This is a genomic window from Comamonas aquatica, from assembly GCF_018064205.1.
In the GTDB taxonomy this organism is placed as follows: Bacteria; Pseudomonadota; Gammaproteobacteria; order Burkholderiales; family Burkholderiaceae_C; genus Comamonas; species Comamonas aquatica.
In genome coordinates this window covers 2,542,983-2,599,127 of record NZ_CP072916.1, presented here as the reverse complement: position 1 = coordinate 2,599,127, position 56,145 = coordinate 2,542,983, and the positions used below count along the sequence as shown (strand labels likewise).

The following is a 56,145-nucleotide window of genomic DNA, read 5'->3' as shown; positions in this document are numbered from 1 at the left end:
CGATCACCAGCCAGGCTGTGCCCACGGCCAGGCGCACGCCGGTCAGCAGGTAGGGCAGCACGGCCGGGAACAGGATGGTGGTGGCGATCTTCCACTCCGACAGGTTCAGCACCCGTGCCACGTTCATGTAGTCCTGGGGTACGCGTTGCACGCCGACGGCGGTGTTGATCACCATGGGCCAGATGGAGCAGATGAAGATGGTCCAGATGGCGGCCGGGTTGGCCCCCTTGAACACCAGCAGGCCGATGGGCAGCCAGGCCAGGGGCGAGACCGGACGCAGCAGGCTGATCAGCGGGTTGACCATGCGCGACAGGAAGCTGAAGCGCCCGATCACAAAGCCCAGCGGGATGCCGACCAGCGCCGCCAGGCCAAAGCCCAGGGCCACGCGCTGCAGCGAGGCCAGCACGTTCCAGCCCACGCCCTGGTCGTTGGGGCCGTTGCGGTAGAAGGGATCGCTGAAGACCTCGACGGCCTGGGCCCAGGTGGCCTGCGGGCCGGGGATGGACTGGCCGGTGCTGCTGGCCACCACGGACCACAGGCCGATCAGCAGCGCCAGGCCCAGGGCCGGTGGCAAGGCCCAGGCCAGCAGGGCCTCCAGCCGCCTGCGCGCGCCGGGCCGGGCGGGTGCGGCGGCGGTGGGTGTCAAGGGTTTTTCGGCTTTGGACAAGGTACTGCCTGCGCTGGTAGCTATGGATTTGGGGGGGGTGTGCGGGGCGTCGCCGGGGGCGGAACGCTCATGCGGGGAGTGGAAGACGGCGCTGACCATGGGGGTTCTCCGTTAGCGTGGTGGCCTCAGGCCTTGATCTTGAAACTGTCGGCGTACTGGGCGGGGTTCTTGCCATCCCACACCACACCGTCCATGAGCTTGCTGCTGCGCATCGCGTCCTTGGGCACGGCCACCTTGAGCTGGCTGGCCGCCTGGGTGTACAGGTCGATGCGGTTGATCTGCTTGGCCACGGCCAGGTAGTCGGGGTGGCTCTTGAGCAGGCCCCAGCGCTTGTGCTGCGTCAGGAACCACATGCCATCGCTCAGGTAGGGGAAGTTCACCGCCCCGTCGTTGAAGAACTTCATGTGGTGGGGGTCGTCCCAGGTCTTGCCCAGGCCGTTCTGGTAACGGCCCAGGATGCGCTGGTTGATGGCGTCCACACTGGTGTTGATGTAGGACTTCTGGGCCACGGTCTCGGCCATCTTCAGCTTGTTTTGCAGGCTGGCATCGATCCAGCGGCTGGCTTCCAGAATCGCCATGATCACGGCACGGCAGGTGTTGGGGTACTTCTGCGCGAACTCGCCGGTGGCGCCCAGCACCTTCTCGGGGTGGTCTTTCCAGATGTCCTGGGTGGTGTTGGCCGTGATGCCGATGCCATCCATGATGGCGCGGTGGTTCCAGGGTTCGCCCACACAGAAGCCGTCCATGTTGCCCACGCGCATGTTGGCCACCATCTGTGGCGGCGGCACGGTGATCAGCTTGGCGCCCGACAGCGGGTTGATGCCGGCGGCCGCCAGCCAGTAGTGCATCCACATGGCATGGGTGCCTGTGGGGAAGGTGCCGGCAAAGGTGTAGTCGCGCGGGTTCTGGGCCATGGCCTTGGCCAGGCTGGGGCCGTCCACGGCGCCCTTGTCGGCCAGGGCCTTGGACAGGGTGATGGCCTGGCCATTCTGGTTCAGGCCCATGAGCACGGCCATGTCCTTCTTGGGGCCTCCCACGCCCAGGTGCAGGCCGTAGACCAGACCGTAGAGCACATGGGCAAAGTCCAGCTCGCCATTGACCAGCTTGTCACGCACGCCGGCCCAGCTGGCTTCCTTGCTGGGGGTGATCTTCACGCCGTACTTCTGATCCAGGCCCAGTACCGAGGCCATGACCACGCTGGCGCAGTCGGTCAGCGGGATGAAGCCGATCCGGACCTCTTTCTTTTCCGGAGTGTCGGAGCCGGCGGCCCAGACGCCGCCATGGCCCAGCTGGGTGAACAGGGCGGTGCCTGCCGCGGCCCCTGCGGTCTGGCGCAGGAACTGGCGGCGCGAGGCCTGGGGATCGGCGGGGCGGTGTGGGGCGTGCTGTGCCATGGAGGGCTCCTTCAATGCGTGGGCAAAATCGAAAGATGGTCCCGCTAAGCACAACGGCGTCCCGATCCTTCCTGCAGGCAGGGGGATGGGGACGCCGTTGTCCATAGGGGGGAATGGGTGGATCCCTGACCGCCTTTGGCCGAGATTCGCCAAGCAAGAAGCAGAAACTGTGCCAGCTGCCACCGACCCTGGATGTCCCAGGCAGGGCGGCCCGGTGCAGCCCATGCGGTTGCTGCAATGCAGCAAAGTGGTGCCGAAGCAGCCTGCTTTTGGTGCGTGGCCGCCCGCATGCCCCGCGTGTGCGGGGGGCAGGCGCTGCCGGGCTCAGCCGGCGTGGCCGGGCAGGGGCAGCAGGTCGGCCATGGCCAGCATGGCCTCGGCCACGTCGATGAGGCGGCGGTTCTGGTTCATCGCCGTCTGGCGCAGCAGCTTGTGGGCCTCGGCCTCGCTCATGCCGCGGTGGGTCATCAGCAGGCCCTTGGCGCGCTCCACGGTCTTGCGTTCGGTCAGCGCCGTGCGCACGGTCTCCAGCTCATGGTGCATGGCCTGCAGGCGCAGCGACTGCTCCTGCACCAGGGCCATCACGGACTGGCCCAGTTGGGGGGCGTAGTCGGTGCCGGGGCGCAGCACCAGGTTGGTGTTGGAGGTGTTGAAGAAGTCCGGCAGGGCCCCGGCCGCGTCGCTGGCGCTGTGCAGCATGCTTTGTGGGTGGGCCAGGGCCGCCTGGGCAGCCTGCAGCTGGGTGTGACAATGCTGCAGCAGCTCGTCGGCCAGCGTGGTCTCGATCTCGTACATGGTGTCCATGCGCAAGGTGCAGGCGTCAAACCAGATCTCGCCCAGCTCCATGTCCAGCGGGGCGTCGGCGGGCGAGGTGCAGCCGATGCGGCGCAGCCGCTCGATGGTGGTCAGGTGGGGGCTGTGCATGCAGGCGGCCTGCCACAGGGCCAGCGGGGTGGCGGGGGCGCATTCGGCAAAGACCTGCAGGCAGCGCTCCTGTGAGTCGATCAGGTGCAGCCAGTGCTGCTGGCGGGTGGCGGTGCTGGTGCCGCTGCTGAAGACCGTGGCACCGGTGGCGCGTTCCTGGCCGGCCAGCTCCTTGCCCTGCATGAAGTGCAGCATGGCAATCAGCAGGCGCGAGATGTCGGGGTGGGTGGCGCTGTCGGCGGCCTCGAAGACCACGGCCAGCAGGCCGGCGATCAGGCGGATGTAGGCCTGGGTGGCGGCATCGGGGCTGAGGTCCAGCGCGGCGATGCGGGCACGCAGCGCCGGCAGCGCATCCAGCCCCTGCAGCACATAGGCGATGTGGTTGCACAGGCGCGCGCCATGGCTGCCGCGCAGCGCCTGGAGGTCCAGCGAATCCAGCACGCCGCGCAGCGCGCGTGCGCTGTGCGTGCTGGCCTGGACCTGGGTGTGCAGGGCCTGGCGGGCGCGCTGGCCGTGGCTGGCCAGCAGGATGTTGGACAGGCCGCGCTCTTTCTGCAGCGCATGGATCAACTCGCCCAACTGGCGCACCAGGGTGCTGGTGCGCTGCAGCCGGTGCAGTTCGTCAATTTCGCATTGCCGGGCGGCAATCAGGTAGTGCAGGGCAGTGGACATGGTGGTCACGGCAGGGCGTCAGTGCCTGCTGCCATGCAAATCGCATGCCGTCCTGCTGCGGCGGCCCGGGCAGGGCTTAGAGCTTGCCCTTGAAGTAGCTGGGCTTGTCCATGTCCACGATGTCCACGCTCAGCTGCACTTCCAGGCCGGCTTGCGCAGGAATCACGGACTTCAGCACCGCTGCGATGCGGTCGGACAGCTCTTTCTTGACTTCGGCCGTGCGACCGGCCATCAGGCGCAGTTCCACGTGGGCGAAGGCGCGGCCGGCGCTGTTCAGGCCGATGCGGTAGTGGCTCACTTGGGCGATGCGTGTTTTGACATCGGCCTCGTCGCTGACGGTGGGGTGGCCGCAGACGGTGGCATTCAGCGCTTCCATCAGGGCGGCTTCGTTCAGGCCTTGCAGGTTGTTGGTGTATTCCACATACATATGGGGCATGGTGTGTCTCCTGGAATTGAGGGGCAAAAGTTGGCGCTCATTGTGCCTCGGCGACAAGCCCCCGATCGGCCAAGGACTGCAAGGCATCCACGAGGGCGGCCACATCCGCGGCCGTGTGCGCGGCCGACAGGGCGATGCGCAGGCGCGCCGTGCCCGCCGGCACGGTGGGCGGGCGGATGGCGGGCACCCACAGGCCGCGCTGGCGCAGGCCTTCCATCAGCGCCAGGGCGGCGCCGTTGTCGCCGATGACCAGGGCCTGGATGGGCGTGTCCGAGGGCAGCAGGCGCCAGCCGGTGCGCGCCAGCAGCGGCTGCAGGCCGGTGCGCAGCTGCTGGATGCGGGCCTGCAGCTGCGCACGCAGGGCATCACCGTCTGCGATGACCCGCAGGCTGGCCTGCAGCGCGCGCGCCAGCAAGGCCGGTGCGGCCGTGGCGAAGGTGTAGCTGCGCGTGGTCTGCAGCAGCCATTCGATCAGGTCTTCGCTGCCGGCCACCAGCCCGCCGGCCGCGCCGGCGGCCTTGCTCAGCGTGGCCATGTACAGCACGCGTGGGCTGGCGTGGGCGCCCGTCAGTCCCGCGGCGGCCAGGCTGCCCCGGCCTTGCGGGCCGCGGATGCCCAGGCCGTGCGCGTCGTCCAGCATCAGCAGGGCGTCATGGCGTTCGCACAGGGCCAGCAGGCCGGGGATGTCGGCCACATCGCCATCCATGCTGAACACGGCATCGCTGACCACCAGCTTGCGGGCGCAGGGGCTGGCCGCCAGCAGGGCTTCCAGGGCGGCCAGGTCGCCATGCGGGTAACGCTGGATGCTGGCGCGCGACAGGCGGCAGCCGTCGATCAGGCTGGCGTGGTTCAGCGCGTCCGAAAAAATGCCATCGCCCGCACCGACCAGGGCCGGGATGACGCTGGCATTGGTGGCAAAGCCGGCATAGAAGTACAGCGCGCGTGGCAGCTGCAGAAACTGCGCCAGCTCCTGTTCCAGCGCTGCATTCGCCGTGCTGTGGCCGCTGACCATGGGCGAGCCGCCCGAGCCCACGCCAAAGTGCAGCGCCGCATCGCGTGCGGCCTCGATCAGTGCCGGGTGCAGGGCCAGGCCCAGGTAGTCGTTGCTGCAGAACTGCAGCATGGGCTGGCCGTTGATGGTGATGTGCGCGCCCTGCTGGGGCGCCACGGTGCGGCGGGTGCGGCGCAGTTGCTGGGCATCCAGCGCTGCCAGCTGCCGGGGCAGGGCCTGCAGCCAGGAGGTGGGGGACAAGGTGTTCATGGCAGGGAGAACTTTTGAGGAGCCGCGGAATCTGGGTGGTGCAGCGACCACCCGCCGTGGAGGGAGTGGGTGGTAGGGGTCATTGCCACGCAGTGGGCAGTTGGACGGGGACGGCGCGCGCATCGGGCTGCGCTTGCCAGGGGAGGTCGGCCAGCAGTGGCGCACCCAGGTGCTGGCGCAGGTAGGCCAGGTTGGCCTCGGGTTCGCGCATCTGCGGATCGACGCGGCTGGCAATCCAGCCCGCCAGCGGCAGCCCGCTGGCGCGGATGGCATCGGCCGTCAGTAGGGCGTGGTTGATGCAACCCAGCCGCAGTCCGACCACCAGCACCACCGGCAACTGCAGCGCCACGGCCAGATCAGCGATGCGCAGGTGGGGGGACAGCGGCACCTGCCAGCCGCCTGCGCCTTCCACCACCACGGCATCGGCCTGGGCCGCCAGCAGCTGGTAGGCCTGCAGGATGGGCGCGAGCTGCACGGTGACGCCCGCGCGTTCGGCGGCGATGTGGGGTGAGACCGGGTCGGGCAGCAGCACCGGGTTGTCGAGCTGCGGCGGCACCACCAGCGTGGAGGCCGCGCGCAGCGCCAGGCTGTCCTCATTGGCCCAGCCGCCCTGGCCATCCGGCTCGGCGCCGGACGCCACCGGTTTCATGCCCACCACCCGGCGGTGGTGCCGCGCCAGGGCATGCAGCAGGGCGCAGCTGGACAGGGTCTTGCCGACGCCGGTGTCGGTGCCGGTGACAAAACAGGCAATCATGGTTGGGGGCTCCTGATCAGTGTTTTTTTGGGTGGGATGTGGTTGATTTGACGGCAGGTGCCGGGCGTTCGCCCCGGCGGGTGACCTCCTTTCATTTGTCTCGCCCAATGAAAGGAGGCAAAGCAAAGGCGACTCTGCCGAGTGCTTGGCCGTGGAACTCGCTACGCGCTGTTGGCGCTGCGCTCAGACAGCCACGGCAATTCAGGTGGCGGGTGGCAGTCCTGTCTCGCAGCGCTGCTGCGGCAGGCCTGCGGGAAGAGCCAGCGCTGTGACGAAGCATGCAAACGTAAAGAGGCACAGCGCCACCCGTGTGCGCGCAAGCGTCGCGCACCACAAGGATGTCCTTCTGACTTCCGGCGGCTGTCTGAGCGCAGCGCCTGCGGCGCGCAGCGAGTTCTGCCGGACAGCCGTCGGCAGACGCGCTTCTTTGGTCACTTTCTTGTCGTGGACAAGAAAGTGACTCGGCCGCCGGGACGAATTCCCGGCTTCTGTCATTCAACATGGCACGTCCTCGGAAAGTAAAAATAAAGCTTTTAGGCCTCTAGCGCTTGCTGGCACTACGCTGACAGCTCTGCTTCTTGCAGCAAGCAGTCCTCCAGCGCTGCCAGCGTCTGGGTCGCCAGGTGCTGCACCTCGTCGGCATCCAGCACATACGGCGGCATGCAGTACAGCGTGTGGCCGATGGGCCGCAGCAGCAGACCACGCGAACGGGCGGCGGCGTGGTAGCGCTGGGCAAAGTCGGGCAGGGTGGTGGCAATGTCCCAGGCCCAGACCATGCCCATCTGACGGGCATGGCGCACGCGCGGGTGGGTGTTGAGCGGGGCGAAGGCGGTGGTCAGCTGTGCCGCCAGCGCGCGGTTGGCCTGCAGGGTGTCGAGCTGCTCAAACAGCTCCAGCGTGGCCAGCGCGGCGCGGCAGGCCAGCGGGTTGCCGGTGTAGGAGTGCGAGTGCAGAAAGGCCCGCGCCGCCTCGGTGCCGTAGAAGGCCTGGTACACGGTGTCCGTGGTCAGCACCGCCGACAGCGGCAGGGTGCCGCCGGTCAGGCCCTTGGACAGGCAGATGAAATCCGGCGTGATGTCGGCCTGCTGGTGGGCAAACAGGCTGCCCGTGCGGCCAAAACCGGTGGCGATCTCGTCGACCACCAGGTGCACCTGGTAGCGGTCGCACAGCGCGCGGGCCTGGCGCAGGTAGGCGGGGTCGTACATGGCCATGCCGGCGGCGCACTGGATCAGCGGCTCCACGATCAGCGCGGCGGTCTGGGCGTGGTGCTGCTGCAGCCAGGCCTCCAGCGCCGCAGCGGCGCGCCGGGCCACGTCGGCGGCGGTTTCGCCGGGCAGGGCGGTGCGGGCATCGGGGCTCGGCACGGTGGCGGACAGGCGCACCAGGGGCGCGTAGGCGCTGCGGAAGATGGGTACGTCGGTGACGGACAGCGCCCCCACGGTCTCGCCGTGGTAGCCGCCGGCCATGCCGACAAAACCGTTCTTTTCGGGCCGGCCGACGTTGCGCCAGTAGTGGGTGCTCATCTTCAGCGCCATTTCGGTGGCCGACGCGCCATCGCTGCCATAGCTGGCGTGGCCCAGGCCGGTCAGCGCGGCCAGCTTTTCCGACAGCTCGACCACGGCCGCGTGGGTGCAACCGGCCAGCATGACGTGGTCCAACTGCTGCAGCTGATCGGTCAGCGCGGCACGGATGTGTGGGGGGCTGTGGCCGAACAGGTTGACCCACCAGGAGCTGATGGCGTCCAGGTAGCGGCGGCCTGCGGTGTCATACAGCCACGGCCCCTGCGCACACGCGACGGCCAGCAGGGGCTCGGTCTCGTGCCGCTTCATGGGGGTGCAGGGGTGCCAGACGGCCGCGAGGCTGCGGGTGGCGAGGTCGGATGAGTTCATGTGAATGACACCTTGGCTGGCAGCGGTATGGCTTGTTTCAAAGGGGTGCTCTAAAAAACTAGAGCTTTTGGCGCTTGCTGGTATTTGGGTTGCTGGATAAAAGTCTTTAATTTTTTTAGAGGCTGTTTTTGCTTTGAAGACAGAGGCCGAGAGTTCGTCCCGGCGGCCGAGTGACTTTCTTGTCCGCGACAAGAAAGTCACCAAAGAAGCGCGTCTGCCGACGGCTGTCCGGCGGAACTCGCTGCGCGCTGGCAGCGCTTCGCTCACACAGCCGCCGGAAATCAGAAGGACCTCCTTGAGGTGCGCGACGCTTGCGCGCGCACTTTGGCGCGTTGCCTTTTCACTCGTGCATGCTGGAGCACAGCGCTGGTGCTTCGCAGACCTGCCGCAGCTTTGCTGCGAGACAGGGCTGCCACCCAAGGCCTGAATTGCCGTGGCTGTCTGAGCGCAGCACCATAAGCGCGCAGCGAGTTCCACGGCAAAGCACTCGGCAGAGTCGCCTTGGCTTTGCCTCTTTTCATTGGGCGAGACAAATGAAAGGAGGTCGCCCGCCGGGGCGAACTCCCGGTCTCTGCCCCTGAATGGGGCATGGACGGATGCAAGCCCAATCAGCGTCAAAGCCAGTACCGACGAGCGCAATCAGCGCTTCTTTTTCAAGCCATCCTCATTCCGCCGTGGTCGTGGTCTTCAGCCCCTGCAGCCCCAGATTGCGCAGCAACGTGGTGTCGGCCTCGACATCGGGGTTGCCCGTCACCAGCAGCTTGTCGCCATAGAAGATGGAGTTGGCGCCCGCCATGAAGCACAGCGTCTGCACGGCCTCGCCCAGTTGCTGGCGGCCGGCCGACAGGCGCACGCGCGCGGTGGGCATGGTGATGCGGGCCACGGCAATCACGCGCACGAAGTCCAACGGGTCCACCGGATCGCTGTCGGCCAGCGGGGTGCCGGGCACGCGCACCAGGCTGTTGATGGGCACGGACTCAGGGTAGGGATTCAGATTGGCCAGCTGCGCGATCAGCCCGGCGCGGTGCACCGGCGCTTCGCCCATACCGATGATGCCGCCGCAGCACACGCTGATGCCGGCGCCGCGCACGGCGGCCAGGGTGTCCAGGCGGTCCTGGTACTGGCGGGTGCTGACCACGTCCTGGTAGTACTCGGGCGCCGTGTCCAGGTTGTGGTTGTAGTAGTCCAGTCCGGCCTCGCGCAGCGACTGGGCCTGGTGGGGTTGCAGCATGCCCAGCGTGGCGCAGGTCTGCAGGCCCAGGCCTTTCACGGCAGCGATCAGTTCGTTCATCTTCTCGATGTCGCGGTCCTTGGGCGCACGCCAGGCGGCGCCCATGCAAAAGCGGGTGGCACCGGCATCCTGCGCGGCCTTGGCGGCGCGGGTGACTTCCTCCACGCTCATCAGCTTTTCGGCCTTCACGCCCGTGTCGAACTCGGCCGCCTGCGGGCAGTAGCCGCAGTTCTCGGGGCAACCGCCGGTCTTCACCGACAGCAGCGTGGCCAGCTCGATCTCGCCATCGGGCCAGTGCTGGCGGTGCACGGTCTGGGCGCGGTACAGCAGCTCCATGAAGGGCAGGTCCAGCAGTTGCTGGACGGCCTCGACCGACCAGCGCTGGTGACCGCTGTCGGCGACGGGGGCGGCAGGCTGGTGCCAGTGCATGGGCTGGGCCACGGGGGGGGCGCAAGTCTCGCTGGGGTGGGACATGGAATGGTTCCTCGAAAAGCCTGCAAGCAGGGATGCCATTCATTGTCAGCACAAAAAAATCGATTGTCCGCAGCGAAAAGTTGGTGGCTGGGTTTGGCAGGAGATGCTGTGGGTTGGGTTAATTTTGGCGGTTGAATAAAGGAAGTTGGCTGGTTTTGCAGGGGTGTTGTCAGCGGGCTTTGGCTTTTGTGTACAACGTGCAGCGATTGGCGCTCAATTGCAGGGAGTGGACGGGCCGCAGTTGCATCAATTGCTGCAAAAAGACGGCATTTATCGGTATGAATTCGCGGTAGTTACGGTTTTTTGGCAAAAAAATCCAAAATATTTTGTATGGTGAAATGAAAAAAACTGCAGCCCCTGAAAAACAGTGGTTAAAAGTTGAGTGAATTAAAGGGGAATGGCGGTGTGGTGCTGGGGTTTCAAAAACCATAGCGGAATGCGTAGTCTTTGCAGGGTATGCCGCCTGTTTTGATGGTGACTGCGTGGAACAGATAGATGCCTGGTGTGCGTCATCAGGTCGACAAGGCCTTGCGGTCTTGTGGGGTGGTGGCGGGAATGGCGCCGTCAGCGCCGCCGCAGCAGGGTGCGGTGGAGGGGGGCAGGCCGTCGCCAGTCTTGCCGGCAACCCGGTGGTGGGGTGATGCCTTGTGCTGGAGTCGGAGTGCACGGTGAACTGTGGGGCTGGTCGGGCTTCCTGGTGGCCGCGCGCAGCACGGCGCAGCGTGCAACGGTGTCCGGGGGGGCAAGACTGGCAGTGGGCCGTCTTGCGGAGGCGGCGGCAGGCGCGATGCCCGACGGAGCGCTGCGCGGGCAAGTGCCTTGCCTTTCGCCCTTGGGCGCCTCAGTCGCGCTCGTACAGCTCTTCTTCGAGTCCCAGCGGGGCGCTGGCGGTCGTTGCGGCTGGGCGGTAGGCCAGGCGCACGTAGATGGGGGCGTAGGCCTCGGCCTGGGTGATTTCGATCAGGGTTTCCTTGCCCAGCTCCAGCAGGGCAATGAAGGTGACGACCAGCACGGTGCTGCCCTTGCTGGGGTCGAAGATGCGCTCGAACTCCACAAAGCGCTGGCCTTGCAGCTGTTTGAGGATCTGGCTCATGTACTCGCGCACCGACAGCTCTTCGCGCGTGATGCGGTGGTGCTGGACCAGCTTGGCGCGCTTGAGGATGTCGCGCCAGGCGGCTTGCAGCTCACCCACCGCCACATCGGGAAAGCGGGGCTGCAGGCTTTGCTCGATGTGCACCTGGGCCTTGAGGAAATCGCGCCCGTACTGCGGCAGGGCGCTGATCTGCTGCGCGGCCAGCTTCATCTTCTCGTACTCGAGCAGACGGCGCACCAGCTCGGCACGCGGGTCTTCGGCTTCTTCCTCGCCCTCTTTCTTCTTGGGCGGCAGGAGCATGCGCGACTTGATCTCGATGAGCATGGCCGCCATCAGCAGGTACTCGGCCGCCAGCTCCAGGTTGCGGCTGCGGATCTCGTCCACATAGCGCAGGTACTGCTGCGTCACTGCCAGCATGGGGATGTCGAGGATGTTGAAGTTCTGCTTGCGAATCAGGTACAGCAGCAAGTCCAGCGGGCCTTCGAACGCTTCCAGGAACACCTCCAGCGCATCCGGCGGGATGTAGAGGTCGTTCGGCAGCTTGAACAGCGGCTCCCCGTACAGGCGCGCCAAAGCCACCTGATCGACCACGTCGGGCATCAGGTCGGCGTTGGCCGATGCCGCCGTGGCAGGCAGCTCGGCAGGTGCGGTGTCGGGGGCGCTATCGCTCATGTGGATTCAACAACAAGAGCGCCCGGCGCTTGCTGGGCAAGGGCCGGGCCATGAAAACACGGACAAAGTGTTTTCAGTTGTGGGTCTGGTAGACGTAGGGCTGCTGGGCCACACGGGCTTGCTCGGAGTCGGCTTGCACTTCGTAGTTCACCTGCTTGTCCCACAGCAGGGCGCGGCCGGCCAGTTGCTGGGCTTCCAGCTGGGGCTTGTCCTTTTTCATCTGGTTGATGAAATCGGTGACTTCGGATGTGTAGTGGGGACGGGCAAAAATGGACATGGACTGGTAACCTCTCTGGATCAAGGATTCTACCGGGACCACTGTCCATGAACTTTTTCAACCGTCTGACGGCCGCCGTGGCAGCGGTGGCCACCTGTGTGCTGACCCTGGTGGGCTGTGACCAGCAGAAGATTGACACGCTGGAGGAGGGCCTGTCCACGGAGGTCGATGTGCGCAAGGCCTTTGGCGAACCCGAGACCATCTGGCCCGAAACCGATGGTTCGCGCACCTTCGAGTACCCCCGCCAGCCCATGGGGCACCGCAACTACATGATCACCATCGGGCCGGATGGCGTGATGACGGCCCTGCGCCAGGTGCTGACCCCGCATGTGTTCGAGCAGGTGCAGCCCGGGATGACGCAGGAGCAGGTGCGGCGTTTGCTGGGCAAGCCCGCCCAGCGCATGACCTACGAGCGCAAGCAGGAGACTGACTGGGACTGGAACTGGATCGATCCGCCCAACCAGGAGATGGAGTTCACGGTCACTTTTGGTGCGAATGGCACCGTGAAGAAGAGCGGTAGCCGCATCAAGCAGCAACAAGGCGACCGCTGAGCCCAGGCCTGCGATGGCGCGCAGGACCGGAAAATGCTCTAATTGCTGCACTGCAGCAAAATACCTGTCAGCGCCGGGACCTAGTGCTGCGTTGTGAGTCCTGCACCCCTGGGTCGAATCCCGGTGGCGCATTTCTTGCTTGATTGCAGCATTGATGTATGCGGGGCGGCCACAAGCCGGCTCCGCAGAAAAACGGTACCCGCCATGAGCACCACCACCACTTCGCCCGTTTCCGAGCCTGCGCTAAGTGCGCCAGCCTCTGCCCCTGTCCAGGTCGCCCGGCACGGCCGCTATGAAGATGCCCAGGCCCTGTTCTCGGGCTCGCTGTTCGTTGGCATCGCCATGATGATGTATGCCCAGGCTGGGCTGCTGACGGGCAGCACCGCCGGTCTGGCCTTTGTGCTGCATTACGCCACGGGCCTGTCCTTTGGTAGCATCTACTTCCTGATCAATATTCCGTTCTACTGGTTCGCGTGGAAGTACGTGGGCAAGGAATTCACGGTCAAGACCTTTTTGTCGGTGGCCCTGCTGTCGGTGATCACCGAGTTCGGTCCGCAGTTCATCCACATCGATTACCTGCACCCCGCCTTTGCGGCGATTGCGGGCGGGTTGCTGATGGGCACTGGTGTGCTGTTCCTGGCGCGGCACCGCTCCAGCCTGGGGGGCGCCACCATCGTCTCGCTGTACGCCCAGGACCGCTGGGGCATTCCGGCGGGCAAGGTGCAGATGGCCATCGACTGTGTGGTGGTGGCACTGGCGCTGTGGGTGGTGCCCTTCGAGCGCGTGGCCTGGTCGGTGCTGGCCGCCGTGGTGATGGGGGTTTTCCTGGCTGTCAGCCACCGCCCCGGACGCTATGCCGGTCAATAAAGAGAGCTGCTGACGCAGATCAGATAAGGGCTGGAAGGCTATTTGATACATAAAAAAGCCCCGCAGGTGTTGCGCCTGCGGGGCTTTGTCTTGGGCCGGATGGGCTGCACTGCGCTGCGCTCAGCCCACCGTGATGGTCTTGCTGGCCGTCAGCGTGGCGCCCTGGTCGTCCTTCCAGAACATGGTCAGCTCGCCGCTGTGGCGCGCCTTGAAGGTGAACTCGATGTAAGGGTTCTGGGCGATGGAGGTGCCGGGGTCCCAGGTGAAGATCAGCTTGCCGCCGAGCTTGGCCTCGAAGTGGCTGAGGATGTGGCGCGGGCGGGCCTTGCCGGTGGCGGGGTCGACGCGCAGGCCGGTTTCCATGACGTGCTCCATCTGCGCGCGCACGCGCAGGATGTCGCCGGCCTTGGGCTTTTCATTGCTGACCCAGACGCGGGCCGGTTTGTTCATGCTCATGGCGTGGTTCCTTTCACATGCCGCAGCCGCTGGCGGCCACGGTGACGGCCTGCTTGGCCGCCAGGACCTTGCCGCTCTTCATGCGCGCCAGCACGTGCACGGTCTGCGACTGGCTCAGGCGGATGCGCACGGCCGCCTCGGCGGTGCCGGTGTCGGCGGTGAAGCGCATGCGGCAGGCCAGCGGGATGGGGTTGAGCTCGGCCACCACCATCAGCTCCTCGCACCAGTCCTGCTCAGTGATCGGCAGGGTGACCTTGGCCTTGACGGGCACGGCGCTGGGGTTGTCGGCCAGCACCGGCACATCCAGCTGCAGCCCCTCGGCCTGCGGCGTGGCGCTGCCGATGAACTGCTCCATGGTTTTCTTGAATTCCACGGGGTTGGGGGCCAGGGGACCAACCAGCGGCGTTTTCGCCGTGGCTTGGGCCAGCGCCGCACCGGGCAGGGCCAGGCTGGCCCCTGCGGCGGCAGCGCCGGCCACCAGGTGGCGGCGGGTCAGGGAAGATGCAGGTTTCATATCAGTGCGGGGAGACGATCTGGAGGGTGCGTGGGGGCCGTTGCGGGCCTCCACCGTCCGGCCGGGGCCGCAGGGTGGAGGGCGCGCTGCGCTCAGATGCCGAGGAAGTCGCTGAACTTGCCGTTGATCCAGGCAAAGTCTTCCTTGACCAGATCGGGCGTGCGCACGTCCATGTCGATCTGGGTCTGGTTGACCTGGCCGTTGGCGTCCACTTCGTATTCGAACTTCACCGAGATTTCTTCCTGTGGGTCGCCATTGACCATCATGTAGCACAGGTTGTCCGGCAGCAGCGGGGTGACCTCCTGGCCGGCCACGCGCTGGGCGATGTTCTTGGCCACGATCTTACCGATGTAGTTGGCCACGTGGGCGCTCTTGGGGTAGTGGCCGAACTGGGGCGAGATGGCCCCCATCAGGTCGCCCACGAAGTACACGCGGTCGTCGCTGTTGGCGGTGAAGTAGCGCACGTTCATGTCGGCCCAGCCCGTGGGCTTGCCGTCGGGGGTCTTGCCGATCAGGTCGGCCCACCACACCATCTCGGCGGCCTGGTGGGGCGGCATGAGGATGGCGTCGTCGAACTGGAACTCACCGGCCGCGGTCTTGATGCGCTTGTTGAAGGGGTCCACCTCCTGCACGCGGGCGTTGGGTACGTGGGTGATGATGTCCGCGTACAGCTCGTCGAAGGCCTGCTTGTAGCCCACGCCGATGGGCGCGATCTTGGGCTTGGGGTCCAGGATCAGGATCTTGCCGGGGATCTTGTGCTTCTTGATGTGCCAGGCGATCAGGCAGGCGCGCTCGTAGGGCGAGGGCGGGCAGCGGTGCGGTGGTGGGGGCAGGGTCATGACCAGGGTGCCACCCTTGAAGTTCTTGACCTTGCTCTTGAGCGCCAGCATCTCCTGGTTGGGGATGTAGGCGTTGGGAAAGTGCTTGCGCGTGTAGTCGATGGCCTTCTGGTCGTTGCCGAACCAGGCTTCGTAGTCATTGCGGATGCCGCCGGACAGGATCAGGAAGTCGTACTCGATCAGGCCATGGGCGGTGCGCACCAGCTTCTTGTCGCGCTCGAAGCCGGTGACTTCGGTCTGCAGCAGCTTGTAGCCGTACTTGTTGGCGGGGTGCAGCATGTCGCGGTTCACGAAATCGGTGTTCACGATGTCGATCAGCCACTTGTTGCTCATGGGGCCGGACCAGAACGTGGGGTTGCGCTCCAGCAGCACCACGTCGGAGTTGGGGATCAGCTCGCGCAGGTAGCGCGCGGCCGTCATGCCCCCCCAGCCGCCGCCGCAGATCACGATGCGCGGGCCCTTGCCTTCGCGCGGCAGGATGCGCGATTGGGGCGTCATGATGGTTGGGGCAGCCAGCGTGGCGATGGGCACGGCCGCCGCAGCGGCCCCCAGGGCCATCGCGGGCGGGGTCATCAGAAAGTGGCGTCGTTGCAGGGTCATGGTTCCTCCTTGGGGTGGGAAATCGGGTCAATCCAATCGACAGGGCGGTGCATGCAGGTGCCGCCGCAGGGCTTGCGGCGACCAGATTGCAAAGGGAACAGGGCAGGACCATGCCGGATGACCATGCTGGTGCAACAACACGGGGCGGCGGGCAGTGTTCAGGCTCCTGGCGTGGCAGGAGCCACATCCATTGCGTCAACGAAACTCAGGGCGCAGGCTTGAGCGTTGGGCGCAAGCACTGGGGCAACCAGGTACTTGCGGGCAAGGATGGGTAAATCCCTCTCAGCCGTCACGCGGCACAAGCAGAGCTGTCTGGGGCGCGATTCTAGACCAGGGGGGGCAAAAAGCTACCAATTGCAACTGGTGCGCTCGGTCAAGTGCGCCGGCCCCACAGTTGCAGGCACAGGACGCTGCCCAGCACGATGCCAGCCACGGCCGGCCCGGTGGCCCAGGCCAGGGTGGTGATGCCGGTCAGCCCCTGGCCGATGGAGCAGCCCGCGGCCAGCAGGCCGCCAAAGCCCATCAGCCAGCCGCCGATGGCGCTCCGGGCCAACTGGGCGGGGCTGTTGAACCCTTCCCAGCGTGCGGTGCGGCTGGCCAGGGCCGTGGCCCCTGCGCCCACCAGCACGCCCAGCACCATGGCCGAGGCGGCATCGAACTCGCGGCCCACGGCCACCTGCACATACAGCAGCGTCTCGGCGATGGGGGAGATGAAGCTCAGCGAGGTCAGCCGGGCCGGATCGAAGGGGTCGACGCCGACCGTGGCGCTGATCCACCAGCCCACGGCCACCAGGGCGCCGATCACCAGTGCCGATAGCGCTTGCACCGGGCTGTGGCGCAAGGCCGGGCGGTACAGGGCATAAGCCATCAGCAGCAGTGCAGGAACGATAGCAAGCAGCGCATAGATGGCGCCGGCAGACCAGCCCTGGGCCTGCAAGGCCTCGGACACGGTGGCATGTTCGGCGGCGGTGGGCGCCAGGCCCTGGAACCACTGGCGCAGCGGCACCAGGATGCCGGTGGAGCTGGCCTGCGCGCCCAGTGCCAGAAACACCACGGTCACGAGGGCGCGCAGGTTGCCGCCGGCCAGCAGCACCAGCGAGCGCGCACCGCAGGCATTGGCCAGCACCATGCCCAGCGCAAATACGGCGCCGCCGAAGAAAACCCCGGCGATGGAGAAGTTGGGCCGCACGATCTGGGCCTTGCCCAGGTCCACCAGGCCGGCCCACTGCAGGCCCTGCGATGCCAGCAGGGCCACGGCCACGGCCAGGGCGAACGCCTGCAGCGCCGGTGCGCTGCCGCGGGGTTCGGCGCCATCCAGCCCCAGGCTCTGGCGCAGGCCGCGCAACAGGCAGAAACGCCCCAGGCGCGCGGCGACACCAAAGGCCACGCCCAGGAAAAAGGTCAACCACAACAACATAGCAATTCCTCAAGCAGCGCGCATGCTAAACCAAGCGGGGCACAGGGCAGAGGGCGCGCATGCCAGGGGCGGACAAGCAATCCCCCGGTGCCTTGCGGGGAGGCCCGTGGTTGGCGCAGTCCTGCGCCAGCCCATCCGCCCCGGGCGCCATCGGGCGGCCCAGCCCATAAAAAAGGAGCGCGCACTACGCTCCTTGGGCGTGGTGGTGGCTGAATGCTCTGATTCTCAGGCCCGCACGGCAGGGGGATGTCCCCTGTGGTTGCCTTGGATCGCACCCCGGGACACCAGGGCCAGCAAGCCAGGGCCGCCCTGCAGCGGCACCCGACATCCCCTTTCCCGCCACACCCAGGGTGGTGCGCCAAGGGGGCGGGCGCATCAGCGCCCCAGGGGCGTCGCCATCAGCGGTCCCAGATGTCCGTGCTGATGGCCTTGTACCAGGCCGCGCCGTAGACGGCCTCGGCCTTGCGGAAGCCCGCGTCGGCGTTTGCCGGGCTGACGCCACCGGAGCCTGGCACCTCGATCAGCTTGCCGGCTTCGCTGCGGTACACGCCCGCCACCGAGATGCCGTAGTCCGTGCCGATCAGGCTGTAGCAGGTGTTGGCGAAGGCTGCCTGGGGCTGGGGCTGTCCGGTCAACTCAGCCGCAATCGCGGCGGCAGCCACCTTGCCCTGGGTGTTGGCGGCAAAGCCCGACTTGGGCATGGGCGCGGCCTGGGTGGCATCGCCCAGCACATAGACGTCCTTTACCAGGGTGGACGCGAAGCTGTCGGGCTGGATCGGCACCCAGCCGCTGGCATCCGTGACCCCAGCGCGGTCGGCGATGAAGCCGGCCTTCTGCGGCGGGATGACGTTCAGCACGCTGGCCTGGTGCTTGGTGCCGAAGGCGGTCTCCACCACGCGCTGCTTGGCGTCCACCCGCACGACCTGGCCGTCGTCCGACTGCTTGACCCATTCGATCATGTCGCCGTACAGCGCCTTGTAGCCCTGCAGGAACAGGCCCTGCTTGGAGAAGGCGTCCTTGTTGTCCAGCAGCAGGATCTTGCTCTTCGGCTTGTGCTGCTTGAAATAGTGGGCCACCATGGCCGCGCGCTCGTAGGGGCCGGGCGGGCAGCGGAAGGGGTTGGCCGGAATCACCATCACAAAGGTGCCACCGTCTTCCATGGCTTCCATCTGCTGGCGCAGCAGCTGCGTCTGGGTGCCGGCCTTCCAGGCGTGCGGCGCCAGCTGCGCGGCGGCTTCGTCATAGCCTTCCAGCGCGCCCCAGCGCATGTCCACGCCGGGGGACAGCACCAGCTTGTCGTAGCGCAGGGTCTTGCCATTCGACAGCTTGACGCTGCGTGCTGCGGTGTCCACATCGTCGGCACGGGCGTGGACCACCTCCACGCCGGCCTTGCGCAGGCCGTCATAGCCGTGGCCAATGCTCTCGAACGAGCGCAGGCCAGCCAGGTACAGGTTGGAGAACGGGCAGGTGTAGAAGCGCTCGGCGGGCTCGACCAGGGTCACGCGCACCTGGGGGGCACGCTGCTTCAGGTAGCGCGCCGCGGTGGCGCCCCCAAAGCCGCCACCGACCACCACCACGTGGGCGGAGCCGGCCTTGGCCTGCACGATGGACGGCAGGGCCAGCGTGGCGGCACCGGCCATGGCGCTGCCCAAAACAGTACGGCGATTCACAGACATTACTGGGCCTCCTTGCTGAACCACTCGGCCAGCGCCTGGATTTGTGCGTCGTCATAGCCCTTCATCAGGCGGGTCATGACCGTGGCGTCGGCGGCGGTACCGGCCTTGAAGGCCTGCAGGCGCAGCAGCAGGTGGCGTTCACCCACACCGCGCAGGGTGGGGATGCCGCCCGTGGACTGGCCGTTGGGGCCATGGCAGTTGGCGCAGGTTCCGGCGATGACCGAGATGTCCTGCACGCTGGGACCCGCGGCGGGGGGCGTGGGTGAGGCGGCCATGGCCGCGAAAGGCGTTGTCAGCGCCAGGGCCAGCAAGGCTGGTCGCAGGGGAAGTGACAGAGGCATGCAGTCTCCTGTGGGGCTTGAGCCAGTCTCCGCGCTGCATTCGTGGGGCAGGTGGGGGACGTGCTATGTGTGTCAACAACAACCGCCGTGGCCCTGCACGCAGGAACAACGGTCAAGAGCGGCGGATTCTAGGTAACACCTTGCAACAACGGGTTAGAAGTTTCTGCGCTGTGCCTATATGCCGCCTATCGCCACGGCGGCGCAGCCGGATGGGCGGGGATGTGTGTCAGGGGTGATATAGAAAAAGTGAGCGTGCAGCGCTTGTCTATCCAGCGCTACCAGGCATTTTCATGCAAATTCAAGCCATCCAGCCGGGAGGAGTTGCCATCGCGCAATGCGATGAGTTGATTGCGGGATGGAGATGGTGTTGCGACAGACGGCGGTCTCTGGTCGGGCGCCACAGGGCCCGGTGCGGTGCCAGCGCGGGGCACGGCCCAGGCACGCAGCACCGCATCACATCGCTGCGCAGGCGGGCGCTGCCTGCGCCGATGGCGCCCCACTCACGCGGGTGCCGCCCGCCCGTGGTGCCAGGCGTGAACGGCCAAGAAAAACCCCCAGGGCACGGGGCCGTGGGGGCTGTTCCGAGGGGGCGTGGCCGCCCGCATGAGCGCGGGCAGGGCCTACGGCGCCACCGTCGTGCGGCGGGCCATCAGCCGATGCGCATGCCGGGCTGGGCGCCGGGGAAGGGCTCCAGCACATAGATGCCGGGGTGGGCCTTTTCGTCGGCGTGGCTGGCGGCCAGCACCATGCCTTCGCTGATGCCGAACTTCATCTTGCGCGGCGCCAGGTTGGCCACCAGCACCGTCAGCTTGCCTTGCAGCTGCTCGGGCTGGTACATGCTGGCGATGCCGCTGAACACATTGCGCGTCTTGCCTTCGCCGGCGTCCAGCGTCAGCTGCAGCAGCTTGGTCGAGCCTTCCACGGGCTTGCATTCGACGATCTTGGCGATGCGCAGGTCGATCTTGGCAAAGTCGTCGATGGTGATGGTGGGGGCAATTTCTTCACCACCGGGCTTCACGGCCTCGACCACGGGGGCGGCGGGCGGCTCGAACAGGGCGTCCAGCTGCTCCACCACCACGCGCTGCATCAGGTGTTCATATTTGCCGATGCCGTGGCCGGCGCCCAGCAGGCGGTCGGCGTCGGCAAACTGCAGGGGCTGCACGTGCAGGAAGGCTTCAACCTGGCTGGCCACGGCGGGCAGCATGGGCTTCAGATAAATCGTCAGCAGGCGGAAGGCCTCGATGCAGGTGGAGCACACGTCCTGCAGGCGCGTGTCCATGCCTTCCTGCTTGGCCAGCTCCCAGGGCTTGTTGGCGTCGACGTAGCTGTTGACCTTGTCGCACAGGGCCATGATGTCGCGCGCGGCGCGGGCCGTGTCGCGGGCTTCGTAGGAGGCCACGATGCCGTCCTTGGCGTCGCGCAGCGCGGCCAGCAGGGTCTGGCCGTCTTCGCTGACCGCACCCAGCTTGCCGTCAAAGCGCTTGCTGATGAAGCCGGCAGCGCGCGAGGCGATGTTCACGTACTTGCCGATCAAATCGGAATTCACGCGCAGCATGAAGTCTTCGGGGTTGAAGTCGATGTCTTCGTTCTTGCCGTTGAGCTTGGCGCCCAGGTAGTAGCGCAGCCACTCGGGGTTCATCTTCAGGGCCAGGTACTTCAGCGGGTCCAGGCCGGTGCCGCGGCTCTTGCTCATCTTCTCGCCGTTGTTCACGGTCATGAAGCCGTGCACGCAGATTTTGGTCGGCGTCTTGCGGCCGCTGAACTTGAGCATCGCCGGCCAGAACAGGGTGTGGAAGGTGATGATGTCCTTGCCGATGAAGTGGTACTGCTCCAGGTTGGGGTCGGCCATGTAGGCGTCGAAGTCCTCGCCGCGGCGGTCCAGCAGTTCCTTGAGCGAAGCCAGGTAGCCCACGGGCGCGTCCAGCCAGACATAGAAGTACTTGCCCGGTGCGTCGGGGATCTCGATGCCGAAGTAGGGCGCGTCACGGCTGATGTCCCAGTCGTCCAGGCCTTCGCTGGTCGAGCCATCGGGGTTGGTGCGCACACCGAACCATTCCTTGATCTTGGCGGCCACTTCGGGCTGCACATGCTGGCCGTTCTGCGTCCACTCGGTCAGGAACGCCACGGCGCGCGGGTCGGACAACTTGAAGAAGAAGTGCTCCGAGGTCTTGAGCACCGGCTTGGCGCCCGACAGGGCCGAGAACGGGTTGATCAGGTCGGTGGGGGCGTAGACCGAGCTGCAGACTTCGCAGTTGTCGCCGTACTGGTCCTTGGCGTGGCAGCGTGGGCACTCGCCCTTGATGAAGCGGTCGGGCAGGAACATGTTCTTCTCGGGGTCGAAGAACTGTTCGATGGTGCGCGTCTCGATGAAGCCAGCGGCCTTGAGGTCGCGGTAGATCTGCTGGGACAGCGCGTGGTTGGCCGGGCTGTCGGTGTTGCTCCAGTTGTCGAAGGCGATGTGGAAGCCGTCGAGGTAGGGCTTGCGGCCGGCGGCGATGTCGGCCACGAACTGCTGCGGCGTCTTGCCGGCCTTCTCGGCGGCAATCATGATGGGGGCGCCGTGGGCATCGTCCGCACCCACGAAGTTGACCGCATGGCCCTGCATTCGCTGCGCACGCACCCAGGTGTCGGCCTGGATGTATTCCATGATGTGGCCGATGTGGAAGTTGCCGTTGGCGTACGGCAGGGCGGTGGTGGCGAAAATCTTGCGTTGGGACATGGGAGCCTTCTCGTTGGGCTGTGAAAAGCAACCCTCGATTCTAGAAGCCCTGAAACCGCTGTGCAGTAAATGCGCGCATGGCCCCGGATTCACGGTTTTGATAGCTGTGGGCGCAATTTGGGTCAGGGCTGGATGGCATTTTGACCATGAATGCCCCCAGCGCCGTGCCTGGGCCGCCCCGGCCGGGGCGGCGCCTGCGCAGGCCTCAGGGCTGGGCCATCAGCGGCTTTTGCAGCAGCGTGGCCAGGGTCAGGCCCTGCAGGATGGCGATGTGCTGCGCATCGGCAAAGCGCTGCGCCGTGTCCTGCAGCGGGGCGATGCAGACATAGGCGCATTCCTGGGCGTTGTGCGCGGGCATGGCCTGGTGCAGGGTGCGCAGCGGCTCGACGCCATGGGTGCCGGCCTTCCAGCGCTTGGCCAGCACCAGTGTGGTCTTGCCGTTGCGCTGCAGCACGAAGTCGGCGGCCGCATCCTTGCAGCGCGCGACGCTGTAGCCCTCGGTGGCCCAGGCGCGTTCCAGGTGCTGGGCAAACTCGTTCCAGTTCTGCTGCGCGGCCGACTCCAGCAGGGCGCGCTGCTGGGCCGGGGTGGGCTGGTCGTATTGGCGCACAAAGGCCACAAAGCCCAGGGCCCAGAAGGGCAGCGACCCCAGGATGGCGACCATCTTGTAGGGCTGGGGCACCAGGGCCGCCGCCAGCAGGGCCCAGCCCGCGCCGACGGTAAAGCTCACCCACCAGCGCGAGCGCAGCAGGATGGCGAACAGGGAGTTTTCGGCCATTTTGAATTTCATGGCGGCAGATCTTTCAAAGGGGGGAAACCGGGCGCCGGTGCGCCCCAGGAACAAGAGCCCGCTGGCCATATGGGTTGCGGGGCTCCGATAGACTCAGTGTCTTCTGATTTTCTCAGACCCCACCATCCATAAGTACAAAACAGCAATGTCCCTGACCGAACCAAGCTTGCTGGCTGCCCTGGCCAGCGTGAACGATCCGCACACCGGCACCGATTTCGTCAGCACCCGCTCTGTGCGCAATGTGCAGATCAGCGGTGGCGACGTGGCCTTCGACGTGGAACTGGGTTACCCCGCCAAGAGCCTGATTCCCGAGCTGCGCAAGGCCTTCATTGCCGCGGCCAAGACGCTGCCGGGGGTGGAGAACGTGTCGGTCAACATCAGCACCAAGGTGCAGGCCCATGCCGTGCAGCGTGGCGTGCAGTTGCTGCCGGGCGTGAAGAACATCATCGCCGTGGCCTCGGGCAAGGGTGGCGTGGGCAAGAGCACGACCACGGCCAACCTGGCGCTGGCCCTGGCCGCCGAAGGCGCCCGCGTGGGCGTGCTGGATGCCGACATCTACGGCCCCAGCGTGCCCATGATGTTTGGCGTCAGCGGCAAGCCCGAGAGCAGCGACGGCAAGACCATGGAGCCGCTGGAGAACTACGGCGTGCAGCTGATGTCCATCGGCCTGCTGCTGAACAACCCCAACGAGGCCATGATCTGGCGCGGCCCCATGGCCACGCAGGCGCTGGAGCAGATGCTGCGCTCCACCAACTGGAAGGACCTGGACTACCTGCTGATCGACCTGCCCCCCGGCACGGGCGACATCCAGCTGACGCTGAGCCAGAAGGTGCCCATGACCGGCTCCGTCATCGTGACCACGCCCCAGGACATCGCCCTGCTGGATGCCAAGAAGGGCATCAAGATGTTCGAGAAGGTGGGCGTGCCCATCCTGGGCCTGGTGGAGAACATGGCCATGCACGTGTGCACGAACTGCGGCCATGTGGAGCACATCTTCGGCCAGGACGGTGGCAAGCACCTGGCGGCGGAGTGGAACATGGACTTCCTGGGTTCGCTGCCCCTGTCGATGAGCATCCGTGAGCAGGCCGACAGCGGCAAGCCCACCGTGGTGGCCGCGCCCGACAGCGAAGCCGCGCTGATCTTCAAGAAGCTGGCGCGCGATGTGGCCGTGAAGATTGCGCAGAAGGCCAAGGACTTCTCCAGCAAGTTCCCCACCATCACCATCAGCAAGAACACCTGATGCCACTGCGAGTGGCTGGCCGGGCGGGAAGCCCTGCTTAAAACTTAGGCAAAGCGCCCCGGTTCAGCCGGGGCGCTTTTTTTCCGGCATGCTGTGCGCGTTTTGTCTGCTGCAGCGCCTGGGGCGCTGTTTTTGATCGTGCAAGAACAAGAGCCTGAAAATTCCGCTGGCGCTGGGCGCCGCCTGCTGCGTCCCCTGGTCCAGGGGGGGCAACGGCTGGCCCGCCAGGCCCGGTCCGGGTGGGCGCTGCTGCGCCAGCGGGCCACGCAGTCCCCACGCCTGCTGGCCCTGGGGGAATGGCTGCAACCACGCGTGCAGCGCATGCGCCGCTGGCGCTGGCAATGGCTGGTGGTGCTGCCCGCCCTGGCGCTGGGCTATGCCCTGCTGCTGGTGCCCTTCACCCCCAGCATCAGTGACATCCGCAAGGCCAAGCTGGAGCAGCCCGCGCAGGTGCTGACAGCCGATGGCAAGGAGCTGGCGCTGTTCAAGCGCAGCAACCGCCAGTGGGTGGGCCTGGACGAGATTGCCCCGTCCGTGGTCAAGGCCCTGATCGCCACCGAGGACCACCGCTTCTACGAACACCACGGTATGGACCTGTGGCGCACGGCGGCGTCGGTCTGGCACTCGCTGCGCGGCGATCTGCAGGGCGGCTCCACGCTGACGCAGCAGCTGGCGCGCAACCTGTACCCCGAGGAGATCGGACGCTCGGCCAGCGTGAACCGCAAGCTCAAGGAAGCCATCACGGCCTTCAAGATCGAGGCGCTCTACAGCAAGCCAGAGATTCTGGAGACCTACCTCAACACCGTGCCCTTCCTGTACAACGCCTGGGGCATCGAGATGGCGGCGCGCACCTATTTCGACAAGCCCGCGGCCAAGCTGTCGGTGCTGGAGGCGGCCACCCTGGTCGGCATGCTCAAGGGCACCAGCTACTACAACCCGGTGCGCAACCCCGAGCGCGCCGTGGCGCGGCGCAACACGGTGCTGGCGCAGATGGTCAAGCGCGAGGTGCTGACCGCGGCCGAGTTCGAACGCCTGAAGGTGCGCCCGCTGCGCCTGGACTTCGAACGCCAGGAAGTGCCCTCGGGCATGGCGCCGCACTTTGCGCAGCAGGTGCGCAAGTGGCTGATCGACTGGGCCGACAGCCATGGCTACAACATCTATGCCGATGGGCTGGTGGTGCACACCACGCTGGATGCCCGCATGCAGGCCTGGGCCACCCAGGCGGTGCGCAACCACACACGCACGCTGCAAGGGATTGCCAACAGCAACTGGAGCAAGCGCGACGGCTGGAATCCCGACAACCCGCTGGTGCACAGCCTGGTGCGCGAGACCACGGCCTACGCCGCCCTGCGGGAAAAAGGCCGCAGCAGCCAGGAGGCCCTGCAGGAGTTGCTGGGCGACAAGGCCTTCCTGCAGCAGTTGCGTCAGGACAAGCTGCGCCTGGAAGCCGGCTTTCTGGCCATGGACCCCGGCACGGCCGCCGTGCGTGCCTGGGTCGGCAGCCGTGACTTTGCCCAGGATGCCTTCGACCACGTGCAGCAGGCGCGCCGCCAGCCTGGGTCCACGTTCAAACCCTTTGTCTATGGCGCTGCACTGCAGTCGGGCGTGCCGGCCGATGCGCAGCGCGTGGACCAGGCCGTGGAAATCACACTGGCCGGCGGCGAGGTGTGGCGCCCCAGCGATGCCAGTCCGCCCAGCGGGCGCAGCATGACGCTGGCCGATGCGCTGGCCTATTCCAAGAACACCATCACCGCCCAGCTGGTGCAGGAAGTCGGTCCGGCCAAGGTGGCGCGCCTGGCGCGCAACCTGGGGGTGCGCAGCAGCCCGCTGGAGGCCGTGCCGGCGCTGGCCCTGGGGGCCAGCCCGGTGTCGCTGCTGGAAATGGTCAACGCCTATGGCAGCCTGGCGCGCGGTGGGCAGTACCGTGCGCCCCTGCTGGTCACGCGCATCGAGGACCGCCAGGGCAAGGTGCTGGCCGAGTTTGCCCCGCATCCGGCCGAGCAGGTCTGGGACGAGGAGGAGAACTACGCCCTGGTCGACATGCTGCGCGGGGTGGTGGACAAGGGCACGGGGCGCGACATCCGCCGCCGCTGGGGCATCAAGGACGATGTGGCCGGCAAGACCGGCACCACGCAGAACAACGCCGATGGCTGGTTCATCCTGATGCACCCCGAGCTGGTGGTGGGGGCCTGGGCCGGGTTCAACGACGGGCGCATCACCTTGCGCAGCGACCACTGGGGCCAGGGGGCCCGCAGCGCCCTGCCCATGGTGGGGGATTTCACCGCCCAGGCCCTGCGCAGCAAGCTGGTGGACCGTCATGCGCGCTTCACGCCGCCCGAGTCGTCGCACTGGTGGGCCTCGCTGGCCGATGGCGTGCGCCGCCAGATGCAGGCCTGGTGGGGCGCGGAGCGCCAGTCCCCGGCGCCGGTCCCGGGCCGTACACCGCCGCCGGTGGCCGTGCCGGTCCCGGTGACGCCCGCGCCCGACAGCGACGTGATCGAGGAGTCCACACCGCCCCTGCCGGCTTCGCAGCTGCCGCCGGCGCCACCGCCTTCGGATGCGCTGGATACCTGGATGGAGCAGTGGGCGCCACCGCCCGGTACGGCGCCGGACTGGGAGCAAACCCCCCCGGCCGTGCTGGGGCGTCCGGTCGAAGCCCCCTGAACCCAGGGGGTGGGCGCAGCGCCCGGGGCGGGCTTGCGCTATCGTCCTGGGCATGACGATGAGCTTCTGGCAACTGGGATGGCGCACGCTCTGGCGCGATGCGCGTGCGGGCGAGTTGCGCCTGCTGTGGGTGGCGGTCACGCTGGCGGTGGCGGCGCTGACCTCGGTCGCATTCTTCGCCAACCGGCTGGAGGCCGGCTTGCAGCGCGATGCGCGCCAGCTGCTGGGCGGCGACGTGGTGATCGCCAGTGATGACGGGCAGCTGCAGCGCTTTGTCGACCAGGCCGAGGCCCTGGGGCTGCACCACGTCACGACCCTGGTCTTTCCCACCATGGGTCGGGCCACCGAGGCGCGCGGCGGCATGGCCAAGCTGGTGGCGCTGAAGGCGGTGGACCAGGGCTACCCCTTGCGGGGCCGCCTGCAGGTGGCCGATGCCGCGGACGCCGCAGGCCGGGCAACCGCCGAGATTCCCGCCCCCGGCCAGGCCTGGGTGGATGCGGCCCTGCTGTCGGCGCTGGAGCTGCAGGTGGGCGACACCCTGCTGCTGGGCGATGCCAGCCTGCGCATCGCCCAGGTGATCACGGCCGAGCCCGACCGTGGTGGCGGCTTCATGAGCTTTGCACCGCGCGTCATGATCCATGCCCAGGACCTGGCGGCCACCGGCCTGGTGCAGCCCGCCAGCCGCATCACCTGGCGCCTGGCCGTGGCCGGCGAGGACGCCCAGACCGTGGCGCGCTACGCGGCCTGGGCCCAGGCCCAGATCGGCGAGGGGCGGCGGGCAGGGCTGCGCCTGGAGTCGCTGGACAGCGGCAGCCCCGAAATGCGCCGCACGCTGGAGCGGGGTGAGAAGTTTCTGAGCCTGGTGGCCCTGCTGGCGGCGCTGCTGTCGGCCGTGGCCGTGGCCCTGGCGGCACGGACCTTTGCCCAGGGCCACCTTGATGTGGCGGCCATGCTGCGCGTGCTGGGCCTGCCCCAGCGCCGGATTGCCGCCGCGTATGCGCTGGAGTTCGCCGTGGTCGGCCTGCTGGCCAGCCTGCTGGGCGTGGCCCTGGGCTGGGGCGTGCACCACGCGTTTGTCTGGCTGCTGGCGGGCCTGGTGGCCGATGGCCTGCCGCCGCCCAATCTGTGGCCCGTGGGTTTTGGCGTGGGCATGGGCATGACCTTGTTGCTGGCCTTTGGCCTGCCACCCGTGCTGCAGCTGGCCCAGGTGCCGCCGCTGCGCGTGCTGCGCCGCGATGTGGGGGCCATCAAGCCCCTCTCGGCCGGGGTGCTGGGCGTGGGCGTGCTGGGCTTTGGCGCGTTGCTGATGGTGGTCAGCCGCGACCCCAGGCTGGGCGGGATCGCCGTGGGCGGCTTTGCGGCGGCCGCGCTGCTGTTTGCCGCACTGGCCTGGGTGGCCGTCTGGCTGCTGCGGCGCCTGGTGCGCGAGAACGCCGCGCCACGCTGGCTGATCCTGGCCACGCGCCAGCTGGCGGCGCGGCCGGGCTATGCCGTGGTCCAGGTCAGCAGCCTGGCCGTGGGCCTGCTGGCCCTGGTGCTGCTGGTGCTGCTGGTGCTGCTGCGCACCGACCTGGTCAGCAGCTGGCGCCAGGCCACGCCGGCGCATGCGCCCAACCGCTTTGTGATCAACATCATGCCGGACCAGGCCCAGGCCTTCCGCAGCCACCTGGAGCAGGCCGGGGTGCAGGGCTACGACTGGTTCCCCATGATCCGGGGGCGGCTGGTGGAGGTCAACGGCCAGGCCGTCCGCCCCGAGAACTACACCGACGACCGGGCCCAGCGCATGCTGGACCGGGAGTTCAACCTGTCCAACGCCCTGGCCATGCCCGACAAGAACACCGTCACCGCCGGCCAGTGGGTGGCGGGCGAGGCCGATGGCGCCAGCGTGGAGGACGGCATTGCCCAGACCCTGGGCCTGCACCTGGGCGACACCCTGGTGTTCGACATCGGCGGCGTGCGCCACAGTGCCCGCCTGACCAGCCTGCGCAAGGTGGACTGGGGCAGCATGCGCGCCAACTTCTTCATCATGTTCCCCGTGGCCAGCGTGCCCGACGTGCCCACCACCTACATGGCGGCCTACCGCGCGCCGGCGCAGGCGGGCTTTGACAACGCCTTGCTGCGCCAGTTTCCCAACATCACCAACGTGGACCTGGACAGCACCATCGCCCAGGTGCAGCGCGTGCTGGACCAGGTGATCCGCGCGGTGGAGTTTTTGTTTGCCTTCACGCTGGCGGCGGGGCTGGTGGTGTTGTTTGCCGCCGTCACCGCCACGCGCGAGGAACGCGCGCGGGAGTACGCCATCATGCGCGCCCTGGGCGCGCAAAGCCGCTTGCTGCGCCAGGTGCAGCGGGCCGAGCTGGCGGGCGTGGGCCTGCTGGCGGGCTTCCTGGCCAGCTGCGTCGCCATGCTGGTGGGCTGGGCGCTGGCGCGCTGGGTGTTCGAATTCGCTTGGACAGCCGTCTGGTGGGTGCCGCTGGCCGGGGCACTGGCCGGTGCCGTGCTGGCCTTGGGGGCCGGTTGGTGGGGCCTGCGCGAAGTGCTGCAGCGCCCGGTGGTGCACAGCCTGCGCGCGGCCGCAGAGTGAGGGCGTGCAAAATACATAGCGTTTGGCGCATGTGGATACACCGTTGCAAGGTATTTAACGTCTGAAAGCGTGGATGGGTGAGCGTTGGCAGCTCTCATCTTTGAAGAGGCGGGTGCGCTGCCGCCGTGCAGCGGCCCCGCCGTTCTGGCTGACGTGCGGATGCGCTGCGCGCTGACCCGGGGGGCGGACGCCGCTTGGCAATCATGGCTGCATGACTGCACTCACACACACCCAACTCCAGACGTTTCGCCACCTCCTGCAGCAGCGTGAACAGCAGTTGCGGCAGGAGCTGGCGGCCGCGCACCAGGAACAGGAACAGCAGGCTGAGGACGCGGAGGACATGCCGCCGGAGCCCGACGCCAACCAGACCCACGAAACGGCCGACCGCGAGGTGCGCTACGCCGAAGCCGTGCGCGACCAGCAGGAGCTGCAGGACGTGCGCGCCGCCTTGCAGCGGCTGGACGATGGCAGCTATGGCGAATGCGTGGTCTGCGGCAAGGCGATCGCCGTGCCCCGCCTGCAGGCCTTCCCTTCGGCCAAACGCTGCATCCAGTGCCAGACCAAGCTGGAGGCCAAGGGCTAGCGCCGCAGGCGCGGCTGCGTAGCGGTGCGTGCCATGCGGCGCCCCTGGCACGCTGCCAGCAGGACACAAGTGCAGGGCCGAGGCTTAACCCCTGATCCCCCCTGGCGCGTCACAGCTGGCACACTCCCAGGCATGGATGCCTGCCCTGCAGGCTGGTTTGTATTTCTGGGTCCGTGCCATGCAGATAGAAGAAAAGCCCCCGTACGACACACCGTTTGAATGGATTGGCGGGGAAGCCCCTGTGCGCCGCCTGGTGGATCGTTTCTACGACCTGATGGACCTGGAGCCCGGCTACGCCGAGCTGCGCGCCTCGCACGGCAGCACGCTGGAGGATGCGCGCCAGAAGCTGTTCTGGTTCCTGTGCGGCTGGCTGGGCGGCCCCGACCACTATGTGGAGCGCTTCGGTCACCCGCGCCTGCGCATGCGCCACATGCCGTTCGCCATCGGCATCCTGGAGCGCGACCAGTGGGTGGCGTGCATGGACCAGGCCATGCAGGAGACCGAGGTGCCCGAGGCCCTGCGCGTGCGGCTCCAGAGCAGCTTCATGCAGACGGCCGACTGGATGCGCAATAAGGGCGTGTGAGTCGGTCCCTGGCGGCCTGCGGGTGTGCCAGGGCTGTACCACGGGTGCCCGGTCACGGCCGGGTGCGGACTGGGCGCTTCACCGGCGGTGGGCTCCGCATCCGCTCTCCCCGGGCGCGTGCTGGCACCGCCGCGGGCCGGTCGCGGTGCCGCAGAAGCAATCCAGGTGCGGGCCCACCGCTCCACTAAGATAGCTGGCACCAACCAACCGTGAGAGGGAGCTGCCAATGACGACACTGTGGGTCTTGCTGGCCATCGTGGCCGTGCTGGCGCTGTGGGGCATCGCGGTCTACAACCGCCTGCGCCAGCTGCGCAACCGTGTGGACAACGCCTGGTCGCAGATCGACGTCCAGCTCAAACGGCGCTATGACCTGATTCCCAACCTGGTGGAGGTGGCGCGGGGCTACCTGCAGCACGAAGCCTCCACCCTGGAAGCCGTGGCGCGCGCGCAGCCAGGCGGTGGCGGCCAGCGATGCCGTGCGCCATCGTGCGCGAGACGGCCAGGCCCTGGCCGCCCTGTCGGCGGCCGAACAGGTGCTGGGGGGCAACCTGGGGCGGCTGATGGCGGTGATGGAGGCCTACCCCGCGCTCAAGGCCGATGCCCAGATGCAGCGCCTGGCCGAAGAAATCGCCAGCACCGAGAACCGCATCGGCTTCGCCCGCCAGGCCTACAACGACCAGGTCATGGAATTCAATGACCGGGCCAGCCAGTTTCCGGACCTGCTCTGGGCCCGCCTGTTGGGCTTCATGCACCTGGACATGCTGCAGTCCACGGCCAATGCGCAGGAGCGCGCCACGCCCCAGGTGCGGTTCTGAGCCCCGGCAGCCCCATGCGTTTCTGGGACTGGCAAAGCGATGCCCGGCGCACCACGCGCTGGCTGGTGCTGCTGTTCGGCCTGTGCGTGCTGGCCGCGCTGGCGGCCGTGCATGGTGGCCTGGCGCTGGCCTGGCGGCTGCTGTTTGCGCACCTGGACTATCCCAAGGGCTTTGTGGCCGTGAATGTGGGGGTGACCCTGTTTCTCATCCTCGGCGGCTGGTGGCTGACGCACGAACAGCTCAGCGCCGGGGGGCGCCAGCTGGCGCAGCGCATCGGGGCGCGCGAGGCCCGGCCGGGCAGCACCCCGGCCGAGCAGCAGTTGTGCAACATCGTGCAGGAGCTGTGCGTGGCCGCGCAGATGCTGCCGCCCCAGGTGGTGGTGCTGGCGCGTGCCGATGCCATCAATGCCTTTGCGGCCGGCTGGGAGCCGGACGATGCCGTGATCGCCGTCACGCAGGGGGCGCTGGACTACCTGACGCGCGATGAAATGCAGGGGCTGGTGGCGCACGAACTCTCGCACCTCAAGGAGGGCGACACCCGGCTCAACATGCAGCTGGCCGGCATGGTCAGCGGGCTGGAGCTGGTCTACCACTTTGGCGAAACCCTGCGCGAGCGCGGCGGCCTGGCCTGGTGGTTTGGCAATGCGGTCATGGCCGCGGGTTTTGTGGGCTGGTGCAGTGGGCGCCTGCTGAAGGCTGCGGTTTCGCGCCAGCGCGAATTGCTGGCCGATGCCCGCGCCGTGCAATGGACGCGCAGCCGCGACGCCCTGGGCGGTGTGCTGCGCAAGGTGATGACGCAGCGCCAGGAGGCCGCGCGCCACCGCGGTGGCTGGCGGGCCGACCACCACAGCCATAGCGGGCTGCACCATCCGCTGGTGCAGCACATGCTGCTGGCCGAGACCCCCGACAGCAGCCGGCTGGAACACTGGCTGGACGCCCATCCGCCCCTGGAGCTGCGGGTGGCCCGCATCTACGGCCGGCCGATGCGGCCCCTGCCACTGCAGGCCACGCCGGCGGTGCGCGAGGCCGATGGTTTTTGACAAGGTTGATGATGCACACGGACACCCACACGGCTTCCTGGCAATTGTTGCGAACCATGCCTGCCCTGGCGCACCTGGACGTCGAGCGCCTGCGCTGGCTGGCCGACCGCGTGCAGTGGCGCGTGTTGGCCGCTGGAGAGCCTGTACCTTGCCCCTTCAGCGACACGCGCATCCACCTGCTGCTGTCCGGCCAGGTGCAGGTGTGCTGTGCGAATGTGCAGGGCCGGGAATTGCTGCTGGGCGAGCTGCTGCCCGGGCAAATGTTCGGCAATGCGCTGTCCTGCAAGGCCATGCCCCAGGGTGTGCGCATGGAGGCCACCCAGCCGACGCTGCTGGCGGTGATGGAGGGGCAGATCGTGCAGGAATGGCTGTACCACGACAGCGCCATGGTGCTGGGTATCCTGCAGAACGTCACCGACCTGCTGTGGCAGCTGGTGGCCCGTGTGGTCGAGATGGGGACGCTGAATGTCCGCAGTCGCCTGCACATGCGCCTGCTGGCCCTGGCGCAGCGCCAGGGCGTGGAGGGCAACCAGGTGCTGCTGTCCCCCAGCCCCACCCAGGCCAGCTTGGCGGCCTACCTGGGCACCACCCGGGAAGAGGTGGCCCGCGAGATGTCGCGCCTGATGCGCCTGGGGCTGCTGCAGCGCCAGGGACGCAGCATTTTCCTCAGCAATCTGGATGGCTTGCTGGCGCTGGTGGAGGCGCAATAGGCAGGGAGCGGCGCGCAGGCGCAATTACATCTGTAACGTGAGAAAACGCACAGACGCAAAACCGCCTCTATAAGAGCGTGTTTACGATCTCCTGAGCAGTAGGGCCAGGAAAGCCAAGTGGACGAACTGCAGGCTGGTGTTCAAGAGCCGCTCGCAGTTCTTCCATAGCCTCCTGTTCTTGTCCAGCCACGCAAAGCTGCGCTCGACGATCCAGCGCTTGGGCATGACTTGAAGGTGTGCAGCTCACTCCTCTTGGCGATCTGCACCGTCACGTGCTCGCCCACAATCTCCTGCACACCCTGCTCAAAAGGCTTGCCGGTGTAGCCGCTGTCGCACAGCACACTTTGCACTCGGCCCAGGTTGGGCTTGCAGCGCTTGAGCGCCTGCAGTGCCCCTTTGCGATCCGTCACCTCAGCCGTGGTCACCGCTATGGCATGCGGCAAGCCCTGGGCATCCACCGCGATGTGGCGCTTGATGCCCGAGACCTTCTTGCCTGCGTCATAGCCCTTCAGGGCCGCCGTGTCCGTGTTCTTCACGCTCTGCGCGTCCACGATCAAGAACGCGCTGCATGCGTTGCGCACCAGTTTCTCGCGGGCCGCGCCAACCTGTTTTTTTTAAAGCCTGCTCCAGCACGCTCACACCGTGCTGGTCAGGCTCACTCCACTTGCGCCAGTAGGCGTACACGCTTTGCCACTTGGGAAACTCCGGTGGCAGGAAGCGCCACTGACAGCCTGTGCGCAGCAGGTAAAGCACTGCGCAAAATACTTCATACAAGTCCACCGTCACCGGCTTCGTGGTGCGCCGCACGCTGCGCAGCAGCGGCTCGATCTGCGCAAACTTCTCTCTGCTGACGTCGCTGGCGTAGGGCTTTCTCTTCACTCGGCTATTGTCGAGTCATAGAAGGATCGTAAACACGTTCTAACGACCTGTTGCTGTTGTTCGAGCCTCCACCGGCAATGTCTGATGTGCAAGTGTGGATTCAACCGGTCGATGCAACGCACTCGTTAAACATCTCAGCCGGGGTTCTGTACCCTAAGGTTTTCCTGGGCCGCTCATTTAGCTTTCGGGCAATCGCATCCAACTCATCTTGTGAGTAGCCCGAGATGTCGAGGCCCTTGGGCAGATACTGCCTGAGTAACCCATTGGTGTTCTCGTTCGTTCCGCGCTGCCATGGATTTTGCGGATCGCAGAAGTAGACCTGGATGTCGGTGGCCACCGTGAAGCGCTTGTGCCCCGCCATCTCCGATCCTCGATCCCAGGTCAAGGAGCGATAGAGCTCTTGTGGCAAGATCTGTGCATGCCTGGCCAGCGCCGCAGCGACGGTGTAGGAGTCTTTGTCCACCAGCTTGACCAGCATCACGTAGCGCGTGTGTCGCTCGACCAGCGTCGCAATCTGGCTGTAGGCATCGCCGAACAACAGGTCGCCTTCCCAGTGGCCTGGAACTGCCCGATCCTGAATGCAGGCTGGACGCTCGCTGATGGGCACTGCATCGACGATACGCCCATGGATGGGTGTTTTCTGCGTGTAGTGGCGTGAGCGACGCATCCCCCGGGTACGCCGCAGGTGCTCCAGAAGCTCTTTCTTTAAAGCCCCGCGTGTTTGAACAAAGAGCGTGCGGTAGATGGCTTCGTGAGACACCTGCAAATCCTTTGCGCCCGGGTAAGTTCGTTTGAGCCACCCTGCTATTTGCTCGGGCGACCACTGACTCTGCAATTTACCCGCCACTATTTGCGCCAGCTCAGGGTTGCAGGCCAACTTGCACGTCTTTGGGCGGCGTGCTCGCTCCCAGGCCGCCTCGTCTGCTTTTGTAGCTCGGTAGCAAGTCTTGCCGCCGTTACGCAGGAGTTCACGGCTGATGGTGGACGCTGCTCGTTTCAAGCGTTTGGCTACACCGCGGATGGACTCACCTGCGGCCAGGCTGCGTGATATCTCCTCGCGCTCGGCCAGAGACAGAGTCAAGTGAGATCGGCGCCTTGCAGGCGGCCGGATGCCACCCGTTGCACTCAGGATGGTGTGGATGGATGTGTGCGGTCGATCAAACAGCTTGCCGATCTCGTGCAAGGTATCACCAGCTTTCCAGCGGTCCCACATCAGGGCCTTCTGAGCTTCGGTGTAGTAAATCCGCGGTCTTCGCTTCATGCCAACACTCCTTCCGCCAGAGGCGGTCATTGTGTTGCATTGACCAGTTGAATCCACAAGCGATTACGGCCCATCGAATGCGTGATGTGAATGGCTGCGTTTTTCCGAGATGCAGGCTTTCGAAGCAAGTGATGAGAGAGTTGTACGCGTCGGAGTGTATCTGGGGCTAGCTGGTCGATTCAGAGCGACCACAGCCGGCTTGCATTCTTAGATCTTCTTTGCAGCAGTTAGGGGGCAGGCTAACGACCTATTTAAAAATCGCCTGCTATCTATTTAGGCAAATGGATGGGTGTTATAGATAATATTGCAGGAAAGAATTAATAGAATATAAAATCTTGATAAATTGCTTTGTAAATATTATTATGCACCTTTTTAAAAAGAGCTCCGCAGAGCCCTTTTTTTATTATCAATTAGTCGATTGCTGGTTGATAAGTCCCATCAGCAATAGGTTTTTTTATGCGATCGGCCTCACGGAGTACCTGTGCCAGCAACTGCTGAACGTTTTCCAGCGTGGCAATCGGGCTCAAGGTGGTCATCTTCAACGATTGCACTTGCCCCACTTTGGTCACGCCGATATTGGCCTCACCGCGTGCAAACAATTCGTCGGCGACGTTCTGGTTCAGGGTATCCAGCAGTTCGGCGGGGTAGCCTTGGGGCACCACGCGGAACAAGACGGATGCAAACTGCGGCGCCACCAGCAGTTCCAAACCATCGGTAGTCTTGATGTGATCAGCCACCGCACGCGTCAGCGTCACGCCGTGGTCAATCATGGAGCCATAGAGTTCTTCACCCAAAGCCTCAATCGTCATCCACAACTTCAGCGCATCAAAGCGGCGCGTGGTTTGCAGCGATTTGGACACCAGATTCGGCACGCCATGCTCTTCGTCGTAAGCAGAATTCAAATACTCCGCCTCGTAGTGCATGAAGCGGTAGTTCGCCTCGTCTTTGAGCAAAAACGCACCACACGAGATGCTTTGGAAGAAGTGCTTGTGAAAGTCCAGCGTGATCGAGTCGGCCAGCTCCATGCCCACCAGCATGTCGCGGTGGTGCTGCGACAGAATCAATGCACCGCCCCAAGCAGCATCCACGTGCATCCACGCGCCATATTGCGCGCTGATGGCACGCACTTGCGGCAGCGGGTCAATGGCGCCTGCATCGGTCGTTCCCGCCGTAGCCACCACACACGCCACCATCTTGCCTTCAGCTTGCAAGCGCGCCATGGTGTGCGCCAACGCTTGCATGTCCATGCGTGCATCGGCATCCACCGGCACGGTCACCACGGACTGAAAGCCCATGCCCATCATGGCCATGTTCTTTTGCACCGAAAAGTGCGCGTTCTCCGAACAGATGACTTTGACGTTGCGCATGGCATCCGCCGGAATGCCATCGCGCTGTACGGACCATGGCTGGCCGTTCTCGTCTTTCCAGTGCTTGGCAATGCACGCATCGCGCGCCAGCAGCACGCCCATCAGGTTGGACTGGGTGCCGCCCGAGGTAAAGACACCGGCATTGCCTGCGCCATAGCCCACTTTCCCACGCAGCCAGTTGATGAGCTGCACTTCCATCAACGAACCCGCCGGGCTTTGGTCCCACGAGTCCATGGACTGGTTGGTGGCGTTGATCAGCACCTCGGCAATCTGGCTGGCCACCATCGTCGGGCAGTGCAAATGCGCGAGCGAGTGCGGGTGGTGCACTTTCAGGCTCTTGTTTAAGAAAAGCTCGACCATGCGCTGCAGCGCTGGTTGCACGCCCATGCCCTCTTTCGAGGGGGTGAATGCAATCGTGCTGCGCAGTTCCTTGATGCTGCCGCCCGTGTACATCTTGTCGTTTTGCAGCCAGGCAGCCACGGCCTCAGTGGCTTGCGCCATGGCCTGTGTGTAGTCGGCAATCGATGCGGCATCGTTGCACAGCAGTGCTTGGCGGTGTTCAGAAAAATCCACCATGCTTATGCGCCCCGTACCGCAACCAGCGCTTCAGCCAATGCACGCTTGAAGCGCACCAGGACCTCTTCGCACTCGGCCTGCGTAATGATCAATGGGCACAGCAAACGAATCACCGTGCCATTGCGCCCGCCCTTTTCCAGCAGCAACTGGTTGTTAAAGCACGCCGTTTGAATGGCCGCTGCCAGCTTGGCATCGGCAGGCAAGGAACCCATATGGTCTGGGGACTGGCTCTCGTCCACAATTTCAATGCCCAGCATGAGGCCACGACCACGCACATTCCCAATGCAGGGGAATTCCGTCGCCATTTTCTTCAGTTCGGCTTGCAGGAAATCGCCACGCTCTTGGGCGTTTTGGGCCAGGTTTTGATCACGAATGGCCTTCAATGTGGCAATGCCCGTGCCCATGGCCATCTGGTTGCCACGGAACGTGCCGGTGTGGCCTGCAGGCTGCCATGCATCGAACTTGCGCTTAATGCCCAGCACCGCCAGTGGCAAGCTACCACCCACGGCTTTGGACATGACGATGACGTCAGGCTCAATGCCGGCATGCTCAAACGCAAACATCTTGCCCGAGCGTGCAAAGCCTGCTTGCACCTCGTCCAAGATCAATACGATGCCGTGCTTTTCGGTCACTTCGCGGATTTTTTTCAGCCACTTGGTGGGCGCAACCACCACACCGCCTTCGCCTTGGATGGCTTCCAAAATTACTGCCGCAGGCTTGGTCACGCCGCTTTCTACGTCTTCGATAAAGTTTTCGAAGTAATAGGTCAAGGCATCGACGCCTGCTTCACCGCCAATACCCAGTGGGCAGCGGTATTCATGGGGGTAAGGCATGAATTGCACGCCGGGCATCAAGCCATGCACCGCATTTTTGGCAGACAGATTGCCCGTCATGGCCAAAGCGCCATGCGTCATGCCGTGGTAACCGCCGGAAAAGCTAATCACCGAGCTGCGGCCGGTAAAGGTCTTGGCCAGTTTGATGGCGGCTTCAGTTCCATCCGCACCCGATGGGCCACAAAACTGCAGGCAATATGCGTCTTTGCCGCCGGGCAATTGTTCCAGCAAGGCTTCGGTGAACGCGTCTTTGAGGGGCGTCGTCAAATCCAGCGTATGCAAGGGCAACCCGCTGGCCAGCGTGGTTTGAATGCTTTCAATCACTGCGGGATGGTTGTGCCCCAAGGCCAGAGTCCCCGCGCCTGCCAAGCAGTCCAGATACTCTGTACCCTCTACGTCCGTCACCCAGCAGCCGTGGGCTTTGGCAATAGCCAGCGGCAGTTTGCGTGGATAACTACGCACATTCGACTCCATCTGGTTTTGGCGCGCCAAATAATATTCGTTGGTGGATCGAGAAGTTGTTTCTACTGGTGCAAGGGTCATATCGAGTTACCATCCATGATATGGTTTAAAAATTAAGTCTTTGATATTGATATCGTGGACTTGGCGTGTTTGATCTGTCAGACGGTTTATTTATTTAAAACCGTTAAAAATGAAGATAATTGATGAAAAATCTGAATTTTTCACATAGTTTCAAAGCCATCAATAAAAATTCAGGCATGAAATAAATCCTGTCATCATTATTTTTAAATAAATATAATGGCTGAGATGGAGTTGCATCACCATATTGATGCGACTTCGACGGACTGCTCACAGGTAGCCGCAGCCGCAATCACCGCGGGCATTCAAGGGCAGCAAAGCACACAACACGGGCACCGTGTCGCGCGCAGGCTGGCGATCTTGGAATCGTGGGGAATGTGGGGCTAGAGCGTGCACGACAGGCTGGCAGACCCTCCATGCGCGTTGGCATGCGAACGCAGCCAAGGCGTTGCGCAGACATGCCGCCATGCATCGCGCTATAGCAGCAATGGGATGCCAACAGGTGCTTTGGAGGGGAGTCGGCTGCAGAGGGAAAGCCGTGTGCGAATGATTTCACCTACCTCAACGGCAGGATCACCGCAGACCCATCGTGCGCAGTCGGGGGGCGCAGTTAGCGGGAGTGCGCCAGCTTGCCTTGCAGTGGCAATAGGCGTGCAACAGCAATAGGCGTGCAACATGGGTGCGAATGCACCACAGCATTGCTGTGTTGGAAGTCACAAAGTCAATACCCAGCGTCGTGGGTGCACGAGTCTGCATAAGCAACAAGATAAATACAGCTTCCAAAAGGATAGCTAACTACCAAAGTCAGACCTAAATTTCGCGGCATTCTACACAAATTGCTAGATTTCACTTGTGCGCGTGGTAATACCCCCGCCAAACCAGTGTCGTGAGGAGTAGAGCGTTCACAAGGCGCATCTCTCGTATCAAAACGTGCGGAATCTAAGGCTTGGAGTCACATCGAACTGAAGAGGCCTGATATGACAGGGTTGAATCGACAAGCTTTCGAGCGATGAACAGGCAGCTGAAGAAGCCTTAGTTCAGTGGCGGCCCTGAGCATCAGCAGTCATTGGCATTTGTGAGCACAAGGACCTGAATCAGCCTAGAACCGTCACTCATCGGGCGGCACTTGATTACCGCTTCTGGCCGGTAGCTGCCAGCTACCTAGTCTTGCCTACGATCGATTGGCGTCCATCGTGCTGTGATGGCGCCGTATTTGGTAGAGCAGCGCTGGCTGCTGCTGGCGTCCGTATGCCGACCTATCGGTCGCAGCCAAGGATGGGCAGAGATGCTCCCGTAGCTATCCAAGTCCAGTACCGCAAGCCTTTGGCGATCGTTGGGCATTTAAAAACTGTCGCCTTCACATCACCGCCATGCTTCCGCGTATAAGCTGTAATGGCTGCAGCCCCAATCCTGTAGCCATCCCCCCATTGAATCAGGAGCACCTTATGCGCAAAGCCTCTGTCCTTGTGTTTGCCCTTGCCACTTTGTTCTCTGGCATCACTTGGGCTTCATCCGATCAGTCCTGCACCGCGGTCGCCACGGAGAAAAAGCTTGCCGGCGCGGCAAAGACCGCTTTCCTCAAAAAGTGTGAAAAAGACGCCAAAGCGGCCTGTGAGGTGACTGCCGCCGACAAGAAGCTGGCGGGCGCTGCCAAGTCCAGCTTCACCAAGAAATGCGTCAAAGACGCTGTGGGCAGCTGACTGTCTGCCCCTGAGCCGCTTCGCCTGGCTGGCTGAGGCTCGGCCTTGGGGGGGGCACAGCCCGCAGGTGGCGTGCCACTGCAAGATGGACATCAACGCGCAGGGCTTGGGGACGCAACCCAGCCCAGCCTGAATCAACGCTGGCCGCCCGCAGCCCACCATGGTTTGTGGGCGGTCTCCATCAACATCATGTCTTCGGCTGAACTGCAGCCTTGCCAGAGCGCATGGGGGCGGCGGAGAACATGCTGCGATAGTCCCTTGGCGCCAGTCCCAGTCTGGCGCGAAAGTGATGCCGCAGGACCTGCACGCTGCCAAACCCCACCCGGGCGGCGATGTCCTCGACCGGCATTGCGCTGCTCTCGAGCAGGCGCTGGGCCTCTGCGACCCGCTCGGCGATCAGCCATTGCCCCGGCGGGACACCCGTGGCCTCGATGAAGCGACGCAGAAAGGTCCGGGGGCTCATGAGCACGCTCTGGGCCATGCGCTCCACCGTCCAGTCGCTGTGCAGCTCCGTCCGCATGCGCTCCAGCACGTCCGAGAGCCGATGCAGGCGGTCCGGCTGCACCGGCCGCTCGATGAACTGGGCCTGGCCACCGCTGCGATGGGGCGGCATCACCAAGCGCCGGGCCACGCTGTTCGCGGCCTTGACTCCAAAATCCTTGCGCACCAGGTGCAGCATCAGGTCGATGCCGGCAGCGCTGCCGGCGGATGTCAGGATGCGGTCTTCCTCGGCATACAGCACATCGGCATCGACCTGGATCGCCGGATGCCGCTGGCGAAGCACCTCAGCGTATCGCCAGTGCGTGGCGGCACGCCGCCCGTCCAGCAGCCCTGTGGCAGCCAGCACGAAGGCCCCGGAGCAGATCGACGCGAGGCGGGCGCCGCGCTCCCAGGCCTGGCGCAGGCGTTGCGCCAGTGCCTCGGGGACCGGCACATGCGCACCTTTCCAGCCGGCCACCACAATCAGATCGGCCTGCTCCAGCAAATCGGCGGGACCATCGGCCATGACGCGCAGGCCACCATGGGCGCGCAGCCAGCCGGGTTCCACCGCGGCACTGGCAAAGCGGTACCAGTGGGGGCCCATTTCCGGTCGCGACAGGCCAAAAATCTCGGCCACGATGGAGAACTCAAAGGTACACAGGCCATCGTAGATCGGCGCCACCACCAGGGGACCGGAGGTGGTGGAAGGGATTGGCGTAATTTGGTCGATGGATGTCATTGGTGCCAATTGTGAGGCAGAGCAAGCACCGACAAGATCAGCGGCATTCCCCACCACACCATCTGAATTGCCATGACTTCCCCTTGCACCCATGTGACCGCGATTCCTGCCGCACCCGCTGCCGACGCCGAGGCGCATTTTGCCGCCGCATTCCGTTTCGAAACGGATTGTTGGGATGTGCATGATGGGCTCTCCAAGGGTCCGGATTTCGTGCTGCTCGACGTGCGCTCGCCGCAGTTGTTCGCTCAGGGCCATGTGCCAGGTGCCATCAACCTGCCACACGGCAAGATCGTTGCCAGCAAGTTGACCGCTTGGCCGGCGGACACGCTGTTTGTGACCTACTGCGCCGGTCCGCATTGCAATGGCGCAGCACGCGGGGCGCTGCGTCTGGCAAGGCTGGGTCGGCCCGTGAAACTGATGGCCGGCGGGGTGACCGGCTGGCTGGATGAGGGCTTTGAGCTGCACAGGCCCAGTGCGCTGGTAGACCAGGCCTGCAGTGTGCCTGTGCAAAATGGAAGCGACGGAGCCTAGACGCTGGCCACAGGACCTCATGCCCAGTGCCTTGCAGGCGCCTGCAGCCCATGTGTTGCCGGCGCCAACATCCGCCATAGGCGCTGCCAAACAGCCTTGTCCTTGCCACAGGCAAGCACCAGTGGTGGCTGGGGGCGTGTGCTTGGCTGCACTGCGGTGGTGGCCACCGTGCCAGAAGGCACGGCAGAGCAGTGTCCGGACCACAGGACCGCTATCGGTCAAGACCCGGCGAGTGTCACTGCGGCGGCCCAGGAGACCACGGGGCCAGCTCCATCCGGTCGCGACCCTTGCGCTTGGATGCGTAGAGGGCGTCGTCCGCCCGCTTGAGCCAGTGCGACAGTTCCGTGTCGGGCTGGTCGAACATGGTGGCACCAATGCTCAGGGCCACGGGCTCGGGCGTCGCGAACAGCGTGCGCGCTTGCTGCGCGAACGCCTCGCGCAGTGTCTCGCACAGCGCCTGCACGGCGGCGCTGGAGGTGTTGGTCAGCAGGATCACGAATTCGTCCCCGCCCAGCCGCGCGGCCAGCGCGCCGTCGGGCAGGGTGCTGCGCAGGATGTCAGCGAAGGTCACCAGCAGGCGGTCGCCGGCATCGTGGCCGTGCAGGTCGTTGACCTGCTTGAAGTGGTCGATGTCGATCAGCAGCAGGGCGCCGGGGCTGGTCGGCGAGGCCTGCTGCAGTAGCGGCGGTGCGCGCAGATAGTGCGCGCGGCGGTTGTCCAGGGCGGTCAGCGGGTCGCGGGCAGCGATCTGCGCGATGCGTTCCTCGCGGCGGTGGCGCTCGGTGCCGGTCATGGACATGGCCAACAGCATGATCGCCATCACGCCTTCGACCAGCGAGACCAGGATCACCGTGCCGCGGAAACTGGCCAGGTTGATGAAGGCGTCCGGCACCAGGGTCGAGCTGGCCTTGGCAAGGTAGAACAGGCCGTGCACCAGCAGGACGAAACGCAGCTGCGCCGCGCCCACGCTCAAGGTCAAGGCGCCGCCCTGCGGGCGCAGCAGCAGGCCGGCGCGCAAGCTGATGACGGCGATCAGCAGCGACTGGATACCCAGCATTGCCTTGGACCACCAGGGGCCGCCGGGCAGTGCCAGCATGGCCAGCCAAACGGCGACCAGCAGCCACCAGGCGCGCGGCAGCCGGGTGCGCGTGAATGCGGCGACACCCGACAGGAACATCCAGTGGGCCACGATCAGCATCCCGTTCGGAAACCAGATGCCGAACAACACATAGCCACGCGAGCGCAGCAGGGCCAGCACGCAGCCCACGGCGATGATGGCGAAGCCCGTGCTCCACAGCAGCAGCGAGCGTTCGCGCACGCTGCGCCATTCGGCGGCCAGGTACAGCGCCGAGGCTGCGGCCATGGCCGAGGTGAGGACGAGCAGGGTGAAGGGATCGAGGGCCATGGACGATGGATGTATCAGCGCGGGTGGGCCCGGCGGCGCGCGCGGCGCGATTGTCGCAGGGTGCAGATGTCCCGGTTGCCGTTGGGGGCCTGCGCGGGGCTTGTGTGCATGCCCCAGGGCACGGGACAGCACGCGCAGCGCTGAAGCACCCCAGCTTCGCGGGAGCGGATCCAGGCAGCGCCGCGATCGTTTGAGGTCAAAATAGCCTCTAGCCTGCCTGCAGGAAGCGCATCAAGCTACCAAGTCGATAGCGTGCAAGGGTTGCCGTAAGCTCAGCACCATGCATACATGTTCGATAGGTCCTTTTTCCGTCTCAGCCGTGGGGCTGGGGTGCATGAATTTCTGCCATGGCTACGGCAGCGGGGCCACGTACCAGCAGGCACAGGCCGTGCTGCACGCGGCGCTGGAGGCCGGGGTGACGCTGTTTGACACGGCGGCCCTGTATGGCTTCGGGGCCAGCGAATCGCTGGTGGGACCAATCCTGCAGCCCCACCGTGACCGCATTGTGTTGGCCAGCAAGGGGGGGATGGCCGGGGTGCGCGGTGCGGATGGCGTGCTGCGCCGCGTGATCGATGGCAGCCCCCAGGCGCTGCGCCAAAACTGTGAGGACAGCCTGCGCCGCCTGGGCACAGATGTGATCGACCTGTACTACCTGCACCGCTGGGACCCGCGCGTGCCGATCGAGGAGTCGGTGGGGGCGCTGGCGCGCCTGGTGCAAGAGGGCAAGGTGCGGGCCCTGGGCCTGTCCGAGGTGGGGGTGGACACCCTGCGCCGCGCCCACCGCGAGCACCCGATTGCGGCCTTGCAAAGCGAGTATTCGCTGTGGACGCGCAATGCCGAATTGGGCACCCTGGCGGCCTGCCGCGAGCTGGGCATTGCCTACGTGGCCTTCAGCCCCCTGGGGCGTGGTTTTCTGCCCGGGCAGCTGCAGGACGTGACGCAGCTGCTGGCCAGCGACATGCGCAGCAGCATGCCGCGCTTTGCGCCCGAGACCTATGCGCGCAATCTGCAGCTGCTGGCCCCGATGCAGGTGCTGGCCGCCCAGGCGGGCTGCAGCCTGGCCGAACTGGCCATCGCCTGGGTGCTGCACCAGGGCGAGCACGTGGTGGCCCTGCCCGGCACTACCCGTGTGGACCATCTGCTGGAAGACGTGCGGGGCGGCAGCATCCAACTCAGCCCCACGGTGCTGGCCGGGCTGGATGCCCTGTTCCAGCCCCAGGCGATTGCCGGTGACCGCTATGGCCTGCAGGCCCAGGGCGAGGTGGACACCGAGAAATACGCCTTCGAGCAGACCGGCCGCTGAGCGGGCTGTGGGCCGCCAAGGTATGCCGTGGGCGCATAGCTGCTAGCACGTCCACCGCCACCAGGGCGGCGCAGGGCGCTGGCACACTGGCTTGCATAACTATCCAAGGAGATCACCATGCAAGGCCGTCGCACATCGGGCTGGGGGGCACGTTGGACGCGTGCGTGGATGAGTCTGGTGCTGGCGTTGCTGCCCGCCGTGGCGCCGCAGGCCCAGCCTCTGTCGGGCAAGCCGCTGCGCATCGTCGTGCCGTTTGGCGCAGGGGGCGTGGCCGATGTGACCTCGCGCGTGGTGGCGCAGCAGCTGTCCACCCAGCTGGGGCAGGCGGTGATCATCGAGAACAAGCCCAGCGCCGGAGGCATTGTGGCGGCGGACACGGTGGTCAAGTCTGCGCCCGACGGCCACACCCTGTTTCTGCTGCCCAACGGCAGCGCGGTCACGGTGAACCTGTTTCGGCAGCTGCCGTTCGACCTGGTGCAGGACCTGACGCCCATCTCCACCCTGGGTTACTTCGACATCGGTGTGATCACCGATGGTCGAGCCCGTTTCCAGAGCCTGAACGAGGTGGTGGCCTATGCCAAGGCGCACCCGGGGCAGCTCAACATCGGCAGCATCAATGTGGGCAGCACCCAGCACCTGGCGGCCGAGCTGTTCAAGTCGGCGGCCGGCATCGACGCGCAGATCGTGCCCTTCAATGGCACGCCCGCAGTGGTGACGGCGCTGCGCGGCCGGCAGATCGATGTGGCGGTGGAAATCCTGGCGCCCCTGATGGGGCAGATCCAGTCCCAGGCCGTCAAGTTGCTGGCGGTGGCGGGCGCGCAGCGCTCGGCCCTGCTGCCCGCAGTGCCCACGGCGCAGGAGGCCGGGGTGCCGGGCTTTGTCGCTGCCTCCTGGAATGCGCTGGCTGTGCCGTCGCGCACGCCACCTGCCGTGGTCCAGCGCCTGCACCAGGAGATTGCTGCCGCCGTGCGCCACCCGGACGTGGTGCAGAAGCTGCGTGTGCTCCACGTGCAGGCCCAAGACAGCACGCCCGCACAGACGACGCAGCTGCTGCAGTCCGAAATCCAGCGTTGGGGCGTGGTGATCGAAAAGGCCCGTATCCCCAAGCAGTGAGAGCGCAGTTTGCTATGAAAAAAGGGGGAACCTGTCCCCTGGCGTGTCTGGCGGAAGATGGGTGTTGGGCGGCGCTGAGCAGGGGGACATGACTCAACCCCCGCAGGGCATGCGCCGGGCCCGGGCGTGCAGCCGCAGGTTGTGCCCAGGGCCGCTGCCGTGTGACAGCGCGCCACCGCGGCGTGTCCGCTGCGTTCAGTACAGCTTGCGCTTGCCTGGCTGCAGCAGCACCACCAGAGCACCGGCACCGCCCTCGGCCGGGCGGGCCTGCACAAAGGCCAGCACTTCCTTTTTCTGCACCAGCCAGCGCTGGACCTTGGACTTGAGCACCGGCGTCTTGCCGGGCGAGCCCAGGCCCTTGCCGTGCACCACGCGCACGCAGCGCAGGCCGGTGCGGTGGGCCAGGCGGATGAACTGGCCCAGTGCCTCGCGCGCCTCGTCGGAGCGCAGACCGTGCAGGTCCAACTGGCGCTGGATGCTCCAGTGCCCGGCGCGCAGCTTGTGTGTCACGTCCAGGCCGATGCCGGGGCGGCGAAAGCTGAGCTGGTCGTCCACGTCCAGCAGGGTGCTGACGTCGAACTCGTCGCTCATGGCCTCGTGCAGCACCCGTTCCTCGTCCAGCTCATGCTGCAGGCGGCGCGGCGTGGGCGGGGCCTGCTCGAACGCAAAGCGGTCGGTGTGCGGCAGCGGTGTGACGGCGCCCACGAAGTGGGTGAACAGGTTGCGCTCGCGCTCGGCGGCGGCTTCGGCCTGGCGGCGCGCCAGTTCGGCGGCCTCCTGGCGCTCGCGCTGCAGCTTCAGCTCGCGCGAGATGCCGCCCAGCGCGTGCAGGCCGTGGTGGCGAAAGGCCTGGCTCATAGCTGTCCCGCCTCGGCCATGGAGTGGTTGGCGCCCTGCGCCACGATGATGTGGTCCAGCACGCGCACATCCAACAGGCCCAGGGCCTGCTTCAGGGTGGCGGTCAGTGCGTGGTCAGCCGGGCTGGGCAGCACGCTGCCGCTGGGGTGGTTGTGCGTCAGGATCACGCTGGCAGCGTGGTGGTGCAGGGCGCGCAAGGCCACCTCGCGGGGGTAGACCGAAGTCTGGCTCAGCGTGCCCCGGAACATTTCTTCCATGGCAATCAATCGGTTCTGGCTGTCCAGGAACAGCACGGCAAAAATCTCGTGGGGGCGGTGGCCCAGGTGCAGTTGCAGGTAGTGCTTCACGGCCCCGGGGTGGTCGAAGACCTCGCGTTCGCGCAATTGCTGGGCCGTGGCGCGTTTGGCCAATTCCATCACTGCCAGCATTTCCGCACGCTTGGCAGGGCCGAGCCCCTTGACGCTGTGCAGCGCCTGGTCGTCGGTGTTGAGCAGCCCGGCCAGCCCGCCGAAGCGGTCCAGCAGGCCCTGGGCCATCTGCAGCACGCTGCAGCCGGCCAGGCCGGTGCGCAGCAGGATGGCCAGCAACTCGGCGTCTGACAGGGCGCTAGCGCCCCGTGCCAGCAGCTTTTCGCGGGGCAGGGTGTCGGTCGGCAGATCTTTGAAGGCCATGGTCCTGGGGCTGAAAGTGGGATAAACAGACGCCAAGGGCGCAGGGGCATGCCCGGTTTTCTACAATGGCGGCCAGTTTATCGGGACTTCCATGACCAATTCCGCGCCTTCGACCACGACTTCTGTGCCCACCGTACAAGCGGGCTCCTTCCTGACGTTGCACTACCGTCTGGCCGGCCCGGCCGGTGATGTGATCAACACCTTCCTGGAAAAGCCCGGCACGCTGTCGCTGGGCACTGGCGAGCTGTCGCCGGCCATCGAGGAGCAACTGATCGGTCTGCCCGAAGGCACGCACACCACGTTCGAGCTGCCCGCCGGCGTGGCCTTTGGCGAGCGCAATCCCGACATGCTGCAGTGGGTGGCTCGCAAGCTGCTGAACGAACTGGGCGACCCGCACGAACAGTACGCCGCGGGTGACGTGGTGCAGTTCCCCACACCCGACGGGCTGGGCAGCTATGCCGGCTCGGTGGTGCAGGTGCGCGAGGACGGCGCCGTGCTGTTCGACTTCAGCCACCCGTTGGCGGGCCAGCCCGTGACCTTCGAAGTGCAGATCATCGGGGTGCTCTGAGGTGGTCGACGCCAAAGAAATCCTGCTGGCCGAGCCCCGGGGCTTTTGCGCCGGTGTGGACCGCGCCATCGAGATCGTCGAGCGGGCGCTGCAGAAGTTCGGCCGCCCGATCTATGTGCGCCACGAGATCGTGCACAACACCTTCGTGGTCAACGACCTGAAGGACAAGGGTGCGATCTTCATCGAAGAGCTGTCGGACGTGCCCCCGGGCGCCACCCTGGTGTTCAGCGCCCACGGCGTGAGCAAGGCGGTGCAGGAAGAGGCGCAGGCGCGCGGCTTCAGCATCTTCGATGCGACCTGTCCGCTGGTGACCAAGGTGCACGTCGAGGTCGCCAAGCTGGCCAAGGAGGGCTATGAGTTCCTCATGATCGGCCACAAGGGCCACCCCGAGGTGGAAGGCACCATGGGTCAGTTGTCCGAAGGCATCCACCTGGTGGAAGACGAAGCCGATGTGGCCAGGGTCCAGCCCAGGCAGACGCAGCTGCTGGCCGTGGTGACGCAGACCACGCTGAGCGTGGACGATGCCGCCGGCATCAAGGCCGCCATCAAGGCGCGCTTTCCGCATGTGCGCGAGCCCAAGCAGCAGGACATCTGCTACGCCACACAGAACCGCCAGGATGCCGTCAAGGTGCTGGCGCCGCAGGTGGACGTGGTGATCGTGGTGGGCAGCCCCACCAGCTCCAACAGCAACCGCCTGCGCGAGCTGGCACAGCGCCTGGGCACGCCCGCCTACATGGTGGACAACGCGGACGAGCTGCAGCAGGCGTGGTTCGAATCGGCCAGCCGCGTGGGCCTGACGGCCGGGGCCTCGGCCCCCGAGGTGCTGGTCAACGGCGTCATCGCCCGCATCAAGGCGCTGGGCGCGGTCTCCGTGCGCAAGATGGACGGCGTGGAGGAAACCATGAAGTTCCCGCTGCCCAAGGGCCTGAAGATGATCGACCCGGCCACGGGCCTGGAGATCGAGGTGCGCAAGGCGCCCGAAACCGGCGCCTGAGGCACCTGGGTTTTACGCACAGGTCACTCCTGTAAAAAGAGCGCCTGGCGCTGGTATTGCAAGCACTTCAGCCTGTTTTGATGCTGAAGACCGCGAACAACCAGCGCTAGGCGCTCTTTTTATCTGCGTTGCGTGCCCGCGGCGCTCAGCCCCACAGGTCCAGCGGTGGATCGCTGGCCACGGCCCGCAGGATGTCGGTGCGGCTGATGAAGCCACTCAGGTGGCCCAGGTCATCGGTCACGGGCAGGCCGGGCAGGCCGGTGTCCAGCAGCACATGGGCCACGCGGCGCAGGTCGGTGTCCTCGGCCACGGCGGGCACGGGCGACAGCATGGCCTCGGTGACCGGGCGCTTGGCCAGGGCGATGGCATCGCGCAGCGCACCGGGCTCGGGCAGCAGCGCCAGCGGTGCCATGTCGGCGCGCAGCAGCAGGCCCACCACGCGCTGCTGGGCATCCAGCACCGGGGCCTGGGCAATCTTCTTGCTGGCCAGCACCTGCCAGGCCTGCTCCACCGTCAGCTCGGGCGTCACGGTGACCGCGCCGCGCGTCATCACGTCGCGCACCAGGTACAGGCGCTTGCGCTCTTCCTTGGGGCCTTGCTCGGTCCCTAGGTAGGCCGACACGGCGCCCTGGGCGCGGGCAGTCAGGTGGTGCAGCAGGTCCGGGTTGCGCGCCTGGGCTTCCTGCGACTCGATCCCGCTGCTGCTGGCGCGCAGGCCGCTGGGGCGTTGCACGCCGCGCACGGCCGCAATCTGGCTGAGGCGATCGGGCCCCCCCTGGTACATGGGGCCGTGGATGCCGAAAACATAAAACATCTGCCAATCTCCTTGGATGTGTGCGGGGGCCTTTCCTCTCTATCGGCACACCAGCCTGCAACTGAACAGCAACTGCCGCACAATGGCGGATGCACTGCGGCGCTGGCGTCCCGATCCGGCCCGCCCCACTAAAATTGCCACCATGCTAGACATTCTTCTTCTCCGTAAAGACCTCGACTCCGCGATTGCGCGCCTGGAAACCCGTAAGAAGCCGCAAGCCTTCCTGAATGTGGAAGCCTTCCAGGCCCTGGAGTCCGAGCGCAAGACCTTGCAAACCCGCACAGAGGAGCTGCAGGCCCAGCGCAACCAGCTGTCCAAGCAGATCGGCATGCTGATGGGCAAGGGCGACAAGGACGGCGCCGAAGCCGCCAAGGCCCAGGTGGCCGCCTCCAAGACCGAGCTGGAGCAGTCCGACGCGCGCCTGGAACAGATCAAGACTGAGCTGGAAACCATGCTGCAGGCCGTGCCCAACCTGCCGCACGAGAGCGTACCGGTGGGCGCCGGCGAGGAAGACAACGTGGTCGTGCGCACCTGGGGTACCCCCAAGACGTTTGACTTTGAAGTCAAAGACCACGTGGACGTGGGCACGCCCCTGGGCCTGGACTTTGACATGGGCGTGAAGCTGTCGGGTTCGCGCTTCACCGTCATGAAGGGTGGCATTGCCCGCCTGCACCGTGCGCTGGCGCAGTTCATGTTGGACGTGCAGACCGGCGAGCACGGCTACACCGAGTGCTACGTGCCCTACGCCGTGAACGCCGATTCGCTGCGTGGCACCGGCCAGTTGCCCAAGTTCGAAGGCGACCTGTTCGCCGCCAAGAAGGGCGGCCAGGAGGGCGAGCCAGTGCCGGACAACCAGGCGCTGTACCTGATCCCCACCTCGGAAGTGCCCCTGACCAACTTCCTGCGCGACGTGGTCGTGCAGGAGGCGGAGCTGCCCATCAAGCTGACGGCGCACACCCCGTGCTTCCGCTCGGAAGCCGGCAGCTACGGCCGTGACACGCGCGGCATGATCCGCCAGCACCAGTTCGACAAGGTCGAGATGGTGCAGATCGTGCACCCCGAAAAGAGCTACGAAGTGCTGGAAGAGATGACCGGCCACGCCGAGGCCATCCTGCAGAAGCTGGGCCTGCCATACCGCGTGATGAGCCTGTGCACTGGCGACATGGGTTTTGGCGCCACCAAGACCTATGACCTGGAAGTGTGGCTGCCCGGCCAGGGCAAGTACCGTGAGATCAGCTCGATCTCCAACTGCGAGGCCTTCCAGGCCCGCCGCATGCAGGCACGCTTCAAGAACGCCAAGGGCAAGAACGAGCTGGTGCACACGCTCAATGGCTCCGGCCTGGCCGTGGGACGCTGCCTGGTCGCCGTGCTGGAAAACTACCAGCAGGCCGATGGCTCGGTGGTCATCCCCGAGGTGCTGCGCCCATACATGGGCGGCCTGGAACGCCTGCAAGCCTAAAAAACTCCGGGTTTGCCGGAAGCGGTCAAAAACGCTGCTACAATAGCAGCTTCGACACGCAGGAGAGGTGGCAGAGTGGTCGAATGTACCTGACTCGAAATCAGGCGTAGCAGCAATGCTACCGTGGGTTCGAATCCCACCCTCTCCGCCAATGCGGCTGTAGCTCAGCTGGATAGAGTACTTGGCTACGAACCAAGGGGTCGTGGGTTCGATTCCTGCCAGCCGCACCAGATTGAAGCCCTAGAACGTAAGTTCTAGGGCTTTTCTCTTTTTATGAAAGCCTTGCTTTTTGATTGAGCAACAGCAAGGTCTGTATCCAAGCGATTGGATGCAGTCAGCAGCTTCGGTTGTTGATGGCTTAGCGGCTGTAGCTCAGCTGGATAGAGTACTTGGCTACGAACCAAGGGGTCGTGGGTTCGATTCCTGCCAGCCGCACCAGATTCAAGCCTCAGAGATGCACATCTCTGAGGCTTTTGTCTTTCTGGGTATCTCCGGGGTTGATGTGGAGGATGAAAAGATTTTTTCATCTTTTTGAGAATTAAGGGTAATTGCTAGGCCTATAATCGATGGCTTAGCGGCTGTAGCTCAGCTGGATAGAGTACTTGGCTACGAACCAAGGGGTCGTGGGTTCGATTCCTGCCAGCCGCACCAATTGGAAGTCCTGATACCGCAAGGTGTCGGGACTTTTTGGTTTGTGCCCTGCATCCCGCCGGGGCGCCACGGGTTTTGTGTGAAGATGCGGCCCCATGAACAAGGCTTTCACCAAGGAAACCGATGGGCAGGACGACGACGATGACCTGCCCAGCCTGCCCGCCATTCCCAAGGGCAGCAAGAACTACATGACGCCCCGTGGCTACCAGACGCTCAAGGCCGAGCTGCTGGAGCTGATCGACAACGAGCGTCCCAAGATCGTGGAGACCGTGCACTGGGCGGCCAGCAATGGCGACCGCTCGGAAAACGGCGACTACCTGTACGGCAAGAAACGCCTGCGCGAGATTGACCGCCGCATCCGCTTTCTGACCAAGCGGCTGGAAGCTGCCGAGGTGGTCGACCCGTCGGTGCACCACGGCAGCGAGCAGGTGTTCTTCGGCGCGCGCGTGACCTATGCCGATGACGAAGGCGTGGAGCGCACCATCACCATCATGGGCATCGACGAGGCCGACAGTGCTCAGGGGCAGGTGAGCTGGATTGCGCCGGTATCGCGGGCGCTGCTGAAGGCGAAGATCGGCGACGAGGTGCCGCTGCCCACCCCGGCCGGGGTGCGCATGCTGGAGGTGCTGGACGTGGAGTACCCGCCGCCAGCCGCCTGAGCGGGATATGCCGCCGCTGCAGACGGCAGCTTGGCGAGAACGGGCGCCTTGGTTGCCTATTCCTGAGCCTGAACCTGTGCACGTGTCTGTGCTGGCGCGTGTTGCCTCGGCGCAGGCGCAGGAAGGTGTGCTGGGGCCTGGTCTGGCGGATTGGACAAGCTCAGGAAAAAGGAGCTGTCTGCGCGCGTCTATGTTGAATTTCAGAATGAAAACCACCTGAAACGTCCGCATCACGTACGCGGACAGCTCTTGTTTTGATCAAGGCGCATACAAAATGCGGCCCCAAGGGCAGCATGCGGTGACCAGCGTGCGCGGCTTATTCCAGCGGCAGGATGCGGGCGGCGCGCACCACGGTGGGCACGCGGCGCAGGCTGCGCAGGGCGGCCTCCACCTGTTGCTGGTCGTGCACGGAGACGATGAAGCGCAGCTCGGTGGTCTGCATGGCGGCTTCGTCGTCCATCTCCAGGCGGCGGATGTCGACGTTGGCGTTGCTCAGTTCGGTGGCCACGCGGGCCAGCACGCCCTTCTGGTTGTGGATGGTGACGCGGATGCCGCTGTCATACAGCTTTTGCCGGCTTTCCTCGGCCCATTCCACGGGCACGAAGCGTTCGCTGTCGGTGTGCTGCAGGCGCTTGGCATTGACGCACTGGGCGTTGTGCACGTGCAGGCCGTCGCCACGGCCCAGATAGGCCACCACCGGATCACCGGGCACGGGCCGGCAGCAGCTGGCATAGCGCACGGAGCTGTTGCTGTTGCCGTCCAGTGCCACCGTGCTGTGGCTGCGCAGGCTCTGGCTGCCGAAGCGTTCCTGGGTCAGCAGCAGGGCGTCGGGGCGCTGGCCCTGGCTGGACAGCTCGGCCATGAAGTGGCGCGCCACCCAGCCGGCGGCCTGGCGGCCCATGCCGATGTCGGTGAGCAGGTCTTCGCGGCTGGGGCTGTTGGCCTTGAGCAGCACGGCCGCCCACAGTGCCTTGTTGGCCTCGTCGTCACCGGGCACGGTGGCAATGCCTTCTTCGCGCAGGGCCTGGGCCAGCAGGGTCTCGCCCAGCACCATGGACTCGCTGTGCGCTGCGGTCTTGAGGTAGTTGCGGATCTTGGAGCGGGCGCGGCCGGTCTTCACAAAGCCCAGCCACGCCGGGTTGGGGTTGGCGCTGTCGTCGGTGATGATCTGCACCACGTCGCCGCTCTTGAGCTCGGAGCGCAGCGAGGCGGGCTCGCCGTTGATCAGGGCGGAGACGGTGTGGTGGCCGATGTTGCTGTGGATGGCGTAGGCGAAGTCCACCACCGTGGCGCCCCGCGGCATGGCCATGATCTTGCTCTTGGGCGTGAAGACGTAGATGGAGTCCGGGAACAGGTCCACCTTGACGTTGTCCCAGAACTCCGTGGCGTCGTTGGTCTCGGTCTGGATGTCCAGCAGCGACTGCAGCCACTTGGTGTTCAGCACCTCCTGCTTGCCCTGCGACTTGTACAGCCAGTGGGCGGCAATGCCGGCTTCGGCCACGATGTGCATGGGTTCGGTGCGGATCTGGAACTCGATGTTCACGCCCGAGGGGCCAACCAGCATGGTGTGTAGCGACTGGTAGCCATTGGCCTTGGCAATCGCAATGTGGTCCTTGAATTTGCCGGGCACGGGCTTGTACATCTGGTGCAGGATGCCCAGCGCCGTGTAGCAGTCGGTCACCGTGGGCACGATGATGCGAAAGCCGTAGATGTCGGTCACCTGCGCAAAGGTCAGGTGGTGGCGCAGCATTTTCTGGTAGAGCGAATACAGCGTGCTTTCCCGGCCGGCCAGGCGGGCGGGCAGATTGACGCGGTCGAACTCGGCGGCAATCTCGTTTTGCACGCGCAGCACCAGGTCGTGGCGGCGGGCGCGCGACTTGGTGATGGCTTTTTCCAGGGTCTCATAGCGCCAGGGGCGCTGGTAGCGGAAGGACAGGTCCTGCAGCTCGCGATAGGTCTGGTTCAGGCCCAGGCGGTGGGCGATGGGGGCGTAGATCTCCAGGGTCTCGGAGGCGATGCGGTTCCACTTGCTGCGCGGCATGTCGCCCATGGTGCGCATGTTGTGGGTGCGGTCGGCCAGCTTGATCAGGATGACGCGCACGTCCTTAGCCATGGCCAGCAGCATCTTGCGGAAGGACTCGGCCTGGTTCTCTTCGCGCGTGTTGAAGTGCAGCTTGTCCAGCTTGGTCAGGCCATCTACCAGATCGGCCACCACGGGGCCGAAGCGCTCGTCCAGATCCTGCTTGGTGATGCCGCAGTCTTCCATGGCATCGTGCAGCAGCGCAGCCATCAGCGCCGGGGCATCGAGCTTCCAGTGCGCGCAGATGGTGGCGACGGCAATCGGGTGGGTGATGTAGGGGTCGCCGCTGCTGCGCCACTGGTTGGTGTGGGCCTTGTCGGCGTAGCGCCAGGATTGGCGCACCAGTTCGATGTCAGCGGGCGGCAGATAGGACAGATAGTCCAGCATGCGCTCGAAATGCGCAGCAGAAACGCGGGCCGCAACTTCCAAACGTGCATCAAGGGACACGTCGGGCGAGGTTCGGGGGATGTCGTCTGTTTTGGAATTGAAAGCCGCGTTCATGCCCTAAATGTATCGCGGGAAAGCGGGGATAGACATAGTAAAAAAAAAGCACCGCGATACGGTGCTTCTATTGTCTGCCGACTTGCACAGACTTGAAAACAGCAAACAGGCTTAACCTGGCACTTTTTTCAGCATTTCTAGACCCACCTTGCCTTCTGCGATTTCACGCAGGGCGGTCACGCCGGGCTTGTTCTGGCATTCCACCTTGGGGGTGTGGCCTTGGCTCAGCATGCGGGCGCGGTAGGTTGCGGCCAGCACAAGCTGGAAGCGGTTGGGGATTTGCTCCAGGCAATCTTCAACGGTGATGCGTGCCATCAGGGTACTCCGGGGGAATTCAGGATAGGTTGAGCGAATCAAACACGTCGCCGCGCAGGCGGCGTTGCGACGCGTACTTCAGGCGCTGGGCGTGAATGATCGCTTTCAGGTCAAAGAGCGCGCTCTCGAACAACTCGTTGATTATAACGAAGTCGAATTTTCCGACCTGGGCCATCTCTTCTTCCGCATTCTTCATGCGCAGCTCGATGACTTCCGGGGCGTCCTCGCCACGGTTTTCCAGGCGCGAGCGCAGTTCTTCCCAGCTGGGGGGCAGGATGAAGATCAGTACCGCCTGGGGGAAGGACTCGCGCACTTGCAGGGCACCCTGGTAGTCGATCTCCAGCAGCACGTCTTCGCCATTGGCCAGGCGGTCCTGGATGCCTTTTTTCGAGGTGCCATAGCGCTTGCCATGCACGTTCGCCCATTCGACGAAGGCATTGTTGGCGACCATGGCGTCGAACTCCTGCTCGGATGCGAAAAAGTACTCGCGACCATGCTTTTCCTGCCCGCGCGGCGCACGCGTGGTGTGCGACACGGACGGGTAGACGCGCGCATCGAACGAGCGCAATGCCTTGACCAGGCTGGATTTACCGGCTCCGCTGGGAGCTGCGACGACAAAGAGGTTTCCGGGGTGTTCCATAAACAGCGGTGGCGCTTGTGGCGACTTTGCAAAAAGGGCGCTTGCGCGCCCTGTGGTTTTAACGGTGGTTATTCAATGTTCTGGACTTGCTCGCGCATCTGCTCGATCAGCACCTTCATGTCCACGCTGATGCGTGTCAGATCCAGGGCAGCCGACTTGGAGCCCAGGGTGTTGGCTTCGCGGTGCATTTCCTGGATCAGGAAGTCCAGGCGCTTGCCGATTTCGCCGCCCTTTTTCAGCAGGCGCTCGACTTCGTCCAGGTGCGAGTCCAGGCGGGTGATCTCTTCGGCCACATCGATGCGGATGGCAAAGGCCGTGGCTTCGGACAGGGCGCGCTCGCGGGCTGCTTCGGGGGGGACTTGACCTTCGGTTAGGCCCATGGCTTCCTGCCAGCGGTCCAGGAAACGCTGGCGCTGCTGCTCGACCAGTTGCGGCACCAGGGGGGCGGCCTGGGAGGCCAGCGTGCGCAGTTGCT

General features: G+C 65.3%; 49 protein-coding genes, 4 tRNA genes and 2 pseudogenes (2 of these 55 running past the window's edge). 24 read left to right on the top strand and 31 right to left on the bottom strand.

The window, feature by feature from the left end:
- From ntrB to bioB, 8 genes are all read right to left on the bottom strand, one after another.
- Window positions 1-766: the 5' portion of a nitrate ABC transporter permease gene (gene ntrB, locus KAQ61_RS12280; protein ID WP_210929338.1), read on the bottom strand. It extends 182 nt beyond the left edge of the window; only the first 766 of its 948 coding nucleotides appear in the window; its start codon is at window positions 764-766; the stop codon falls past the left edge of the window.
- Window positions 767-792: 26 nt separating this feature from the next.
- Complete coding sequence (locus tag KAQ61_RS12275) at window positions 793-2,061, bottom strand: CmpA/NrtA family ABC transporter substrate-binding protein (protein WP_210929337.1); 1,269 nt, start codon at window positions 2,059-2,061, stop codon at window positions 793-795.
- Between the two features lie 324 nt (window positions 2,062-2,385).
- Complete coding sequence (locus KAQ61_RS12270) at window positions 2,386-3,657, bottom strand: nitrate regulatory protein (protein ID WP_210929336.1); 1,272 nt, start codon at window positions 3,655-3,657, stop codon at window positions 2,386-2,388.
- Between the two features lie 76 nt (window positions 3,658-3,733).
- On the bottom strand, window positions 3,734-4,093 hold the full coding sequence (locus KAQ61_RS12265) for a 5-carboxymethyl-2-hydroxymuconate Delta-isomerase (protein ID WP_042416739.1): 360 nt from the start codon (window positions 4,091-4,093) through the stop codon (window positions 3,734-3,736).
- A 37-nt stretch (window positions 4,094-4,130) separates the two neighbouring features.
- On the bottom strand, window positions 4,131-5,354 hold the full coding sequence (gene bioF, locus KAQ61_RS12260; RefSeq protein WP_210929335.1) for an 8-amino-7-oxononanoate synthase: 1,224 nt from the start codon (window positions 5,352-5,354) through the stop codon (window positions 4,131-4,133).
- 79 nt (window positions 5,355-5,433) lie between these two features.
- Entirely contained in the window at window positions 5,434-6,108 is a 675-nt protein-coding gene (gene bioD / locus KAQ61_RS12255; protein WP_210929334.1) for a dethiobiotin synthase, read from the bottom strand.
- Between the two features lie 557 nt (window positions 6,109-6,665).
- On the bottom strand, window positions 6,666-7,997 hold the full coding sequence (gene bioA / locus KAQ61_RS12250; protein WP_210929333.1) for an adenosylmethionine--8-amino-7-oxononanoate transaminase: 1,332 nt from the start codon (window positions 7,995-7,997) through the stop codon (window positions 6,666-6,668).
- Between the two features lie 664 nt (window positions 7,998-8,661).
- The gene (bioB, locus tag KAQ61_RS12245; protein ID WP_244983087.1) at window positions 8,662-9,657 is read right to left on the bottom strand and encodes a biotin synthase BioB; all 996 of its coding nucleotides are present in this window, start codon (window positions 9,655-9,657) and stop codon (window positions 8,662-8,664) included.
- A 43-nt stretch (window positions 9,658-9,700) separates the two neighbouring features.
- On the opposite strand from bioB, the gene KAQ61_RS12240 reads away from it, so the two are divergent.
- Window positions 9,701-9,841, top strand: a complete 141-nt coding sequence (locus KAQ61_RS12240; RefSeq protein ID WP_210929331.1) for a hypothetical protein — start codon at window positions 9,701-9,703, stop codon at window positions 9,839-9,841.
- A 6-nt stretch (window positions 9,842-9,847) separates the two neighbouring features.
- On the top strand, window positions 9,848-10,039 hold the full coding sequence (locus KAQ61_RS12235; protein WP_210929330.1) for a hypothetical protein: 192 nt from the start codon (window positions 9,848-9,850) through the stop codon (window positions 10,037-10,039).
- A gap of 504 nt (window positions 10,040-10,543) precedes the next feature.
- Here KAQ61_RS12235 and KAQ61_RS12230 read toward each other — a convergent pair.
- Together KAQ61_RS12230 and KAQ61_RS12225 are read right to left on the bottom strand one after the other, a co-directional pair.
- Entirely contained in the window at window positions 10,544-11,395 is an 852-nt protein-coding gene (locus KAQ61_RS12230; RefSeq protein ID WP_244983086.1) for a segregation and condensation protein A, read from the bottom strand.
- Window positions 11,396-11,540: 145 nt separating this feature from the next.
- Window positions 11,541-11,744, bottom strand: coding sequence for a DUF3460 family protein (locus KAQ61_RS12225; RefSeq protein WP_043384194.1), 204 nt, complete (start codon window positions 11,742-11,744; stop codon window positions 11,541-11,543).
- A 47-nt stretch (window positions 11,745-11,791) separates the two neighbouring features.
- On the opposite strand from KAQ61_RS12225, the gene bamE reads away from it, so the two are divergent.
- Together bamE and KAQ61_RS12215 are read left to right on the top strand one after the other, a co-directional pair.
- Entirely contained in the window at window positions 11,792-12,295 is a 504-nt protein-coding gene (bamE, locus tag KAQ61_RS12220; protein ID WP_043384190.1) for an outer membrane protein assembly factor BamE domain-containing protein, read from the top strand.
- Between the two features lie 204 nt (window positions 12,296-12,499).
- Window positions 12,500-13,162: a YitT family protein gene (locus KAQ61_RS12215; protein WP_210929328.1), complete on the top strand. Its 663-nt coding sequence runs from the start codon at window positions 12,500-12,502 to the stop codon at window positions 13,160-13,162.
- Between the two features lie 120 nt (window positions 13,163-13,282).
- On the opposite strand, the gene soxZ is transcribed toward KAQ61_RS12215, so the two are convergent.
- The 8 genes from soxZ to KAQ61_RS12175 form a co-directional block, all read right to left on the bottom strand.
- On the bottom strand, window positions 13,283-13,618 hold the full coding sequence (soxZ, locus tag KAQ61_RS12210; RefSeq protein WP_370513840.1) for a thiosulfate oxidation carrier complex protein SoxZ: 336 nt from the start codon (window positions 13,616-13,618) through the stop codon (window positions 13,283-13,285).
- Window positions 13,619-13,631: 13 nt separating this feature from the next.
- Window positions 13,632-14,132: a thiosulfate oxidation carrier protein SoxY gene (locus KAQ61_RS12205; protein ID WP_210929327.1), complete on the bottom strand. Its 501-nt coding sequence runs from the start codon at window positions 14,130-14,132 to the stop codon at window positions 13,632-13,634.
- A 92-nt stretch (window positions 14,133-14,224) separates the two neighbouring features.
- A complete protein-coding gene (locus tag KAQ61_RS12200; protein WP_042416827.1) occupies window positions 14,225-15,565 on the bottom strand; it encodes an FAD-dependent oxidoreductase in 1,341 nt (446 codons plus the stop codon).
- A gap of 379 nt (window positions 15,566-15,944) precedes the next feature.
- Window positions 15,945-16,988 (bottom strand): YeeE/YedE family protein, encoded by a 1,044-nt coding sequence (locus tag KAQ61_RS12195; protein WP_210929326.1) that lies wholly within the window; start codon window positions 16,986-16,988, stop codon window positions 15,945-15,947.
- Between the two features lie 398 nt (window positions 16,989-17,386).
- Window positions 17,387-18,664: an NAD(P)/FAD-dependent oxidoreductase gene (locus KAQ61_RS12190; protein WP_210929325.1), complete on the bottom strand. Its 1,278-nt coding sequence runs from the start codon at window positions 18,662-18,664 to the stop codon at window positions 17,387-17,389.
- Window positions 18,664-19,005, bottom strand: a complete 342-nt coding sequence (locus KAQ61_RS12185; RefSeq protein ID WP_042416705.1) for a c-type cytochrome — start codon at window positions 19,003-19,005, stop codon at window positions 18,664-18,666. Before KAQ61_RS12185 ends, KAQ61_RS12190 begins: the two co-directional genes overlap by 1 nt.
- A 649-nt stretch (window positions 19,006-19,654) precedes the next feature.
- Window positions 19,655-21,763, bottom strand: a complete 2,109-nt coding sequence (gene metG / locus KAQ61_RS12180; RefSeq protein WP_276514468.1) for a methionine--tRNA ligase — start codon at window positions 21,761-21,763, stop codon at window positions 19,655-19,657.
- A gap of 166 nt (window positions 21,764-21,929) precedes the next feature.
- Window positions 21,930-22,514: a restriction endonuclease gene (locus tag KAQ61_RS12175; protein ID WP_210929323.1), complete on the bottom strand. Its 585-nt coding sequence runs from the start codon at window positions 22,512-22,514 to the stop codon at window positions 21,930-21,932.
- 145 nt (window positions 22,515-22,659) lie between these two features.
- Between KAQ61_RS12175 and apbC the strand changes: the two genes are divergently transcribed.
- From apbC to KAQ61_RS12135, 8 genes and pseudogenes are all read left to right on the top strand, one after another.
- Window positions 22,660-23,754: an iron-sulfur cluster carrier protein ApbC gene (apbC, locus tag KAQ61_RS12170; protein ID WP_210929322.1), complete on the top strand. Its 1,095-nt coding sequence runs from the start codon at window positions 22,660-22,662 to the stop codon at window positions 23,752-23,754.
- 249 nt (window positions 23,755-24,003) lie between these two features.
- The gene (locus KAQ61_RS12165) at window positions 24,004-26,418 is read left to right on the top strand and encodes a penicillin-binding protein 1A (RefSeq protein WP_244983085.1); all 2,415 of its coding nucleotides are present in this window, start codon (window positions 24,004-24,006) and stop codon (window positions 26,416-26,418) included.
- A 52-nt stretch (window positions 26,419-26,470) separates the two neighbouring features.
- Window positions 26,471-29,002, top strand: a complete 2,532-nt coding sequence (locus tag KAQ61_RS12160) for an ABC transporter permease (protein ID WP_210929321.1) — start codon at window positions 26,471-26,473, stop codon at window positions 29,000-29,002.
- A 211-nt stretch (window positions 29,003-29,213) separates the two neighbouring features.
- Window positions 29,214-29,585, top strand: a complete 372-nt coding sequence (locus KAQ61_RS12155; RefSeq protein ID WP_043384161.1) for a TraR/DksA family transcriptional regulator — start codon at window positions 29,214-29,216, stop codon at window positions 29,583-29,585.
- Window positions 29,586-29,763: 178 nt separating this feature from the next.
- A complete protein-coding gene (locus KAQ61_RS12150) occupies window positions 29,764-30,168 on the top strand; it encodes a group II truncated hemoglobin (protein ID WP_183302035.1) in 405 nt (134 codons plus the stop codon).
- A gap of 226 nt (window positions 30,169-30,394) precedes the next feature.
- Window positions 30,395-30,983, top strand: a pseudogene (locus tag KAQ61_RS12145) (LemA family protein).
- 14 nt (window positions 30,984-30,997) lie between these two features.
- Entirely contained in the window at window positions 30,998-32,023 is a 1,026-nt protein-coding gene (locus KAQ61_RS12140; RefSeq protein WP_210929320.1) for a M48 family metalloprotease, read from the top strand.
- A gap of 11 nt (window positions 32,024-32,034) precedes the next feature.
- Window positions 32,035-32,733, top strand: coding sequence for a Crp/Fnr family transcriptional regulator (locus KAQ61_RS12135; protein WP_210929319.1), 699 nt, complete (start codon window positions 32,035-32,037; stop codon window positions 32,731-32,733).
- Between the two features lie 81 nt (window positions 32,734-32,814).
- On the opposite strand, the pseudogene KAQ61_RS12130 reads toward KAQ61_RS12135, so the two are convergent.
- The 4 genes and pseudogenes from KAQ61_RS12130 to KAQ61_RS12115 form a co-directional block, all read right to left on the bottom strand.
- Window positions 32,815-33,612: pseudogene (locus KAQ61_RS12130) on the bottom strand (IS5 family transposase).
- A 100-nt stretch (window positions 33,613-33,712) separates the two neighbouring features.
- The gene (locus KAQ61_RS12125) at window positions 33,713-34,873 is read right to left on the bottom strand and encodes an IS30 family transposase (RefSeq protein WP_210929318.1); all 1,161 of its coding nucleotides are present in this window, start codon (window positions 34,871-34,873) and stop codon (window positions 33,713-33,715) included.
- A 410-nt stretch (window positions 34,874-35,283) separates the two neighbouring features.
- Window positions 35,284-36,816: a pyridoxal phosphate-dependent decarboxylase family protein gene (locus KAQ61_RS12120; RefSeq protein ID WP_210929317.1), complete on the bottom strand. Its 1,533-nt coding sequence runs from the start codon at window positions 36,814-36,816 to the stop codon at window positions 35,284-35,286.
- Between the two features lie 2 nt (window positions 36,817-36,818).
- On the bottom strand, window positions 36,819-38,192 hold the full coding sequence (locus KAQ61_RS12115; RefSeq protein ID WP_210929316.1) for a diaminobutyrate--2-oxoglutarate transaminase: 1,374 nt from the start codon (window positions 38,190-38,192) through the stop codon (window positions 36,819-36,821).
- A gap of 1,442 nt (window positions 38,193-39,634) precedes the next feature.
- On the opposite strand from KAQ61_RS12115, the gene KAQ61_RS12110 reads away from it, so the two are divergent.
- Entirely contained in the window at window positions 39,635-39,889 is a 255-nt protein-coding gene (locus tag KAQ61_RS12110) for a hypothetical protein (RefSeq protein ID WP_042417370.1), read from the top strand.
- A 187-nt stretch (window positions 39,890-40,076) separates the two neighbouring features.
- On the opposite strand, the gene ftrA is transcribed toward KAQ61_RS12110, so the two are convergent.
- Window positions 40,077-41,108 (bottom strand): transcriptional regulator FtrA, encoded by a 1,032-nt coding sequence (ftrA, locus tag KAQ61_RS12105; RefSeq protein WP_244982884.1) that lies wholly within the window; start codon window positions 41,106-41,108, stop codon window positions 40,077-40,079.
- A 72-nt stretch (window positions 41,109-41,180) separates the two neighbouring features.
- Between ftrA and KAQ61_RS12100 the strand changes: the two genes are divergently transcribed.
- Window positions 41,181-41,639 (top strand): rhodanese-like domain-containing protein, encoded by a 459-nt coding sequence (locus KAQ61_RS12100; protein WP_154164698.1) that lies wholly within the window; start codon window positions 41,181-41,183, stop codon window positions 41,637-41,639.
- A 235-nt stretch (window positions 41,640-41,874) separates the two neighbouring features.
- Here KAQ61_RS12100 and KAQ61_RS12095 read toward each other — a convergent pair whose 3' ends face one another.
- Complete coding sequence (locus KAQ61_RS12095; RefSeq protein ID WP_210929314.1) at window positions 41,875-43,044, bottom strand: GGDEF domain-containing protein; 1,170 nt, start codon at window positions 43,042-43,044, stop codon at window positions 41,875-41,877.
- 280 nt (window positions 43,045-43,324) lie between these two features.
- Between KAQ61_RS12095 and KAQ61_RS12090 the strand changes: the two genes are divergently transcribed.
- Window positions 43,325-44,347 (top strand): aldo/keto reductase, encoded by a 1,023-nt coding sequence (locus tag KAQ61_RS12090; protein WP_210929313.1) that lies wholly within the window; start codon window positions 43,325-43,327, stop codon window positions 44,345-44,347.
- Between the two features lie 168 nt (window positions 44,348-44,515).
- Window positions 44,516-45,460, top strand: a complete 945-nt coding sequence (locus KAQ61_RS12085) for a Bug family tripartite tricarboxylate transporter substrate binding protein (protein WP_244983084.1) — start codon at window positions 44,516-44,518, stop codon at window positions 45,458-45,460.
- Between the two features lie 195 nt (window positions 45,461-45,655).
- Here the strand turns inward: KAQ61_RS12085 and KAQ61_RS12080 are convergent, their stop codons facing one another.
- Window positions 45,656-46,318 (bottom strand): Smr/MutS family protein, encoded by a 663-nt coding sequence (locus tag KAQ61_RS12080; RefSeq protein WP_042417249.1) that lies wholly within the window; start codon window positions 46,316-46,318, stop codon window positions 45,656-45,658.
- Window positions 46,315-46,989 (bottom strand): RadC family protein, encoded by a 675-nt coding sequence (gene radC, locus KAQ61_RS12075; protein WP_210929311.1) that lies wholly within the window; start codon window positions 46,987-46,989, stop codon window positions 46,315-46,317. Before radC ends, KAQ61_RS12080 begins: the two co-directional genes overlap by 4 nt.
- Before the next feature lie 91 nt (window positions 46,990-47,080).
- Here radC and KAQ61_RS12070 point away from each other — a divergent pair, with 91 nt between their 5' ends.
- Both KAQ61_RS12070 and ispH read left to right on the top strand, forming a co-directional pair.
- A complete protein-coding gene (locus KAQ61_RS12070) occupies window positions 47,081-47,557 on the top strand; it encodes an FKBP-type peptidyl-prolyl cis-trans isomerase (RefSeq protein ID WP_042417254.1) in 477 nt (158 codons plus the stop codon).
- A gap of 1 nt (window position 47,558) precedes the next feature.
- On the top strand, window positions 47,559-48,551 hold the full coding sequence (gene ispH / locus KAQ61_RS12065) for a 4-hydroxy-3-methylbut-2-enyl diphosphate reductase (RefSeq protein ID WP_210929310.1): 993 nt from the start codon (window positions 47,559-47,561) through the stop codon (window positions 48,549-48,551).
- Between the two features lie 145 nt (window positions 48,552-48,696).
- On the opposite strand, the gene KAQ61_RS12060 is transcribed toward ispH, so the two are convergent.
- Window positions 48,697-49,365, bottom strand: a complete 669-nt coding sequence (locus KAQ61_RS12060; protein ID WP_045266355.1) for a CBS domain-containing protein — start codon at window positions 49,363-49,365, stop codon at window positions 48,697-48,699.
- Window positions 49,366-49,507: 142 nt separating this feature from the next.
- On the opposite strand from KAQ61_RS12060, the gene serS reads away from it, so the two are divergent.
- The 6 genes from serS (at window position 49,508) to greB (ending at window position 52,134) form a co-directional block, all read left to right on the top strand.
- Window positions 49,508-50,824, top strand: coding sequence for a serine--tRNA ligase (gene serS, locus KAQ61_RS12055; RefSeq protein ID WP_210929309.1), 1,317 nt, complete (start codon window positions 49,508-49,510; stop codon window positions 50,822-50,824).
- A gap of 61 nt (window positions 50,825-50,885) precedes the next feature.
- Window positions 50,886-50,975: transfer RNA gene (locus KAQ61_RS12050), tRNA-Ser, on the top strand.
- Between the two features lie 2 nt (window positions 50,976-50,977).
- A tRNA-Arg gene (locus KAQ61_RS12045) sits at window positions 50,978-51,054 on the top strand.
- A 131-nt stretch (window positions 51,055-51,185) separates the two neighbouring features.
- A tRNA-Arg gene (locus KAQ61_RS12040) sits at window positions 51,186-51,262 on the top strand.
- A 136-nt stretch (window positions 51,263-51,398) separates the two neighbouring features.
- A tRNA-Arg gene (locus KAQ61_RS12035) sits at window positions 51,399-51,475 on the top strand.
- A gap of 95 nt (window positions 51,476-51,570) precedes the next feature.
- On the top strand, window positions 51,571-52,134 hold the full coding sequence (gene greB, locus KAQ61_RS12030; protein WP_042417264.1) for a transcription elongation factor GreB: 564 nt from the start codon (window positions 51,571-51,573) through the stop codon (window positions 52,132-52,134).
- Between the two features lie 316 nt (window positions 52,135-52,450).
- Here greB and KAQ61_RS12025 read toward each other — a convergent pair whose 3' ends face one another.
- From KAQ61_RS12025 to KAQ61_RS12010, 4 genes are all read right to left on the bottom strand, one after another.
- Window positions 52,451-54,715, bottom strand: coding sequence for a RelA/SpoT family protein (locus tag KAQ61_RS12025; RefSeq protein WP_210929308.1), 2,265 nt, complete (start codon window positions 54,713-54,715; stop codon window positions 52,451-52,453).
- 111 nt (window positions 54,716-54,826) lie between these two features.
- Window positions 54,827-55,030, bottom strand: coding sequence for a DNA-directed RNA polymerase subunit omega (gene rpoZ / locus KAQ61_RS12020; RefSeq protein ID WP_042417268.1), 204 nt, complete (start codon window positions 55,028-55,030; stop codon window positions 54,827-54,829).
- Window positions 55,031-55,049: 19 nt separating this feature from the next.
- Complete coding sequence (gene gmk / locus KAQ61_RS12015) at window positions 55,050-55,670, bottom strand: guanylate kinase (RefSeq protein WP_043384086.1); 621 nt, start codon at window positions 55,668-55,670, stop codon at window positions 55,050-55,052.
- 68 nt (window positions 55,671-55,738) lie between these two features.
- Window positions 55,739-56,145, bottom strand: partial view of a YicC/YloC family endoribonuclease gene (locus KAQ61_RS12010; RefSeq protein WP_338026699.1) — the final stretch only. 487 nt of this gene lie beyond the right edge of the window; the window shows 407 of its 894 coding nt (coding positions 488-894); its start codon lies off the right edge, out of view — the gene reads right to left on this strand; it ends in the stop codon at window positions 55,739-55,741.

Coding starts and splice junctions, on each gene's coding strand:
- bioD (WP_210929334.1), bottom strand. CDS start 6,108: ATGATTGCCTGTTTTGTCACCGGCACCGACACCGGCGTCGGCAAGACC.
- rpoZ (WP_042417268.1), bottom strand. CDS start 55,030: ATGGCACGCATCACCGTTGAAGATTGCCTGGAGCAAATCCCCAACCGC.
- KAQ61_RS12115 (WP_210929316.1), bottom strand. CDS start 38,192: ATGACCCTTGCACCAGTAGAAACAACTTCTCGATCCACCAACGAATAT.
- KAQ61_RS12270 (WP_210929336.1), bottom strand. CDS start 3,657: ATGTCCACTGCCCTGCACTACCTGATTGCCGCCCGGCAATGCGAAATT.
- KAQ61_RS12240 (WP_210929331.1), top strand. CDS start 9,701: ATGGAATGGTTCCTCGAAAAGCCTGCAAGCAGGGATGCCATTCATTGT.
- radC (WP_210929311.1), bottom strand. CDS start 46,989: ATGGCCTTCAAAGATCTGCCGACCGACACCCTGCCCCGCGAAAAGCTG.
- KAQ61_RS12120 (WP_210929317.1), bottom strand. CDS start 36,816: ATGGTGGATTTTTCTGAACACCGCCAAGCACTGCTGTGCAACGATGCC.
- KAQ61_RS12080 (WP_042417249.1), bottom strand. CDS start 46,318: ATGAGCCAGGCCTTTCGCCACCACGGCCTGCACGCGCTGGGCGGCATC.
- KAQ61_RS12155 (WP_043384161.1), top strand. CDS start 29,214: ATGACTGCACTCACACACACCCAACTCCAGACGTTTCGCCACCTCCTG.
- serS (WP_210929309.1), top strand. CDS start 49,508: ATGCTAGACATTCTTCTTCTCCGTAAAGACCTCGACTCCGCGATTGCG.
- KAQ61_RS12215 (WP_210929328.1), top strand. CDS start 12,500: ATGAGCACCACCACCACTTCGCCCGTTTCCGAGCCTGCGCTAAGTGCG.
- KAQ61_RS12060 (WP_045266355.1), bottom strand. CDS start 49,365: ATGTTTTATGTTTTCGGCATCCACGGCCCCATGTACCAGGGGGGGCCC.
- KAQ61_RS12190 (WP_210929325.1), bottom strand. CDS start 18,664: ATGTCTGTGAATCGCCGTACTGTTTTGGGCAGCGCCATGGCCGGTGCC.
- apbC (WP_210929322.1), top strand. CDS start 22,660: ATGTCCCTGACCGAACCAAGCTTGCTGGCTGCCCTGGCCAGCGTGAAC.
- KAQ61_RS12275 (WP_210929337.1), bottom strand. CDS start 2,061: ATGGCACAGCACGCCCCACACCGCCCCGCCGATCCCCAGGCCTCGCGC.
- bioB (WP_244983087.1), bottom strand. CDS start 9,657: ATGCACTGGCACCAGCCTGCCGCCCCCGTCGCCGACAGCGGTCACCAG.
- bioA (WP_210929333.1), bottom strand. CDS start 7,997: ATGAACTCATCCGACCTCGCCACCCGCAGCCTCGCGGCCGTCTGGCAC.
- soxZ (WP_370513840.1), bottom strand. CDS start 13,618: ATGAGCATGAACAAACCGGCCCGCGTCTGGGTCAGCAATGAAAAGCCC.
- KAQ61_RS12205 (WP_210929327.1), bottom strand. CDS start 14,132: ATGAAACCTGCATCTTCCCTGACCCGCCGCCACCTGGTGGCCGGCGCT.
- bamE (WP_043384190.1), top strand. CDS start 11,792: ATGAACTTTTTCAACCGTCTGACGGCCGCCGTGGCAGCGGTGGCCACC.
- KAQ61_RS12185 (WP_042416705.1), bottom strand. CDS start 19,005: ATGCCTCTGTCACTTCCCCTGCGACCAGCCTTGCTGGCCCTGGCGCTG.
- KAQ61_RS12070 (WP_042417254.1), top strand. CDS start 47,081: ATGACCAATTCCGCGCCTTCGACCACGACTTCTGTGCCCACCGTACAA.
- KAQ61_RS12140 (WP_210929320.1), top strand. CDS start 30,998: ATGCGTTTCTGGGACTGGCAAAGCGATGCCCGGCGCACCACGCGCTGG.
- KAQ61_RS12265 (WP_042416739.1), bottom strand. CDS start 4,093: ATGCCCCATATGTATGTGGAATACACCAACAACCTGCAAGGCCTGAAC.
- KAQ61_RS12195 (WP_210929326.1), bottom strand. CDS start 16,988: ATGTTGTTGTGGTTGACCTTTTTCCTGGGCGTGGCCTTTGGTGTCGCC.
- KAQ61_RS12225 (WP_043384194.1), bottom strand. CDS start 11,744: ATGTCCATTTTTGCCCGTCCCCACTACACATCCGAAGTCACCGATTTC.
- greB (WP_042417264.1), top strand. CDS start 51,571: ATGAACAAGGCTTTCACCAAGGAAACCGATGGGCAGGACGACGACGAT.
- KAQ61_RS12125 (WP_210929318.1), bottom strand. CDS start 34,873: ATGAAGCGAAGACCGCGGATTTACTACACCGAAGCTCAGAAGGCCCTG.
- KAQ61_RS12160 (WP_210929321.1), top strand. CDS start 26,471: ATGACGATGAGCTTCTGGCAACTGGGATGGCGCACGCTCTGGCGCGAT.
- KAQ61_RS12090 (WP_210929313.1), top strand. CDS start 43,325: ATGCATACATGTTCGATAGGTCCTTTTTCCGTCTCAGCCGTGGGGCTG.
- KAQ61_RS12150 (WP_183302035.1), top strand. CDS start 29,764: ATGCAGATAGAAGAAAAGCCCCCGTACGACACACCGTTTGAATGGATT.
- KAQ61_RS12025 (WP_210929308.1), bottom strand. CDS start 54,715: ATGAACGCGGCTTTCAATTCCAAAACAGACGACATCCCCCGAACCTCG.
- KAQ61_RS12095 (WP_210929314.1), bottom strand. CDS start 43,044: ATGGCCCTCGATCCCTTCACCCTGCTCGTCCTCACCTCGGCCATGGCC.
- KAQ61_RS12100 (WP_154164698.1), top strand. CDS start 41,181: ATGACTTCCCCTTGCACCCATGTGACCGCGATTCCTGCCGCACCCGCT.
- KAQ61_RS12110 (WP_042417370.1), top strand. CDS start 39,635: ATGCGCAAAGCCTCTGTCCTTGTGTTTGCCCTTGCCACTTTGTTCTCT.
- KAQ61_RS12230 (WP_244983086.1), bottom strand. CDS start 11,395: ATGCCCGACGTGGTCGATCAGGTGGCTTTGGCGCGCCTGTACGGGGAG.
- KAQ61_RS12085 (WP_244983084.1), top strand. CDS start 44,516: ATGAGTCTGGTGCTGGCGTTGCTGCCCGCCGTGGCGCCGCAGGCCCAG.
- KAQ61_RS12135 (WP_210929319.1), top strand. CDS start 32,035: ATGCACACGGACACCCACACGGCTTCCTGGCAATTGTTGCGAACCATG.
- bioF (WP_210929335.1), bottom strand. CDS start 5,354: ATGAACACCTTGTCCCCCACCTCCTGGCTGCAGGCCCTGCCCCGGCAG.
- KAQ61_RS12175 (WP_210929323.1), bottom strand. CDS start 22,514: ATGAAATTCAAAATGGCCGAAAACTCCCTGTTCGCCATCCTGCTGCGC.
- ftrA (WP_244982884.1), bottom strand. CDS start 41,108: ATGACATCCATCGACCAAATTACGCCAATCCCTTCCACCACCTCCGGT.
- gmk (WP_043384086.1), bottom strand. CDS start 55,670: ATGGAACACCCCGGAAACCTCTTTGTCGTCGCAGCTCCCAGCGGAGCC.